Annotated in this window: 59 protein-coding genes and 1 pseudogene (2 of these 60 cut by a window edge); 42 read left to right on the forward strand and 18 right to left on the reverse strand. The window is 35.8% G+C overall.

What is annotated here, in order from left to right; genetic code table 11:
• A protein-coding gene (locus ABFG93_RS22560) for a TrkH family potassium uptake protein (protein ID WP_431522110.1) crosses the window boundary here: on the forward strand, positions 1–470 show its end. It extends 868 nt beyond the left edge of the window; 470 of the gene's 1,338 nt are visible here — the last part of the coding sequence; the start codon falls outside the window, past its left edge; its stop codon occupies positions 468–470.
• 119 nt (positions 471–589) lie between these two features.
• Here ABFG93_RS22560 and ABFG93_RS22565 read toward each other — a convergent pair whose 3' ends face one another.
• Both ABFG93_RS22565 and ABFG93_RS22570 read right to left on the reverse strand, forming a co-directional pair.
• Positions 590–2,386 (reverse strand): cation:proton antiporter, encoded by a 1,797-nt coding sequence (locus ABFG93_RS22565; RefSeq protein WP_347553024.1) that lies wholly within the window; start codon positions 2,384–2,386, stop codon positions 590–592.
• Positions 2,387–2,426: 40 nt separating this feature from the next.
• Positions 2,427–3,782: a DUF2254 domain-containing protein gene (locus tag ABFG93_RS22570; protein ID WP_347553025.1), complete on the reverse strand. Its 1,356-nt coding sequence runs from the start codon at positions 3,780–3,782 to the stop codon at positions 2,427–2,429.
• A gap of 890 nt (positions 3,783–4,672) precedes the next feature.
• On the opposite strand from ABFG93_RS22570, the gene ABFG93_RS22575 reads away from it, so the two are divergent.
• Positions 4,673–5,212 carry a JAB domain-containing protein gene (locus ABFG93_RS22575; protein ID WP_347553026.1) on the forward strand — a complete coding sequence of 180 codons (540 nt, stop codon included), beginning with the start codon at positions 4,673–4,675 and terminating at the stop codon, positions 5,210–5,212.
• A gap of 377 nt (positions 5,213–5,589) precedes the next feature.
• Here the strand turns inward: ABFG93_RS22575 and ABFG93_RS22580 are convergent, their stop codons facing one another.
• The 3 genes from ABFG93_RS22580 to ABFG93_RS22590 all read right to left on the reverse strand — a co-directional run bounded on the left by ABFG93_RS22580 (position 5,590) and on the right by ABFG93_RS22590 (position 8,631).
• Complete coding sequence (locus ABFG93_RS22580; RefSeq protein ID WP_347553027.1) at positions 5,590–6,039, reverse strand: DUF1569 domain-containing protein; 450 nt, start codon at positions 6,037–6,039, stop codon at positions 5,590–5,592.
• A 330-nt stretch (positions 6,040–6,369) separates the two neighbouring features.
• Positions 6,370–7,695, reverse strand: coding sequence for an MFS transporter (locus tag ABFG93_RS22585; RefSeq protein WP_347553028.1), 1,326 nt, complete (start codon positions 7,693–7,695; stop codon positions 6,370–6,372).
• Positions 7,696–7,866: 171 nt separating this feature from the next.
• The gene (locus tag ABFG93_RS22590) at positions 7,867–8,631 is read right to left on the reverse strand and encodes an MBL fold metallo-hydrolase (RefSeq protein WP_347553029.1); all 765 of its coding nucleotides are present in this window, start codon (positions 8,629–8,631) and stop codon (positions 7,867–7,869) included.
• A gap of 132 nt (positions 8,632–8,763) precedes the next feature.
• On the opposite strand from ABFG93_RS22590, the gene ABFG93_RS22595 reads away from it, so the two are divergent.
• The 4 genes from ABFG93_RS22595 to ABFG93_RS22610 all read left to right on the forward strand — a co-directional run bounded on the left by ABFG93_RS22595 (position 8,764) and on the right by ABFG93_RS22610 (position 11,036).
• A complete protein-coding gene (locus ABFG93_RS22595) occupies positions 8,764–9,171 on the forward strand; it encodes an Lrp/AsnC family transcriptional regulator (protein WP_034304420.1) in 408 nt (135 codons plus the stop codon).
• Positions 9,172–9,622: 451 nt separating this feature from the next.
• Positions 9,623–9,940 (forward strand): PadR family transcriptional regulator, encoded by a 318-nt coding sequence (locus tag ABFG93_RS22600; protein ID WP_347553030.1) that lies wholly within the window; start codon positions 9,623–9,625, stop codon positions 9,938–9,940.
• Positions 9,927–10,496, forward strand: a complete 570-nt coding sequence (locus tag ABFG93_RS22605) for a DUF2812 domain-containing protein (RefSeq protein ID WP_347553031.1) — start codon at positions 9,927–9,929, stop codon at positions 10,494–10,496. The genes ABFG93_RS22600 and ABFG93_RS22605 overlap by 14 nt, the downstream gene beginning before the upstream one ends.
• Positions 10,497–10,757: 261 nt before the next feature.
• Positions 10,758–11,036, forward strand: a complete 279-nt coding sequence (locus ABFG93_RS22610) for a hypothetical protein (RefSeq protein WP_347553032.1) — start codon at positions 10,758–10,760, stop codon at positions 11,034–11,036.
• Positions 11,037–11,063: 27 nt separating this feature from the next.
• Here ABFG93_RS22610 and ABFG93_RS22615 read toward each other — a convergent pair whose 3' ends face one another.
• Complete coding sequence (locus ABFG93_RS22615; protein ID WP_347553033.1) at positions 11,064–11,441, reverse strand: nucleotidyltransferase substrate binding protein; 378 nt, start codon at positions 11,439–11,441, stop codon at positions 11,064–11,066.
• A 414-nt stretch (positions 11,442–11,855) separates the two neighbouring features.
• Here ABFG93_RS22615 and ABFG93_RS22620 point away from each other — a divergent pair, with 414 nt between their 5' ends.
• The 8 genes from ABFG93_RS22620 to ABFG93_RS22655 all read left to right on the forward strand — a co-directional run bounded on the left by ABFG93_RS22620 (position 11,856) and on the right by ABFG93_RS22655 (position 18,966).
• Positions 11,856–11,990: an SDR family NAD(P)-dependent oxidoreductase gene (locus tag ABFG93_RS22620; RefSeq protein WP_431522107.1), complete on the forward strand. Its 135-nt coding sequence runs from the start codon at positions 11,856–11,858 to the stop codon at positions 11,988–11,990.
• Between the two features lie 123 nt (positions 11,991–12,113).
• Positions 12,114–13,223: an MDR/zinc-dependent alcohol dehydrogenase-like family protein gene (locus tag ABFG93_RS22625; RefSeq protein ID WP_347553034.1), complete on the forward strand. Its 1,110-nt coding sequence runs from the start codon at positions 12,114–12,116 to the stop codon at positions 13,221–13,223.
• A gap of 78 nt (positions 13,224–13,301) precedes the next feature.
• Positions 13,302–14,585, forward strand: coding sequence for an MFS transporter (locus tag ABFG93_RS22630; protein ID WP_347553035.1), 1,284 nt, complete (start codon positions 13,302–13,304; stop codon positions 14,583–14,585).
• Positions 14,586–14,718: 133 nt separating this feature from the next.
• The gene (rpiB, locus tag ABFG93_RS22635; RefSeq protein ID WP_347553036.1) at positions 14,719–15,180 is read left to right on the forward strand and encodes a ribose 5-phosphate isomerase B; all 462 of its coding nucleotides are present in this window, start codon (positions 14,719–14,721) and stop codon (positions 15,178–15,180) included.
• Positions 15,181–15,192: 12 nt separating this feature from the next.
• Positions 15,193–16,224 carry a dihydroxyacetone kinase subunit DhaK gene (locus tag ABFG93_RS22640; protein WP_347553037.1) on the forward strand — a complete coding sequence of 344 codons (1,032 nt, stop codon included), beginning with the start codon at positions 15,193–15,195 and terminating at the stop codon, positions 16,222–16,224.
• Positions 16,221–16,862 (forward strand): dihydroxyacetone kinase subunit DhaL, encoded by a 642-nt coding sequence (dhaL, locus tag ABFG93_RS22645; RefSeq protein WP_347553038.1) that lies wholly within the window; start codon positions 16,221–16,223, stop codon positions 16,860–16,862. Before ABFG93_RS22640 ends, dhaL begins: the two co-directional genes overlap by 4 nt.
• Positions 16,863–16,872: 10 nt before the next feature.
• A complete protein-coding gene (gene glpX / locus ABFG93_RS22650) occupies positions 16,873–17,832 on the forward strand; it encodes a class II fructose-bisphosphatase (RefSeq protein ID WP_347553039.1) in 960 nt (319 codons plus the stop codon).
• Between the two features lie 345 nt (positions 17,833–18,177).
• Positions 18,178–18,966 carry a DeoR/GlpR family DNA-binding transcription regulator gene (locus ABFG93_RS22655; RefSeq protein ID WP_347553040.1) on the forward strand — a complete coding sequence of 263 codons (789 nt, stop codon included), beginning with the start codon at positions 18,178–18,180 and terminating at the stop codon, positions 18,964–18,966.
• A 202-nt stretch (positions 18,967–19,168) separates the two neighbouring features.
• Here the strand turns inward: ABFG93_RS22655 and ABFG93_RS22660 are convergent.
• Together ABFG93_RS22660 and ABFG93_RS22665 are read right to left on the reverse strand one after the other, a co-directional pair.
• Positions 19,169–19,378, reverse strand: a pseudogene (locus tag ABFG93_RS22660) (IS5/IS1182 family transposase); the annotation flags it as partial.
• Between the two features lie 1,344 nt (positions 19,379–20,722).
• Entirely contained in the window at positions 20,723–21,616 is an 894-nt protein-coding gene (locus ABFG93_RS22665) for a LysR family transcriptional regulator (RefSeq protein WP_347553041.1), read from the reverse strand.
• 132 nt (positions 21,617–21,748) lie between these two features.
• Between ABFG93_RS22665 and ABFG93_RS22670 the strand changes: the two genes are divergently transcribed.
• The 11 genes from ABFG93_RS22670 (at position 21,749) to ABFG93_RS22720 (ending at position 32,627) form a co-directional block, all read left to right on the forward strand.
• Positions 21,749–21,922 carry a lysine biosynthesis protein LysW gene (locus tag ABFG93_RS22670; RefSeq protein WP_347553042.1) on the forward strand — a complete coding sequence of 58 codons (174 nt, stop codon included), beginning with the start codon at positions 21,749–21,751 and terminating at the stop codon, positions 21,920–21,922.
• Positions 21,915–22,805: a RimK family alpha-L-glutamate ligase gene (locus ABFG93_RS22675; protein WP_347553043.1), complete on the forward strand. Its 891-nt coding sequence runs from the start codon at positions 21,915–21,917 to the stop codon at positions 22,803–22,805. Before ABFG93_RS22670 ends, ABFG93_RS22675 begins: the two co-directional genes overlap by 8 nt.
• Entirely contained in the window at positions 22,798–23,421 is a 624-nt protein-coding gene (locus ABFG93_RS22680; RefSeq protein ID WP_347553044.1) for a degT/DnrJ/EryC1/StrS aminotransferase, read from the forward strand. The genes ABFG93_RS22675 and ABFG93_RS22680 overlap by 8 nt, the downstream gene beginning before the upstream one ends.
• Positions 23,411–24,733 carry a DegT/DnrJ/EryC1/StrS family aminotransferase gene (locus ABFG93_RS22685; RefSeq protein ID WP_347553045.1) on the forward strand — a complete coding sequence of 441 codons (1,323 nt, stop codon included), beginning with the start codon at positions 23,411–23,413 and terminating at the stop codon, positions 24,731–24,733. Before ABFG93_RS22680 ends, ABFG93_RS22685 begins: the two co-directional genes overlap by 11 nt.
• Positions 24,730–25,773 (forward strand): N-acetyl-gamma-glutamyl-phosphate reductase, encoded by a 1,044-nt coding sequence (gene argC, locus ABFG93_RS22690; protein WP_347553046.1) that lies wholly within the window; start codon positions 24,730–24,732, stop codon positions 25,771–25,773. Before ABFG93_RS22685 ends, argC begins: the two co-directional genes overlap by 4 nt.
• A gap of 23 nt (positions 25,774–25,796) precedes the next feature.
• The gene (locus ABFG93_RS22695; RefSeq protein ID WP_347553047.1) at positions 25,797–27,617 is read left to right on the forward strand and encodes a M20/M25/M40 family metallo-hydrolase; all 1,821 of its coding nucleotides are present in this window, start codon (positions 25,797–25,799) and stop codon (positions 27,615–27,617) included.
• 1 nt (position 27,618) lies between these two features.
• The gene (locus ABFG93_RS22700; RefSeq protein ID WP_347553048.1) at positions 27,619–28,431 is read left to right on the forward strand and encodes a 1-deoxy-D-xylulose-5-phosphate synthase N-terminal domain-containing protein; all 813 of its coding nucleotides are present in this window, start codon (positions 27,619–27,621) and stop codon (positions 28,429–28,431) included.
• Entirely contained in the window at positions 28,428–29,354 is a 927-nt protein-coding gene (locus ABFG93_RS22705; protein ID WP_347553049.1) for a transketolase, read from the forward strand. Before ABFG93_RS22700 ends, ABFG93_RS22705 begins: the two co-directional genes overlap by 4 nt.
• Before the next feature lie 42 nt (positions 29,355–29,396).
• Positions 29,397–30,632 carry an ATP-grasp domain-containing protein gene (locus ABFG93_RS22710; RefSeq protein ID WP_347553050.1) on the forward strand — a complete coding sequence of 412 codons (1,236 nt, stop codon included), beginning with the start codon at positions 29,397–29,399 and terminating at the stop codon, positions 30,630–30,632.
• 239 nt (positions 30,633–30,871) lie between these two features.
• Positions 30,872–32,083: an MFS transporter gene (locus ABFG93_RS22715; protein WP_347553051.1), complete on the forward strand. Its 1,212-nt coding sequence runs from the start codon at positions 30,872–30,874 to the stop codon at positions 32,081–32,083.
• A 1-nt stretch (position 32,084) separates the two neighbouring features.
• Positions 32,085–32,627: a flavodoxin family protein gene (locus ABFG93_RS22720; RefSeq protein WP_347553052.1), complete on the forward strand. Its 543-nt coding sequence runs from the start codon at positions 32,085–32,087 to the stop codon at positions 32,625–32,627.
• Positions 32,628–32,927: 300 nt separating this feature from the next.
• Here ABFG93_RS22720 and ABFG93_RS22725 read toward each other — a convergent pair whose 3' ends face one another.
• On the reverse strand, positions 32,928–33,884 hold the full coding sequence (locus ABFG93_RS22725; RefSeq protein ID WP_347553053.1) for an NAD-dependent epimerase/dehydratase family protein: 957 nt from the start codon (positions 33,882–33,884) through the stop codon (positions 32,928–32,930).
• Positions 33,885–34,028: 144 nt separating this feature from the next.
• Here ABFG93_RS22725 and ABFG93_RS22730 point away from each other — a divergent pair, with 144 nt between their 5' ends.
• From ABFG93_RS22730 to ABFG93_RS22770, 9 genes are all read left to right on the forward strand, one after another.
• Positions 34,029–34,787: a thioesterase II family protein gene (locus ABFG93_RS22730; RefSeq protein ID WP_347553054.1), complete on the forward strand. Its 759-nt coding sequence runs from the start codon at positions 34,029–34,031 to the stop codon at positions 34,785–34,787.
• 295 nt (positions 34,788–35,082) lie between these two features.
• Positions 35,083–36,621, forward strand: coding sequence for an IS21 family transposase (gene istA, locus ABFG93_RS22735; RefSeq protein WP_347548681.1), 1,539 nt, complete (start codon positions 35,083–35,085; stop codon positions 36,619–36,621).
• A gap of 2 nt (positions 36,622–36,623) precedes the next feature.
• On the forward strand, positions 36,624–37,397 hold the full coding sequence (gene istB / locus ABFG93_RS22740) for an IS21-like element helper ATPase IstB (RefSeq protein WP_347548682.1): 774 nt from the start codon (positions 36,624–36,626) through the stop codon (positions 37,395–37,397).
• 382 nt (positions 37,398–37,779) lie between these two features.
• On the forward strand, positions 37,780–38,814 hold the full coding sequence (locus ABFG93_RS22745) for a DUF1835 domain-containing protein (protein ID WP_347553055.1): 1,035 nt from the start codon (positions 37,780–37,782) through the stop codon (positions 38,812–38,814).
• A 494-nt stretch (positions 38,815–39,308) separates the two neighbouring features.
• Complete coding sequence (locus ABFG93_RS22750) at positions 39,309–39,518, forward strand: hypothetical protein (RefSeq protein ID WP_347553056.1); 210 nt, start codon at positions 39,309–39,311, stop codon at positions 39,516–39,518.
• Between the two features lie 411 nt (positions 39,519–39,929).
• Positions 39,930–40,091, forward strand: coding sequence for a hypothetical protein (locus ABFG93_RS22755; RefSeq protein ID WP_347553057.1), 162 nt, complete (start codon positions 39,930–39,932; stop codon positions 40,089–40,091).
• 226 nt (positions 40,092–40,317) lie between these two features.
• Positions 40,318–40,530 (forward strand): DUF6366 family protein, encoded by a 213-nt coding sequence (locus ABFG93_RS22760; protein WP_347553058.1) that lies wholly within the window; start codon positions 40,318–40,320, stop codon positions 40,528–40,530.
• 763 nt (positions 40,531–41,293) lie between these two features.
• A complete protein-coding gene (locus ABFG93_RS22765) occupies positions 41,294–41,518 on the forward strand; it encodes an ATPase (protein WP_347553059.1) in 225 nt (74 codons plus the stop codon).
• Positions 41,519–41,904: 386 nt separating this feature from the next.
• Positions 41,905–42,411: a CBO0543 family protein gene (locus tag ABFG93_RS22770; protein WP_347553060.1), complete on the forward strand. Its 507-nt coding sequence runs from the start codon at positions 41,905–41,907 to the stop codon at positions 42,409–42,411.
• Between the two features lie 273 nt (positions 42,412–42,684).
• On the opposite strand, the gene ABFG93_RS22775 is transcribed toward ABFG93_RS22770, so the two are convergent.
• The gene (locus tag ABFG93_RS22775) at positions 42,685–43,401 is read right to left on the reverse strand and encodes a vanadium-dependent haloperoxidase (RefSeq protein WP_347553061.1); all 717 of its coding nucleotides are present in this window, start codon (positions 43,399–43,401) and stop codon (positions 42,685–42,687) included.
• Positions 43,402–43,838: 437 nt separating this feature from the next.
• On the opposite strand from ABFG93_RS22775, the gene ABFG93_RS22780 reads away from it, so the two are divergent.
• The 5 genes from ABFG93_RS22780 (at position 43,839) to ABFG93_RS22800 (ending at position 47,897) form a co-directional block, all read left to right on the forward strand.
• Positions 43,839–44,108, forward strand: a complete 270-nt coding sequence (locus tag ABFG93_RS22780; protein ID WP_347553062.1) for a hypothetical protein — start codon at positions 43,839–43,841, stop codon at positions 44,106–44,108.
• A 431-nt stretch (positions 44,109–44,539) separates the two neighbouring features.
• Positions 44,540–45,592 carry a hypothetical protein gene (locus ABFG93_RS22785; RefSeq protein ID WP_347553063.1) on the forward strand — a complete coding sequence of 351 codons (1,053 nt, stop codon included), beginning with the start codon at positions 44,540–44,542 and terminating at the stop codon, positions 45,590–45,592.
• Between the two features lie 281 nt (positions 45,593–45,873).
• On the forward strand, positions 45,874–46,197 hold the full coding sequence (locus ABFG93_RS22790) for a DUF2834 domain-containing protein (protein ID WP_347553064.1): 324 nt from the start codon (positions 45,874–45,876) through the stop codon (positions 46,195–46,197).
• 545 nt (positions 46,198–46,742) lie between these two features.
• Positions 46,743–47,261: a DinB family protein gene (locus ABFG93_RS22795; RefSeq protein WP_347553065.1), complete on the forward strand. Its 519-nt coding sequence runs from the start codon at positions 46,743–46,745 to the stop codon at positions 47,259–47,261.
• A gap of 480 nt (positions 47,262–47,741) precedes the next feature.
• Entirely contained in the window at positions 47,742–47,897 is a 156-nt protein-coding gene (locus tag ABFG93_RS22800; RefSeq protein ID WP_347553066.1) for a type ISP restriction/modification enzyme, read from the forward strand.
• A gap of 130 nt (positions 47,898–48,027) precedes the next feature.
• Here the strand turns inward: ABFG93_RS22800 and ABFG93_RS22805 are convergent, their stop codons facing one another.
• The gene (locus tag ABFG93_RS22805) at positions 48,028–48,777 is read right to left on the reverse strand and encodes a LytR/AlgR family response regulator transcription factor (RefSeq protein WP_347553067.1); all 750 of its coding nucleotides are present in this window, start codon (positions 48,775–48,777) and stop codon (positions 48,028–48,030) included.
• 19 nt (positions 48,778–48,796) lie between these two features.
• Positions 48,797–50,116 (reverse strand): sensor histidine kinase, encoded by a 1,320-nt coding sequence (locus ABFG93_RS22810; RefSeq protein WP_347553068.1) that lies wholly within the window; start codon positions 50,114–50,116, stop codon positions 48,797–48,799.
• 256 nt (positions 50,117–50,372) lie between these two features.
• Between ABFG93_RS22810 and ABFG93_RS22815 the strand changes: the two genes are divergently transcribed.
• From ABFG93_RS22815 to ABFG93_RS22825, 3 genes are read left to right on the forward strand one after another with little or no spacing between them, the layout of a single operon-like run.
• Positions 50,373–52,154 (forward strand): hypothetical protein, encoded by a 1,782-nt coding sequence (locus tag ABFG93_RS22815; protein ID WP_347553069.1) that lies wholly within the window; start codon positions 50,373–50,375, stop codon positions 52,152–52,154.
• A 12-nt stretch (positions 52,155–52,166) separates the two neighbouring features.
• On the forward strand, positions 52,167–52,880 hold the full coding sequence (locus ABFG93_RS22820) for an ABC transporter ATP-binding protein (RefSeq protein ID WP_347553070.1): 714 nt from the start codon (positions 52,167–52,169) through the stop codon (positions 52,878–52,880).
• Positions 52,881–53,057, forward strand: coding sequence for a hypothetical protein (locus ABFG93_RS22825; RefSeq protein WP_347553071.1), 177 nt, complete (start codon positions 52,881–52,883; stop codon positions 53,055–53,057).
• Positions 53,058–53,722: 665 nt separating this feature from the next.
• On the opposite strand, the gene ABFG93_RS22830 is transcribed toward ABFG93_RS22825, so the two are convergent.
• The 6 genes from ABFG93_RS22830 to ABFG93_RS22855 form a co-directional block, all read right to left on the reverse strand.
• Positions 53,723–54,127, reverse strand: a complete 405-nt coding sequence (locus tag ABFG93_RS22830; protein WP_347553072.1) for a nucleotidyltransferase substrate binding protein — start codon at positions 54,125–54,127, stop codon at positions 53,723–53,725.
• Entirely contained in the window at positions 54,096–54,434 is a 339-nt protein-coding gene (locus ABFG93_RS22835; RefSeq protein ID WP_347553073.1) for a nucleotidyltransferase domain-containing protein, read from the reverse strand. Before ABFG93_RS22835 ends, ABFG93_RS22830 begins: the two co-directional genes overlap by 32 nt.
• Positions 54,435–54,553: 119 nt before the next feature.
• Positions 54,554–55,033: a MarR family winged helix-turn-helix transcriptional regulator gene (locus ABFG93_RS22840; protein WP_347553074.1), complete on the reverse strand. Its 480-nt coding sequence runs from the start codon at positions 55,031–55,033 to the stop codon at positions 54,554–54,556.
• A 355-nt stretch (positions 55,034–55,388) separates the two neighbouring features.
• Entirely contained in the window at positions 55,389–55,679 is a 291-nt protein-coding gene (locus ABFG93_RS22845) for an AbrB/MazE/SpoVT family DNA-binding domain-containing protein (RefSeq protein WP_347553075.1), read from the reverse strand.
• 89 nt (positions 55,680–55,768) lie between these two features.
• Positions 55,769–57,103, reverse strand: a complete 1,335-nt coding sequence (locus ABFG93_RS22850) for an FtsX-like permease family protein (protein WP_347553076.1) — start codon at positions 57,101–57,103, stop codon at positions 55,769–55,771.
• Positions 57,104–57,143: 40 nt separating this feature from the next.
• A protein-coding gene (locus tag ABFG93_RS22855; RefSeq protein ID WP_347553077.1) for an ABC transporter permease crosses the window boundary here: on the reverse strand, positions 57,144–57,671 show its 3' portion. Its footprint extends 210 nt past the window's final position; 528 of the gene's 738 nt are visible here — the last part of the coding sequence; its start codon lies off the right edge, out of view; the stop codon is at positions 57,144–57,146.

Here is a 57,671-nt window from a genome sequence, read left to right on the forward strand (position 1 = left end):
GAATTGACACAGCTTTTTTTATGTTTGTCTTAATGTTTATCGGTGCTGGCAGCACGTCGACCGGTGGGGGAATAAAGCTAACCACGGCTTTTGTGATTACTTTGGCCGTGTTTACATTTCTGAGAGGAAAGAGTGACCCTGTCATTTATGGAAGAACAATAAGGAAGCATATCGTTTTAAAGGCTTTAGCTATCACCATTATTAGTATAATGATTGTGTATTTCACCATTTTCGTACTAGTCCTTACAGAAAACGCTTCCTTTATAGAAATTACGTTTGAAGTCCTATCTGCTTTCGGAACTGTTGGTTTATCGATGGGGTTAACAGGTGATTTATCCACTATGGGGAGAATCGCTATTATCTTCGTTATGTTCTTAGGGAAATTAGGACCGCTGACACTCGCTTTTTCATTGGCACAGCCAGATCGGTCGAATATACGGTATCCAAACGAAGATCTTTATACTGGTTAAAAGTAGGATGCTGTATAGGGATGTGTTACCTTACGATAACAAAATCCTATTACTTATATAATTTGAGTGACAATTGCATATTGAGGTGGGAGAAAATTAAACTTTTAAGTCAATCAAAATTAATAAGAGGGTGTAAGAATAAGCACTGAGTCCCCTGGTTCTCCTTGTGGTTGGTCGTGTAGAGTGAAAAAAGAAATTTTTCCGGACTTCTTTAGCAGCAATATTTTAATGGAGTCCTCTGGTTGATCATTTTCAACGACCTCATTACGATCATCTTCTGTTAATTGAACCGACCGAAAAACATAACCTCTTTCTATTAATTTATTCAGATGCTCCCATGTTATCCCTTTGGAAAAAAGGATCAATCCCCGGCTAGTGTGAGCGAGCTCACTGAGGTTGTCTTTGTCACTTTCACGAAGGCTAAGTTGAAATACATTATTTCTTCCCATCTCGGGAATAAAATTATTACAAACCAAGGCGTTGTATGCATCTAGTTCTGTTGCAGCGATTAATATGTCATATGATGTAAGGTCGAGGCGATGTTCAGTTTTTTGGGCTAATAATTCTCCGTAGTAGGTTTTTTTGAAACCATGTTGTTTTGCAAATTGAAGTTTCGACCAGGATGAGTCCGATATTAAAACAGGAATGTCTAGATTTGTGAGGCTTTTGGCAAGTTCAACTGTAAAATAGTTACTTCCTACAATTAGTATTCCTGGTTCACCTTCTGCCGCGAGTCCTAATTTTTGACCCAACCAGCGCATAGAGAATCCATGTAAAACCACCGTTGCAAATACTAATGAAAAGGTTAAGGGAACGAGAATAGTTGCATCAGTAAAACCTTCTGATATAAGAATGCTCGAAAAGTACCCAGAAACAGTTAGCGCTACGATTCCACGGGGAGCGATCCAACTTACCAAAACTTTTTCTTGAGTCGTTAGCTCCGTATGAAAAGTAGACAGCCAAATTGACAAAGGACGAATAAAAAATAACATTATAAACACAAATGCTAAGATTTTTAAATTGAATACGTTAACTAATGTTTCGAAACTTAAAGAAGCTGTTAGCATTATAAAAATTGCTGAAACTAGCATAACTGAGATGTTTTCTTTGAAATGACGAATGTCATTTATAGAGGATATATTAAGATTTGCCAGAGTAATCCCCATAGCTGTAACAGAAAGCAACCCTGTTTCATGCATAATTTCATTTGGAATCGTAAAGCAAAAAATAACGACTGCAAATACAATCGGAGATTTTAAAAATTCAGGAATTTGTCCTTTTTCGAACATTTGGGCAATGAATTTTCCAAGTATCCAGCCAAGTAAAACAGCGAAAAGTGAGGCAAGAAAAAATAACACCAATTGATTTATTGTTACTTGTTCCAGTACAAAAAAACGAATGATTTCATAGGAGAAGACAGCTAGTAAAGCCCCTAATGGATCGACAATGATTGCTTCCCACTTTAAAATAGCTGCCGGTCGTGCTTTTAATTTGGCTTGTCTTAACAATGGAAGGATGACGGTAGGACCTGTGACAATTAAAAGACCTCCAATTACAAATGAGACGGCCCAGGATAGACCTGCTATAAAATGGGCGGCGAATGAACCTGTAATCCAGGCCAATAGAGCCCCAAAAGTAACAATTCGATAAATGGAATGTCCTAAATCTTTAATCTCCCGAAAGACAAGCTTAAGACTTCCCTCAAATAATATGATGGCAACTGCGATTGATATCATTGGTTTATACAGGTTTCCAAATTGTTCGTGAGGATTTAATAGTCCCAATATTGGTCCTGCGAGCAACCCTGTTACAGACATGACTACTATGGCAGGCAAGTTAAATTTCCACGAGATCCATTGAGAACCAATTCCAAGAATTCCGATAATCATGATTAAAAATAAGGAAGATTCGAACATATTAAAACTCCTCTATCTGAATTGAATTGTATAAGGTATTTTAATCCATTATTTCTTGATCATTAAGATGTGTAAGGGAATGTTTTTCAATAGGACGGTAGCTTGCTTGGTAATTTGTTTTGTCAGCTAACAATTTATACTTATTATTAATAAACTTATAATCCAAGTCATTTGCAACAGAAAAATTAAAACCTCTTAGTACATACCGACCAAACTTCCACAATTCATCTTTTATTTTTTGATTGTTACCTTCTGCTGCTATAGAAAGAGAATGTAGTATTTCTGCCAGGATTGAAACGTCCTCTTTAGCATGGGGCCTAATTTGATATAAGCTCCTATATAAGTAGAAGGAGTAAGGCGGCTTCTCTGTAATGATACGTAAGTTATTGTGTTGATCAAAATACAGAGGATCTGCTTCGTAGTCCTTAGCAAGAACGGATAATACTTTTCCTAGTTTGTTAATACAGACGCTAGCTGTATACGGATCATTCACCATGGTAGCAAGGGAACGAAGTGCAATTTCAACTAGCTTTTGAATTCCATACTCAATATCATATTTTGATGAACGGTGGGCTCCAATCATTACAGTATCTATATACTTTTTCTCGGCTATCTTAGAGTTTTTATAATAAGATAAGAGGACAGTCGTTTCATCCACATAATCTCCTGAATTCTTTTCAACTTTTACGATGATATTATCTTGTATAGCCATCTCCAACAGTTTTTGTATATCAACATCATGAATATATCCTGATCTTATTGAGAATACCCTTTTGGCAGCAAAGAGTTTCGTGTTCTCTGTCTGGAGAGATTCCTTTTTCTTAATAATATTGCTGGTAATGGTGTTACGATTGTTTTTGATTGTCAAAAGTGTTTCATTTGTAATTCGTTCAACTATATTTGTAACTTTTAACCAGCTAATGGTGTGACTGATGAAAAGGACAAAATAAATCAAACAAACAATTGAATATACGATTGAAAAGGCTGGAGAAATGTAAAGTTGTCCTTCATTTGTTTCCTTTAGATTAAGCCAAAGCATAATAACGTAAAAAATACCACCTAAAAAGATACCGAGCACTTTACTTGTAAAAGGATCTTGTAAGAAGCTTTGAATGATTCGAGGTGAATAGTTAGATAAATAAGTTGTTAGAACGACAAGTGTTACTGAAAAACTTATTAAAACCAGTGTAAACAAAGAAGTAAATAGAGTTCGGAGAATTGTTTCTCCAGTATTATAAGAAGTAAATAATGGTTCTGGCAAAAATGGAAAGGAGGCATGGGTGAACATATTTTCGAAATATATAGTTGTCATTGCTCCAAAAAAAGTAATAAGAATAAATAAGAGTGGGATGAACCAATGGCTTGATTTTAACGAGTTATATCTCTCTAAGATCACCAGTCTTAATTCCTCTTTTCATCAATGTTTAAAATTAGTTTGTCCAAATATCGCGGAAACAATAAATCCAGTGGTTTCGAGTTATTGAAGATAAAGTTATCGAGAGGAAAATCGAGTATTTATTTCATGGTTAACAGAGCATATTTAGAAATAGAAATCTATTTTTGATTAATTTACGGAGGCTCATCTCGAGTCAAAAACCATTTATGATCGGCTAAGAGATCGTGAAGAGAAAGAAGGGAAGTGGAAAGGTATAGGAGAAACTTGGGTTACTGCAGTTTTTTATGAGTCATGATTTCCTTCTGGAGGTTGAATGTTTCATTGAAAATATAGATAAAGCCAGGTTTGATCATTTAAAAGAGAGCAATTAGTAAATCGACTTTCTTTTAAGAACTTGTTTTATTTAGGACGGCATGTACTACAGACTGCTCCAGAAGCCAACAGCACTTATGGTCATTCTGTACGTGTCGCTTCGATCCTAAAGCGCCTGATATCTACGGTCTGTAAGCTGTCGCTAAGAGGCCGTACGTACCTGGTCTCCTTGCGCGAAGTGCCGGACCGAACGAGCCGAAGAAAAAAATGCCATGGAAGGCAGCCCGTAGGCTGCCTTTTTTTGTGTTTTTTTCTTTTGCCCTGCGGAGCGTACAAAATCGCCATCCGGCTAAGGCTCAACCCGGGCGAGCCTCGACCTCTTCCCGGTTTGAACCTAAGGCGGATCACCAGCCAGTCAAGGGGCCCAAAACTTTTTGACCAGGTGCCGTCAAAAACTGTTGGTCTGATCCCTTGACCGTCTGGTGAGGCGTTCTGTTCGTCCTACGTGCCAAAAGACAAAAAAATACCCTTTCGGGAATCAGCGCCCGCCTGGCAAAACAAAAAAGGAGGACAAGCTTATGAACGCTTTTGTTTCAATGAAGGAAAAGGATTTCAAACGGGAGTTACAGGGAGAAAAGGTCCTGCAGTCAAAAGAAGAGAAGAGCAATTGTCTTGAGGTGATTTTTGAGGTTATTCGAATTAAACAGGTGGTTCAAGAAGTGCCGACCCCTTTTGCGATTGGGGCGATACGCTCCCCCGGGGATGCCGCCAACGTAGCCGGAACGTTGATTGGTGATGAAGACCGGGAAGTGTTTTTGGTTCTTTGTTTGAACACGAAAAATCAGGTAACGGCAGCTCATCGGTGTCACGTTGGCAGCATCAATGCGAGCATTGTGCACGCGCGAGAAGTCTTTAAAACAGCGATTTTGAATAACGCCGCATCCATTGTGCTGAGTCATCAGCATCCCAGTGGAGACCCGACCCCCAGCATGGAAGATTTAAACGTCACGCAGCGTCTCGTGGATGCCGGTCGATTGCTTGGCATTGACGTATTGGATCACGTGATTGTCTCTCAGAGTGGGGACCACTACAGTTTAAAAGAAAAGGGGCATTTGTAGAGATGCCAGGCGGCGAAGCGTCGTCGCCTCGGTTTCGCATGGATAAAAGCTACGCTTTTGTTAATTGAAGCAGGCATCTGTTATCAAGACCTAAATTATAAAAATTCATAAAAAATAAAGGAGAAAACATATTAGACATATATAATATGTTTTCTCCTTTTTATTCCATTAAAGCTCCTCTATAACGGAACAAAGGACGTGATCCAATATTCTTGAATTGCGCCCTATTACAGAAGATCTATATGTAAGATATAGGCTCCACATATGTTAAAGAAAGCATTTTCTTTTTAACAATAAGATGATTATTTATGTCTAGGTCGTTAAGGCAATTCGTTGTTTTTCTCTCTGGTCAACTTTTATTTAGATTCAAAGATTTACTAAACTCCAAACTGTTTTAAATGATGGTCAAGGTGTTTGTAAATTCCTTTTCCCCATTGCTCGGAAGTAAGTTTACCGAAAAAAGGATGTGGATGAGTTGTACACTTCTCTGACCCGTTACTTTGGAACGTTATAATTTTTTGTTTCAGTTTTTCCTTTTCTGTTTCAAATTCTTTTTTATCTACAATCAAAATAGTTGGAATTGTGGACATGTTTTGGGGTAATGGCTTGTCGTCATAAAAAATTGGTTTCACAAACTTTCCTATCAATATCCCTAACCAACCTCTCGCAGGAAAAGAATTTCCCAATGCAATGTCTTGAAAGGATGAGCAATGTGCTAGCATTTGGGCAACATCCATTTTACCCCATTGCGGTTTTGAATTTGGGCTTAATTTGTCAATACGGTTTAAAATTTCCTCTGACTCTAATTGATTAAAAATATTTTTCATTTGTGCACTTCTCCTTTACAAATCAACCTCTACATCACCACAAAAATCCATCATTTTGTTAATCCGCCTCAATATGCAGAAATTTTTCCACAATCTGATAACAATAATAACATAATAATCCAATTTTGTTCGAAAATCTTATTTCATTAAATGGCCCTTTTGTGGGTTAGATATTGGAATCTCTTATTCCGTTAAACTGCCCTGTTTTGTTTTATATAAGTTACCTTCCTATATGAATAAAGGCAGCTTTCAATTTCTTGCTGAAAGCTGCTTTGTTAATTAGATTTTAATTGTAATTTACTATATAGGGATATATCTACATTAGTCTAACTATTCAAGAAATAAAGTATTAATAAAAACTTTTCTTTTCCGAGACCAAACAACTACAGGAATAAGCACTAGTGACAGAATGGCTCCAGAAAGTGATAATGCTGCAAAACTAGAATGAGCGACTACCATTCCTGATACCCCCCCACCAGCTGCTCCTGACAGTGCAAATAGTACATCGACTGATCCTTGTGTTTTTGCACGCACAGATGGGTGTGTTGAATCTATAATGAGAGCAGTCCCACTTATTAAACCAAAGTTCCAGCCTAAACCTAGTAGTACTAACGCCAGGGTAAGCAGTGGCATTGAACCTACCGGTGCAAAAGCTGCCACCAATCCAGAGGTTAGGAGTGTAGCACCAGAAGCAACAGCCATAGTAATACGGCCAAGCTTATCTACCAGTATACCTGTCAATGGTGAAGGAAGGTACATAGCTGCTATATGGAAACCTATAACTAATCCTACTTCTCCCAAACCATGACCATGATGTCCCATATGAATTGGTGTCATTGTCATAATGGCTGCCATGACAAACTGAGTCAAAATCATAATTACAGCCCCTACAACAACACCCTTTTTGTTTATGGTAGCATTCTTTAAATTTGTCCCTGTCTGTACGGTATCGTCTTTTTTCTTAGCATTCGCAATAGCTGTAGACACAACCAAAGGGTCTGGACGAAGTAAAATTAAGATAAATAATCCGGCAATAATAAAAGCAGCTGCTGACAAGATAAAGGGGCCAGCCAAGGTTGGAACACCAATTGAATCCGCAAATTCTCCCATTCTATTGACCAAGTTAGGACCAACAACAGCACCCAAGGTAGTGGAAACCATGGCCATGCTTGCAGCAGTTGCCCTTTGTTTATCTGTTGCAAGGTCTGTCCCTGCATATCGCGCTTGTAGATTAGACGCCGTACCAGCTCCATAAATAAAAAGAGAAATAAATAAAAGTGGGATGCTGTTGGTTAAAGCTGCAATTATAACACCAATAGCACCTAACCCACCTGCAAGGAAACCACCTGCAAGTCCTGCTCTACGGCCAAAACGTTGTGAAGACCGACCTATAAGTAGGGCAGCTCCTGCAGAACCTAAAGTAAATAGGGCAGTTGGAATTCCTGCCGCATTTTCAGTCCCTAGCATGTCTTGTGCAAGAAGCGCTCCTACTGTTATACCGGCTCCAAGTCCTGCTCCTCCAAAGATTTGTGAAAGAATCAAAATTCTTAATGTTTTTTTATAAAGGTGTATTTGTCTTTCTGGTGAATCAATATATTCTTGCAACCATATAGGCTGGTGTGTTGAGGCATTTGTATCTTTTGCTGACATTGTCATGAACTCTACCTCCTAACGAAATATCCTTGTAGCTTTTCATGTTTGGTTTGTCATCCTTGGAACATTTCATATCGTCATTAGAAGAAGCTCATAATTAAATTTCGATAATTATGAGCTTCTTCTATTTCTTATTTTTAAATAGGAACGTGACACTATTTGTCGGTGTTCATATTAAAATGTGTAGGATTCACCATCTTCTGGTGCTAAAATATTACTTGAGAATCCTTTTTCTTTACTAAAGTTTTTTAATTCTTCTCTAGATAGTGTCCAATGGTTAACAGCTTCCATATGAACAGAAATAACCTTAGCATTAGGAGTCGCCTTGTGTACTTCATAGATGTCTTCTTTTCCCATAATGAGAGAACCATATTCTATCAATTGATTATCTCCGCCATTGACGACAATAATATCTGGTTTATGGGTATCCAATTCTTCCTGTACACCTTCATACCAGACTGTATCACCAGCTACGTACAATGTTTTTTCACTTGGATGTTTAAAGACAACGCCACATACTTCCCCCATAAGCTTTAATAGTTCTTCTCCTCTTCCATGCTCGCCTCTTGTTTTAACTAATTGGATGCCTTCAAAGACAGTGTTCTTTGTTAATACCTCTACATTTTGGAACCCGTTATTTTGTACTTCCTTTGCATCTTCTTCATTTTGAACGAACATTTTAATTTCTTTTGGTAATAGTCTTTGCGCTGCCTCGTCAAAATGGTCTAAATGTAAGTGAGTCACAATGACTGCATCAACTTCACTAATAATATCGTCAACAGAGGTTGGTAAACTCACTGAAGGATTGTTTTGATCTTGCCTAATCGTACCAGGGAAAGATGGGTACGTACCTTTCTCTGCTAACATAGGATCAATTAAAAACTTTTTATTTGCATATTCTACAACTATCGTTGCATTTCGAATTTGTGTAATCTTCATTTTTACAACTCCCTTTCTTTTCATGTGTTCCCTAACAGTGTTAAGTGTATAATATGAGCAGCATTCAAATACACAGATAAAATATAGTATTTTAGGCGTTTGACTTTATTTTTGAAAGGAGTTGACGTTCAGATGGATCAAACAGATAAGCGAATTATAGAGGAGTTATGTAGCAATAGCCGGATTACGATGAAAGAATTAGGGGAGAGAGTTCACTTAACAGGACCAGCAGCCGCAGCTAGAGTGGAGAAATTAGAGGACAATGGGGTTATTGAGGGTTATAGCATTAAAGTAAATCAAGCGAAATTAGGGTGCTTTACGTATGCCTTTATCAATATCTATATAGAAGGTACACATCATCAACCATATCTCTCATTTATCCAAACAAAGGAGGGGTATGTCATCAATAATTATAAAATCAGTGGAGATAGCTGTTATCTTTTGGAGTGCAGGTTTCCAAGTAATGAAGCGTTAAATCAATTTTTATTAGAGTTAAACAAGTATGCAAACTATAAATTATCGATCGTTATAAGTAAATAGGGCCTGAATAAAAATGGCTATTTGTGAATAGTCACATTTAAACTATAGGGGCTTGAATAGAACAACGAAGGTAGCTGGGGCACCTCTTTTTCTTATTCACAAGTTAGTTTGTGAAAGACTGTACTTAAACTAACGGGTGCGTTAGTTCAACAAGCTAAAGGCAGCAATCATAATTATTAACTTGATCTTCCGTAAACGGGCGCATTTCTGAAGTAGTGAATTGTGCTCTTTCTTCATGTATAGGGCCATTTAATTGAATAAGATTACACAAAAAGTCGATTTCCCAACGTAAAGGAAATCGACTTTTTTAGATTAAATTTTTGCCTAATTATAAAGGTTCTACTTTAAGTTCCTTTGATGAATTTTAAAAATGCTGTTGACTATTCAGTTGAACTGTATTACATTATTATAAAGTCAAACTATATAGTTGAACTGGATAGAGGGTGAGAGTATGAAACATAAATTATTGCCGTTGTCTGAAACCATGCATTATATTTTATTAGCTCTACGTGAGCCACTCCACGGCTATGCCGTAATGCAGAAGATAGAAAAAATAAGTAATGGTACCGTTATTTTAGCGGCTGGTACATTATACGGTGCGATTGAAAACTTGAATAAACATGGTTGGATTGAACCTGTTGGAAATTCAGGTCGGAGAAAAGTTTATATGATAACTACAGAAGGAAGCGCCATTTTGAAAATGGAACAAGAAAGACTATTGCATATTTTATCCTTGTATGAAAGAAGTGAATCAAATGAGGAGGTTTAAAGTATTTTTTGATATTGAAAAAGAAGAGCAATGGCTGAACGAGCAATTACAAAAAGGCTATCGCTGTACAAATATTAGTGGATTAGGAATATACACTTTCGAAAAAACTGACAAGAGATATGTTATGCGACTTGATTATCAAGATTATTTACCGAAGAAAAAGTTCGTGGAATACAAAGGGATATATGAAGATTTCGGTTGGGTCTATATAAAGGGGTTCTGGCTTGGTGGAATACGGTATTGGCAAAAAGAAGATGATGATCAAAATGAAATCTTCTCGGACCGCCAATCAAAGGGTAATTATTATAAAAGATTAATGGGTTATTCATTTGGGTTGGGTATGCTGTGTTTGGCTTTTTCTTATATGCTTTACAAGGATTCGGGATTATATTTAACTGAAGGTCTTTGGAGTATGAAAGGTGCATTATTTTGGAAAGCATTTTTATTTGAAACTCCATTTGTCCTTTTGAGGTTGTTTCCCGCACTTCTGGTTGTTTTTTTTGGTAGCAGTTTCTATAAAGCTTATCGAAAGTACTCAATGTTAAAAGAAAAATAATGCGAGGAGTTTAAGTATGAACTTTTTTTAATTCAAAGAAGTAATTGAGGATAATGTATCTACAACAATCGGGCGCGATTGTTGAACAACGTAGGTAGAAAATGATCAACTTTTTTATAAAAACCAAACTTAAATCTGCTGGAGAAGAATCCATTTTGATCAATCTTTTTTCAAAATGGATTCTTTTTATTTATCGTAAAATATGGGTTTTCGAGGTATTTTTGATCAAACTTTATTTCAAAGCTACACGAACTTCTCTTTTTGTTAAAATACGCTCGTTCTTATCGCTCTGAAGTCTATCATTTACGCGTCATAAGTTATAAGGCAGAGGAGAGGGGTGAAAGCGATCAAACATTAGAGGGGATCCAGCATCAGAGCTATGAGGAATATGAAAAGGCGACTCAAAAAGTATGGATCATTGAAAACATTTTAAAAGATCGAATCGGGTATTATCCGGTGAAAGTAACGGATAATTTCCTGCAGCTTTATCTTCATCGTATCAAGCAATCACAGAAGAAACGAATGGTCCTAAAAAAGTGAACGAAGAAGCTTATTATTTCATGTCAATTAATTCTTTTTCCATTTTGTGATCAGGTCGTTTAGTAGCTTTGTATACGTGTTTTTCACTTTTTGATAGATGAACTTTGCTTCCTCTTCGTCGTACAAGTGAGACGTTTTGTTTCGATCAATCATCATGTCGATCCAGTCGTCTCCGTTTTCAATGAGTCCGCAAGAAAATGCTTCTCTAATGGTTGCACGCTGACTTCTGATTTCGCTGATTCCCGTGTATCCTAGGAACATTTTCATGGTTTTCCAACTCAGCTCAAAAGTGAATTCAAAGCGCTGGATGACGCCGTCATACACGATATCATCTGTCAAGGGAATTTTAAACGGGATGCAGCCCTTGATGTCTTCAAGCTTTTCGTACAGCCTTTCCTTGTTCATAGATGAACAATCCCTTCAGTGTCTATATTTAATAGTAGCTTTTCTTTATGTAGTCGGTCTGTAAATAAGATATCGATTTTAAGAGGCGTCGTCATGTCCTCGATAACCTGAGTAATAAGGTTTAGAACGATTTTTTCCTTTACCTGTCTCTTTCAAAGCTTGCATACAACCGTTATATTATACGAATATTTAAACTCATTGTATAAGGATGAAACCTTGTATTAGAGGAAAGTGTAGTAGCTTTCGGATAAAACGGGGGTTAAGAACCCGTGTTTCAGCGTTAATATACGACGAATATAACGAAAGTAAATAAAAAAATACGAAATTAAATGAAAACGTTTGTTGACAAAACGAAATTAAATGATAACATTTAAATTATTCAGAATGTAAACGCTTTCTAGAGAGGATGAGGAAATGAGTGTTAGTGATCTATTTCAATTAGGTGGATCGACTGCAGTTGTGACAGGAAGCGCAAGAGGATTAGGAAAAGCTATCGCTAAAGCCTTAAGTGACGCAGGTGCGAATGTAGTGATTGCTGTAAGATGCTGAAAGTGCACTTCAAGAGTTAGAGTGCCAGCCTGAAATCAGAAGCTTCGAGTTTCGTCACTGGATCAACCTTTGTTGCGGATGGTGGTTATACAATTTGGTAAAAAGGAAAAGGAGAGATATAACATGGAAAAAATATTAAATAATGTAAAAGAGCAGGCACAAAAATACCCTAAAAAAATGAAAGCAATAGTAGCGTATGCCCCGGAAGACTATCGATTAGAGGAAGTTTCTACACCGAAAATTGAAAACGATAAAGAAATTATTGTGAAAGTTGAAGCATGTGGTATTTGTGCAGGTGATATAAAGGCCTATGATGGTGCGCCAAGCTTTTGGGGAGATGATAAACAACCAGCGTATATAAAGGCACCAATGATCCCAGGTCACGAATTTATAGGGAGAGTAGTTGAGAAGGGTGACGCTGTTACAGATTATAACATTGGAGATCGAATTATATCTGAACAGATTGTTCCATGCTGGGATTGCCGTTTTTGTGGGCGCGGTCAGTATTGGATGTGCGAAAAGCATGATCTATATGGTTTTCAAAAGAATGTAAATGGTGGTATGGCAGAATATATGAAATTTACAAAAGAGGGGATTAATTATAAAGTTCCTGAGGATTTGCCGATTGAAAAAGCAATTTTAATTGAACCTTATGCATGTAGTTTGCATGCTGTACAACGAGCTCAAATCCAATTAGGAGATTTTGTGGTGTTATCAGGTGCAGGTACTCTTGGGCTTGGAATGATTGGGGCAGCAAAAAAAGCAGGAGCTGATACGTTAGTCGTACTTGATTTGCAAGACTCCCGTTTAGAATTAGCTAAGAAATTTGGAGCAGACTTGGTACTTAATCCATCCAAAGTGGATGTAGAAAAGGAAATAAAAGCCCTAACAGAAGGGTATGGCTGTGATGTTTATATAGAAGCAACGGGTCATCCCAAGTCTGTAGAGCAAGGATTAAATAGTATACGTAAATTAGGAAGATTTGTAGAGTTCAGTGTATTTAAAGATCCAGTCACAGTTGATTGGAGCATTATCAGTGACCGTAAAGAGCTGGACATCTTAGGCTCTCATCTAGGCCCATATTGTTATGAATTAGTTATTAAAGCAATTGCGAATGGGGACATGCCTACAGAGAATGTAGTAACGCATCGTTTTCCTCTTGAAGAATTCCAACAGGGCTTTGAATTAATGAAAAAAGGCGATCAATCATTAAAAATAATTCTAGAACCTTAAAACAGATCTTTTAGGGAGGGGGCAGTAGTTCCCCTATCCCTAAATATATCTGAATATTCAGTTAAAGGAGGGTGGATTTTGAATAATTCACTTGCAGGTGGCATTGATAAAGCTGGTATTCCCTCTCGACTCTTTTGGGGTTATATAGGTATTCTTATTTTTATGATGGGGGACGGATTGGAACTAGGCTGGTTAAGTCCTTATTTAATTGAACAGGGAATGAGCGTTCAACAATCAGCATTTTTGTTTACTGCTTACGGAGTAACGATAGCAATATCTTCTTGGTTTTCTGGTGTATTAGTAGAAGCTATGGGACCCAAGAAAACAATGCTAATGGGTCTGTTGTTATATATTTTAGGAACAATTGGCTTTGTTGGTTATGGTATACCTCATTTAAATTATGAGCTTATGATTCCTACTTATGCATTAAGAGGTTTTGGTTATCCATTATTTGCTTATGGGTTTCTTGTATGGATAGCGTATCGTAGTCCTCAACAGCAACTTGGTAGAGCAGTTGGTTGGTTTTGGTTTGTTTTTACAGGAGGATTAAACGTGTTAGGCGCTTATTATTCCATTTGGGCAATTAAATATCTTGGTCATATCAATACCTTATGGAGCGCCCTTTTATGGGTTACGATCGGAGCTATCTTCGCCTTAGTTATTAACAAAGATAAATTAGAGAGAAAACAAAATAAAGAGAACAAGTCAAAAGTGAAAGAGTTATTAAAGGGCGTTACGATTATTAAAAAGGAACCTAAGGTTGGGATTGCTGGCATTGTACGCATTATTAATCAAACAGCCCAATATGCCTTTCCTATCTTTTTACCGACTTATTTAGTCCAGTATGGAATTGAGACGTCAGTTTGGCTGAATATTTGGGGCTCAATTTTCATTTCAAATATTGTTTTTAATTTAATTTTTGGATTTGTTGGAGATAAATTCGGCTGGAGAAATACGGTCATGTGGTTTGGAGGAGTTGGTTGTGGGACATTCACACTTCTTTTGTATTATATGCCACAACTAGTAGGGGCTAACCTTTGGTTAATACAAGCTGCAGGGATATTATGGGGAGCTTGTCTTGCAGGATATGTACCACTATCAGCTCTTGTTCCATCCCTTGTGAAAGAAGAAAAAGGGGCTGCAATGTCCATCTTGAACTTAGGTGCAGGACTTTGTGTATTTGTGGGTCCAGCGATCGTCGGTTTAACTTATGGTTTTGTTGGTGCAGAAGGTGTAATCTGGATTCTTGCAGGCCTTTATTTCGCAGGAGCTTTCATGACGAAATTTATCACCTTACCAAACAATGCGAAAATCTTAGATGTAGATGTCAACGATGAGAAGGCAGAAGTTTCAAACATGTGATAACCTGATGCTCTCTTTCTTATTTTGGAAGAGAGTATTTATTTATAAATAAACGAAAGTAAACGAAAATAAAAATTGACAAACGAAAGAATAAATGTAAAAATGAACTCAAATTAATCAAGGAGATGAAGGTATGAGAATTGCAATTGGGAGTGATCATAACGCATTTGAAATGAAAGAATCAATAAAGAGTTTTATTGAGGAACTAGGTTTTGAAGTTTTAGATTATGGTTGTCATAGTTGTGAAGCTATCGACTATCCTGATGTTGCTTTTAAAGTAGCTCAGGACATTGCTGATAACAAAGTTTCTCGAGGAATATTAATTTGTGGAACAGGGATTGGTGTAGCGATTGCAGCAGGAAAGGTGCCTGGTATACGTGCTGCACTTTGCCACGATACGTACTCTGCGGAACGAGCTCAATTGAGTAATAATGCTCAAGTCTTAACAATGGGTTCTCAAATTGTTGGTATAGAAGTCGCTAAAAAAGTGGTGTACACTTATTTAAATTGTGAATTTAGTGGTGGTAATTCTAAAAGGAAAGTACAAAAAATTATTGATAAAGAAAAAGAATACACTCAAAAAAGTTTTCGATAGGGAGGGGACAGAATGAAAAAATTAATTAACAATCCGAATAATGTTGTCGATGAAATGATTCAAGGATATTTGAAAGCGCATTCTGACGTGGTAAAAGGGGTTGAAGAAAATCACCGAACGATCATTCGAACAGATGCAGGAACTAAGAAAAAAGTGAGTATTATTATTGGTGGTGGTTCAGGACACGAACCAGCTTTTATGGGATATGTAGGAGAAGGGATGGCAGATGGTGTAGCAGTGGGAAATATTTTCGCTTCGCCTCCACCTGACCCCATATTAGAAGCCATAAAAGCAGTAGATACGAAAAAGGAAGCCCTCCTTATTTATGGAAATTACCAGGGGGATCTTATGAATTTTGATATGGCTGCTGATTTGGCAGAAATGGAAAGTGATATCAAGGTAAAACAAATTATTGTAAAAGATGATGTAGCTTCCGCGTCTCACTCAGAAGCAGATAAACGTCGTGGAATTGCTGGAGAGTTCTTTGTGACGAAAGTAGCTGGTGCTGCCTCTGAGACTGGCGCTCCTTTAGATGAAGTATATCGATTAACTGAAAAAGCGAATCAGAATGTAAGGTCTATGGGAGTAGGGTTATCTCCGTGTTCATTACCCCAAACTGGGGAACCGAGCTTTTTGTTAGAAGAAGATGAAATGGAAATTGGTTTAGGACATCATGGAGAACCAGGAGTCGAAAAAGGGAAACTTCAATCTTCTAATGAGGTTACTGAACGAATTGTGAATGACATACTTCAAGATATGCCTATTTCTAAAGAAGAGGAAGTTGCTGTACTTGTTAATGGGCTTGGTTCGACTACAAGAATGGAGCTCTACATTATGTATCAAAAGGTAGAAAGCCTTCTTAAAGAAAAAGGAATTCATATTCACAAATCATTCGTGGGGGACTACAGCACTTCCTTAGAAATGGGTGGTCTGTCGATCTCGATTCTAAAATTAGATAATGAATTGAAGCGATTAATAGATGCAGAGGCAAATTGTCCAATGTATGTACAGAAAAAGAAAGAGAAAGAGGAGGTTAAAAGATGAATGCTACTGAATGGAAACAATATTTTGAAAGCGTTTCACCTTTAATGGAAGAAAACAAAAATTATTTATCTGAGTTAGATCGTCGACTTGGAGACGGGGATCATGGTGTAACAATGTCGATTGGCTGGCAAGCTGTTCAAGAGGAAATTAAGAGCTCACTCAGTGAAGAAAAAGATTGTGGGAAAATTGCAATGAAAGTTGGACGTTCATTTCTTAGCGCGGTCGGCTCTTCTGTAGGTCCTTTATATGCATCAGGCTTTATAAATGGTGCTAAAGCAATCAAGAATAAAACAGAACTAAACGAGGAAGACCTTATTGATTTTTGGGTTAATTTTATAAAAGGTGTTCACGAGCGAGGACAAGCTAATATTGGCGATAAAACAATGTTAGATACCTTGTTGCCTGTTCTAAGTATCCTAGAAGGAAGCACAGAACCACCACTAGTAAGATTCAAATTAGCTCTAACTACTGCGGAAAAAGCTATGATATCCACAAAAGATATGGTTTCTCAGAAAGGAAGGTCCAGTCGTCTAGGTGAACGATCAAAAGGTGTACAAGACCCTGGAGCTACATCTGCCTATCTAATCTTTTTAAAATTTGTAGAGCACTCTCAAGGGATTGCAAAACTCCATCATTAAAAAGGAGGGAATGGATTTGCGAGAATTAGCGATGTCTTACTTGTCAGTTACTCAGGAATCAGCTGTGGCTGTCTATCCTTATATAGGAAAAGGTGACAAAATACTAGCAGATGGTAAAGCGACTGAAGCCATGAGAGAGACATTAAATAAATTGAAATCAAAGTCTCGAGTAGTTATAGGGGAAGGTGAGATGGACGAAGCCCCTATGCTTTATATTGGTGAAACGTTAGGGAGAGGAACGACGGAGATAGACTTGGCTGTAGATCCAATTGATGGGACAACTTTAATTGCGAATGGTCAAGGGAATGCCATCACTGTTCTAGCTGGTTCAAAAAAAGGGACGCTCCTTCATGCTCCAGATATGTATATGGAAAAAATAGCAGTAGGTCCAAGAGCAAAGGGTAGTATTGACATTAGCTCTCCTATTGAAACCAACATTAAACATGTTGCGAGAGCATTGAATAAACCTATGAAAAATTTGAATATCATGATTCAGAATAGAGGGCGCCATCAGGAACTTATAAAGTCAATTCAAAAACTTGGAGCAAGTGTAATTTTATTTCAAGACGTGGACATTACCGGTGTGGTTGCCACAGCAATAGAAGAATATAATATAGATATGCTAATAGGAATTGGTGGTGCTCCTGAAGGAGTTATATCAGCTGTAGCTATGCGTAGCTTAGGTGGCGACTTTCAGGCCAAACTCCTTCCGGAAAATCAGGCTCAATATGATCGATGTATAGCCATGGGCATATCCAATCCTGATAAACACCTTCATTTAAACGATCTAGTATCGAGTGATGACTGTTTCTTCATAGCTACAGGGATTACTGATGGACAGTTGCTTAAAGGGATTAGAGAGAAACAGGGGAGCATGCTTCAAACACAAACTATTTTGTCACTCCATCATGAATATCATTTCATAAATTCTGTTCATCGTGTTAGTTCTCAAAGAGAGTTAGTAGTATAGTTACTAATTTTATATAAAAAATCGATAAGATTTAAGACTAATAGTAAACTATTAGTCTTATTTTAGTGAAAACATTAGTAGATGTATATGTAAAACCTTTTTGAAACAAAGTATTGACTGGATGTGGAAATTCTTTTTAAATAATTTGTATGATAAGATTACTAATAGATAGGATTAAAAGCTGGAGAAATGAAAGCCTTATCAATAAACACTTTTTGTTTTCTTTCTTTGATCAAATTTGGGATAAGATACATCATTTTTGGTTATTTAAAAATATATGTTAATGGATGTTTTTAAGTATAATTGCTAATGGATTTTCTATGAATAGAATAAAGGGTGACAAATATGAGTAAATTATTTGCAACTGAAAGACGTCAAAAAATCATGGAAATGCTAACTAAGAATTATCGTATTACTGTGCGAGACTTGGCTCACGAAATGAACGTTTCTGAAGTTACCCTTCGAACAGATTTGAAAGAGATGGAAAAGGAAGGACTTTTGCAACGGACTCATGGCGGTGCTGTGCTCTCTGAATTAAACGGTAATGAGATCACCTTTTCAACTAGAGAAAAGAAAAATAAAGACGCAAAGGTTAAGATAGCAAAACTAGCCATTGATCTCATTGAGGATGGAAATTGTATATTATTAGATGCAAGTTCCACAGCCTTAGAACTCGCACGATTACTTAAAGATACGGGACTAAAATTAACTGTTGTTACGAGTGGGATTTATACTGCCCTAGAACTTCGTGAAAATACTGATTTAACGGTCATTTTATTAGGTGGAGTTGTAAGACCAGGATCAAGTTCATTAGAAGGAATTCTTGGTGCAAATGTTTTAGATCAAATTCATGTGGATCTCATGTTTACTTCTGCCAACGGGTTTACTTTAAAGACAGGGCTTACAGATTTTAATGTCTATGAAGTAGAACTAAAACGATTATTAGTCAAAAAGGCTGACCATATTATTGCTTTGGTCGACCATTCTAAAATTAATAAAAGTTCAATTTCATCTTTTGCAGCTGTAAAAGACTTGTCTTACTTTATATCAGATGTACCTTTATCCTTAGAAATGGATAAATATTTTGCTGAAAATGGTGTTAAGACACTTTCTCCAGTTTCTAGAGAGTCATAAAATTGGGTGCGTGATTATCAATAGATTGCATAATATATGGTTTTAGTGATATTTCCCACTATTTAGGCCTCAATAATTGTAAGACCTCATTTATTACGTTAGATCAAGGACAAATTGTGGTTCAGAAATACAATCCTGGTGTAAATCCTCTCATAACTTTTTAGCTTGGAATGGCAACATTGTATTAGTCCGGAAGGAGCACTTCCTTTGGACCTGTGTATTTGGCGGTTTCGCACCTGTTAAAAAACTGGCATAACGAAAGGAGTGCTCCCGAAAACAGGTAGGCGCAAAGTGCTTATCAATACCAAATGGTTTCGGACTCGTTGTGTTTATTGTAAGAAATGACAGATTGATGGCCTATTCGATGAACTTGTATGTAGATAGGTTCATTAGTCATACCGGCATCCATGGTAATTAAATAAGTAAGTTGGAAGAGGGCAGCTATGTTTAAGAATAATCAGTAATCACTGGAAAAATTATCAACAGATCCTTGCCACTACTGTACTCACGGGTAAGATGAGTATTATAAAACCCTTTATTGATCGGTGTTGAACAGTAACAAGAGTTGTATTTTTAAACAAGTTACCAACGCAAGTAGTAGCTTATGAAAACGTAAATTAGAATGAAATGATTTTGACATTCCAATTTTAGCTGAACGATTTGTAGAGGAGGGTACTAGGGTACTGAATGGAGAATTTAAATTAAGTGTTTACGTATTCCCATAATAAAAAAGGACGTAAGGGCAGACGTCCTTTTGACTATATAACATCCTCTTAACTGCTTTCCCTTTGTAATACATTATGTAATTCATTTTCAAAGGGTCTCTTTTTTGGGGAGTGTGCCCTATACATAGCTATGTAAATACCTAAAACCCCAAACTTTACTTCATGGGGTTTATTTTATATGAATTTAAAACCAAGTTGGAAGAAAAAAATATTGAAAACCGACCTTAACTACATAACAAACAGCTACATTTTATATTTTGATCCCTGGATTGTTCTAGTTGTAGGAATAATTATCGAACGATCGCCAACTTCATTTTGCTTAATAATATTAAGTAAATGTTTAATAATCCCTTTTCGTCTCTTTTAAGAGCTCGCTATGTTCTGTCATAAAGAAGCACTGATACTTCATTATTCCTCGATCATTAATCATTACCATCATCATCTCCTTACTCATCATACGAACATTCATTCCCGTTATTCAAGTTGTATATCCAAATATAGAGATCCAATTTATTCTAATGGTGATTTACGAGTGAGGTTCTTTTCTTAAGAAACAAATCTTTTAAAAACCTTTGTAAGGCGGCAGCACTGACAGCCTGATCAGAAAGATCAAAACGCTTTCTGTCATTCTGTAGGTGTCGCTTCGATCCTAAAGCGCCCGATAACTACGGTCTGTAAGCTTTCGCTAACAGGCCGTACGTTCCTGGTCTCTTTGCGCGAAGCGCTGGACCGAACGAGCCGAAGAATTCCATGGATAAAAGCTACGCTTTTGTTGATCGAAGCAGGCATCGAGCCTGCTGGCTGCAGGAGCAGCCTAAGCATACGTTAATTCTGGCAGGTTTTAAAATCATCCCTGCCGATCCTTTGGAAAAAATTCTTTTTTAAGAACTAAATAACTTAAAACCATTCGATTAGATCACTATTAATCTCTTGTTAGGGATTTACGATTTACCCTTGGTACACAACGACAATTATTGTTTCTCCAACGCTAAAAAGACCTTCCCTTTGAACAAGAAAGAGAAGGTCTTTTGTTATTGAAAAATATTTTCACTAACTGAAACAAATGTGTCTAGCAATGAGGTGAATTTTTTATCTTTGTGCCATGAGACAAAATGAAATAGCTCAGGATTGGAAGGTGGATTCCAGTCTATTATTTTTAATTTTTGGTTACTCACTTCATCTTTGACTACCCCGTAAGGTAATAAGGCAATGCCGAGGTTTGATTTAACGCAATTTTTTAATGTTTCAACATTTGTAATTTCGAAAGTTGAACTAAAACTCATATTCGAATCAGCTATCATATTTTCCAATAAGTTTCTATAAGAGCAACCTTTTTCCGTTAATAAAATCGTTTCTTTTTGCAAATCGTTGAGCGATGGTTTTTTCAAATTATTTACTTCATTCAAAGGAGAAGCTACTAACACTAAGTTTTCTTTTGATAATTTAGATATTTGTACACTATTGGTTTCTTCGAAATTTTCCCCAAATAAAAATGCAAAATCTAATTCGCCTGTTTGAAGATCCGACTGTATTTGTTCGAGATTATGCATCGGTTTCACGATTACTTTAACCTTTGGAAACAATATTTTAAATTCAGTTAAAACAGTCGGCAATTTATAAGCACATTGACTTTCAGTCGCCCCAACGATTAGGGTCGCTGTCATGTTTTTATCATAGTTAATTTCATCTAATACCGAATGATACTGAGAAATAATACTATCAGTATAAACTTTAAATTTAACTCCGAATGGTGTTAACACTAGCTTATTTCCTAATCTTTCAAAAAGGCTTACACCAAGTTCATCTTCTAAGCTCTTTATTTGAGAGGTTACGCTAGATTGAGCATAGTTTAATATCTTAGCACTTTTCGTGAAGTTTAATGTCTCACTTGCTGTTTGAAAGGTGGATAACTGCTTCATATCCATTCAAATCTACTCCTATCAAATTTTCCGATTGGTTCAATCGTTTTTTTAAACTGGGATATAGTTTCATATTATCATAGAATGAAGTTGTTCTCGTGAATCGCGAGTACATTACAAATATTAGGAGGAATTACATTGAGAAATTCAAATTGTCTATCATGTAAAGCGGAAATTGGAGTAGAAAGTGATGCTTTTGTAGGAGAAATCGTTGAGTGTCCTGATTGTGGAGAAGAGCATGAAGTGAATGAGACCAACGGATCTCTATCTTTAGGCCTAGCTCCTGAAATAGAAGAGTCATGGGGTGAGTAATAAACCTAAAATGGATATTTTACTGTGTGTAACAAAACTTAGAACGGAAGAAAAGATGATTATACGAGAGTTAAACCTTCGCAACATATCTGTGAAAGTTATTCTAGATTCGATGAGCCTTCCTTTGGATGAAATATTCAAAGGGAGATATCAATTAGCAATTGTCAGGTGTTTATCACAAAAAGAAGGCTTGAAAAGAGCACAGATTTTAGACAAATGTGGTTTGAAAACCATCAATGATTATAATGCAATCACCATCTGCACGAATAAAATTTTGCAATCCATTTTATTTGATAGACACCAAATTCCACAACCCAATTACTGTATTGCGTTTAATCCAGATAATCTTAAAACTGTTTCAAATCAGCTTGGAGGACAATTTATTATAAAGCCACCCAGTTCATCTTGGGGAAGAGGGATTAGTTTAATAGAAAATGTGTGTTCTTTAGAGGCATGGATTGCAGCTCGTGAATCAGTTGACATTAGAAACCAAGAATTCCCTGTGTTGACACAAGAAAAAATCAACAAAGGAAACTTTGACATTAGAGTGGTAATCGTCGGTACTACACCTTTAGTTGCTTTTAAAAGAGTATCAAACGAAACCTGGAGAACAAATACACACCTAGGAGCCTCTGTGATTCCTGTCGAGCTAAATCAGGAGATTCAAGAATTGGCAAATAAAGTAACCACTCTTTTAGGAGAAGGTTTATATGGCCTTGATCTGTTGTACGACTTTGATAAGGAAAAATACTTGGTTTGTGAAGTGAATCAAAACCCGGAATTTTCAAATTCTTGGGAAATCCACAAAGTGGACATCTCTTCCTATATTGCTGAGTTTGTCAGTAAAAGAATAACGAACGATCAGGAGGTTAGTTATGGATAAACGTAAACAGTTTCAGATCTCGTTTGTATTATCTCGAGTATTAAATTCTGGAATCATTATGAGTATAGAAAAGAACGAAAAGGAGATAAAGGGGTTAGAGAAATTCATAGGGAAAGCTACTGGTTTACCATATGTATCAGTATTTAATAGTTACACTGGTGCATTACACGGTGCTCTCTACGGCCAAGATTTAGTACATGGTACTTCAACACACCTCCCTGATATTACTGAGCAAGAAGATAATTTCTTGGCATGGTTAGGGATAACTAGCGTTGGTGGAAATGAAGATAATGTTCCATTTCAGCGTATCAGAGTGAATTGGGATAACATCCATAATTTCGAGTCTCTAATGGAGGAGCACTCAACTCTACTTTTAGACTTAACAGATTTAGGGTTTGGTCCATGCGGTATTATTGCAACTAATCAAGAATTAATATGGAAGAAATCTGAGCGACTAAAGATATTTGGCGCTTTCGATCTAAGAACGATGTGGACACAGGAAGAAAGCAATTATGAGTTACAACCTGGCGTTCAATTTAATTACAGAATTAGCCCATTAGTGGCTGCTTGTGTGAAATTGTCATTATTAAGAAGAGGTGAACATAATGAGGACTGATTTTATAAAAAAACCACTAGACTTCCCCTCAGAAAGCATGGTCAACGAGAGCTTGGCATATTTCGGAGGGAAGGCGATTCTCCCTACGGATAATCGGAAAACAAATTTCCCATACATAACTAAAGAAGACGTTATGCAAATGTTGGTATCTATTCAGCATGAACCAGAAAACGTAGTGGGTGAATTTTCGGAAAAATACAATAAATACGTCGGAGCTAATTTCTCAATACCTACAGCAAGTGGAACATCTAGTCTGCATTTAGCTTTAGTGGGAGTAGGTGTAGAACCAGGGGATGAGGTAATTATCCCTAACTTTACCTTTATAGCAACTGCACAAGCAGTAATAGCAGCGAAAGCTATACCTGTATTTACAGATGTAGATCCTGACACATTTTGTATGGATGCGGCCCAAGTAGAAAGTTTAATAACTAAGAGAACGAAAGTCGTTATGCCTGTTCACGTTCACGGTTTACCTGCTAACTTACCAATGTTACAAGAGATTTGCCTAAAGCATAACCTAAAATTGGTTGAGGATGCTTCACATGCTCACTCTGCATCAATAGATGGGAAGGTTTGTGGGTCTATCGGTGATGCAGCTGGCCAAAGTTTAATGGCTGATAAAAATTTTCCTGTAGGTGGGGAAGGTGGCATCTCCTTTTTTAAAAAAGAAGAGTACTATGAACGGGCCATAAAGTTCTTAGAAGAGTCAGGAATTGATTATCGCATGTCATGGATCGCAGCAGCCTTTGGAATCAGTCAGTTAGAAAGACTACCATATTATGATGAAGTAAGAGCACGCAATGCCCAATACCTGAGTGATGCTTTGAATGAAACAAAGCTATTTGAACCACCCAAAGTTCCAAGTGGATATAAACACAGTTACAACATGTACAGAATCAAACTTCATCGTGAGAATGTAGGATTGGAAGATCTAGAAGATTTTAAAGTTAAAGAAGCGATCCAACAACTCATCATGGAAGAAGGCGTTTTTGCAAGAGAATGGCAGAATAGACCAATCCCTGGTCACCTTCCATTTCAAAATAAAAAAGGATTTGGGAATGGATATCCGTTCACTCTTGCAGATGAAGAAAGAAAATATGAAATGGAAGATTACCCAACCACATTGAGCATGTTCCGAAATACTTTAACTATCTGTCGAGAATTAAGGTCACCCATTGAGTATGAACGAATTCAATCCTATGCTTTAGCCTTTAAAAAGATTGATCAGAACCCTGAAGCAATAAGAGAAGTAGTAAGTAAAATGGATTCTTCAATTAAACTTCCATATGAAAAGGATGCGAGACTAGGATGAGTCAAAATATTAAAATAGCAATCTTAGGTGGAAGTGGGTTTGTTGGGATGGAGATTTACAGAATTCTTAGGAATCATCCTCTTGCCTCTATTGATTTTGTATCATCAGAATCGAGGTCGGGACGACCAGTAGAAAAATACTACAGAATCCTAAATAATGAAAACAAACAATTGAAATTTAAAAAGATAAACCAATTGGAGAACGGATACGATGTTATATTTTCATGTTTACCAACTGGTGTATTGCCAAAACATATCGACGAAGTTCTTGATAAAACAGAGGTGCTATTCAATGTTAGTGGAGACTATCGGTTAACAGACCATCACCTGTTAGAAGATTACTATCCTAATTCATTGACTAATCAGCGTTATATGGACTCTCAATATTATATTCCTGAGTTTCATAAGATCGATAGACAAAAGAAGATTATTAATCTTCCAGGATGTATGGCGGTGGCAAGCATTTACTCCCTTTATCCTCTTATGAAAAATAGTTTAATTGAAGGAAAGGTCATTATAGATGCTAAAACAGGTTCAAGTGGTGGAGGTAAAAAAAGTTCGGAACATCCTGCTGAAAGATCGCAAAATTTCAGACCACATCAGGTACACGGACACAGACATATGCCGGAAATAAGCAATGCTTTTAGAGAAATGTTCGATGAGAACATTGATTTGCAATTTTCAACATACAGTTTAGACCTTCCAAGAGGAATTATGACAACTGTTTATTCAACGCTTAAAGATGGTGTGTCTGAAATTGATGTAAAAAAAGCATTCTTTAAGGAGTATAACAATTTATACTTCATCGATTATATAAAAGATACTAAGGGTGGACGATTTAATCCAATGATTAAATCGATTGTCGGAACAAATCGTTCAGAAGTTGCTGCTTATGTTGACAATAAAAACTGCGTATCCATATGTAGTCTAGACAATATGATCAAAGGGGCTGCTGGGCAAGCTGTTCAAGCATTCAATCAATATTTTGACTTTTCAGAGGAAGAGGCTTTGAGTTTTCAAAACGAAGGGATGTGGCCATAATCAGTAGCTTATATGTAATCAAGTTGGGGAGTAGTACAGTTCTTTCTGAAGGTAAAGAAATTTATAAAGAGATTAAGGAAATATCTTCTAAAGGTCACTCAATTATCATTGTGGCAGGAGGAGCAGAAGGTATCGAAAAGCATTACCAAAATATTAATAGAGAAATTAAGTTTCTGCATCTAGCTAATGGTAATGAGGTGCGCTATTGTTCGGCAGAGGAAATGGAGCATATTTATGATGCTTATAACAATACAATTATTCCTACTTTAAAAAGAGATTTAGAAGAAGTAGGTTTGAAAACATATATTCAATGTGGCAGTGATCATAATGTAGTTCAAGGAAAACAAGGTCCTCCTTTAAAAGTTAAAAAGAATAATAGAAACGCTATTGTTAGAGATTCTTTGTACGGACACTATGATAGCTGTGATACTTCCCTACTGGATTCATTGTTAGAGGAATTTGATGTTGTCTGCTTGACTCCTCCTATACTTGGGCAGGAAAAAAATCAATTACTTAACATTGATGCAGATGTACTAGCAGCTAATATATCGATTCAGATGAAGGCTCATCACTTGCGTTTTGTAACTGGGACAAATGGGATTTTAAAAGATGTGAACTCTCCTTATTCTACAGTGAAAGATATTTATAACGAGGATAACTTGAACTATGTAAAAGGAAGAATGAAACAAAAAGTTCGTGCCGCTAGATTAGCTATTCGCGAAGGAATAAACGATGTGTGCATTACGGGACCAACCATGTCTCGAGAACATAGCACTTGGTTTTGGGACATTGATACATACAACGAGGAGTTTGATTTGATTAATAAGGTGATTCGAATTCCTTCGGTTTCTTACGATGAGAGTGAATTAGCTAACTACTTGAATCAAAACATTAAAATTCCTTGTGTAAAGAATGAGGTTGACCCAGCAGGAAATGTTGTTTTTCAAAAAGGTACCGGCCGCCATACATTAATGCTTTTAGGTCATATTGATACCGTCCCTCATTTATGGAAAGTTAAAAACAATAACGAAATAATTACCGGGAGAGGAGTAGTAGATGCAAAAGGGTGCTTTGTTAATTTTTTGCAGATGTTAAAGGATGTCGAGGTACCTAAAGATTGTCAGCTGAAAGTGATTGGAGCTGTTGAAGAAGAAGTATCCTCTTCTGCAGGTGCTTATTATGTCAGAGATAACTATAAAGCTGATGCCGTTATTATAGGGGAGCCTAGTGGAGAGAAAAATCTAACATTGGGTTACCATGGCTTATTAAAATTAGGCGTTACTATCGAACAGGCACAAAAGCATAGTGCTTCTAAAAACAATTTAAGCGTAGCAGACCATTTTTATAAAATCAGAAAGGAAATGGAAAATCGAGTAGGTGCAGTAGACCCCGAAAATGTATCTACAATAACAAAGGTAACCCAACATAAAGATGCCAACAAGGATGTCATTAAAGGGATTATCAATTTTCGAATATCGCCAAATGTAGAAAATGATTATATCAAAGATATTGACCTAAAGATTGCGGATGACGTCACAATTGAAGTTCTTCGATCTACGCCAGGATATATAAACAAGAGAAATTGCACATTAGTCAAATCCTTTGCTAAGAGTTTTGCCAACAAAGGGGGGAAGTGCAATTACCTAAAGAAAACTGGAACTAGTGATATGAATACTTTAGCTACAAATTGGATCGATGTTCCAATTGTAGCGTATGGACCTGGGGATTCTACTTTAGATCACACAGATGAGGAATTTCTGGATTATAAAGAAATCGAAAGCGCTAGAGGTATTTTGAAAGATGCTATTCATAACTGGTTTTCGAAAAAAACGGAGGTGGTGTAACGTGGTAACAAAAATGAACGCCGTTCTAACACCAGAGCATCCGAAATTAGAAAATATAAAACGGAAATGCAGAGAGGCAAGAATGCAGATTATTGATATGGCTGCTACGGATACAGGTTGTCATATAGGAGGTAGTCTATCCGTAATCGATTTGTTGATTGTGCTATACGAAAAGTATAATTCGGATTCAAAAAATCAAATTGTTCTAAGTAAGGGGCATGCAGCTGCAGCTTTATATTCGACCTTGTTTGTTAATGATTTGTTAGGTGAAAGCCCAGCTCTTACATATGGCAAAAAGAGTTCTCTGCTCACCGGGCACCCTAGTCATAAAATAAAGAACATTCCTTTTTCTACTGGAAGCCTTGGTCACGGCATTCCTTATGCAGCAGGATGGGCCTTGTCACAGAAGCTAAAAAATGAGGATGGAATCGGGATTGCAGTTTGTGGGGACGGGGAGCTACAGGAAGGCTTATGTTGGGAATCGTTTCAAGTCATTCAGTCTAAAGAAATAAACAACTTTGTGTGTGTAGTCGATATAAATGGCGCTCAAAATGATGGATATGTTAAGGATATCTCGGATTTAGTTAATTTAAAGACTAGATTTGAATCATTTGGCTTTAACACTAAGGAAATAGACGGACATAATGTATCTGATATTTTAGGGTCTTTGAATGAAGAGCAAAAAAAGCCTCTGGTGTTACTCGCTAAAACTATAAAAGGAAAAGGCGTACCAGAACTCGAGGGGAACCCTAAAGCACACTATGCGAAAATTCCACAGAGGCTAAAAAATAAGTGGAAGAGGAGTTTATTATGAGTTTATCAGGTAGAGAAAGTTATCGAGATGAACTGACGAAACTGGCTTCTATTGACGAGCGTATTCTGTGTTTAGAAGCAGATTTAGGGGGTTCAAATCACCAATTTGAAGCTAACCATCCGAATCGTTTTTTCAATATGGGTATTGCTGAAATGGCCAGTATCGATATTGCAGCTGGTTTATCCGAAGGAGGGCATATCCCTTTCTTTTCTACTTTTGCTTCATTTGCATCTCTTAGGTCAGCAGAGAGCATGAAGTTAGCCATGGGGTATATGGAAAAAAACATCAAAGTAGTGGCTCCGTATGGTGGAGTATCTGGTGGATGGTTTGGCACAACGCACCATGCACTTGAAGACATTGCAATTGTTCGTTCCTTTCAAAAAATCAAAATTGCATGCCCTCATGGTGAAGAGGACACTAGAAAAGTGGTCAGAGAAGCTGCTAACTCTAATAAACCATACTATATTAGACTTTCACGTAATGATTCCTATGAAAGTCTAGATCGAGCGCTGGATCACGACTGTTCCCATCCTCTATTTCACTATAAAGGGGAAAGCGATCTTTGCTTAATATCGATTGGAGAACAAGGAACAGTGCTGTGTAAAGAAATGGAAAGTCTCTATCCAGATGTTTCGCATATCCATTTATGTTATGTAGACTACGAGAGTTTACAAGATCACATTACGGAAATTGGAAACGCAGCTGAACGGCTTCTTGTAGTGGAAGAACACAGGCTTTCAGGAGGAACTGCATCATTGTTATCAATCCTCATGCCGGAAAAGAAAGTTTACTCTCATGATTGTGGAGAAGATTGGCCAATATACGGGGGTACCCATCAGGAGACGCTAGAATACCTAGGATTTAGTTCAAATGTTTTAAGAGAGAAAATTGACAGTATGAAGGGTAAGAAATTAAGTATATAGCTTCATTTCTAGTCATTCATATGAAGGGAGATCGTGTACACCATGATTGAAGAAAAAATTGTAGCATTCGTAGAACCGAGCTTTTATGGTATTGATTTTGTAGAAAGAACGCACCGAAAAGGATGTAAGGTCATCGCCATAGGCTCTTCTATCGATAATCCTAAGAAGTATGGGTATGAGAACTATTACCATGATTTTTTAGTAGCAGACATAAGAAGTGTAGAATCGATTTACAATGCGATAAAAGAATCTTCCTATTACGGTCAGATCGATGCGTTAATCCCTGCGACTGATTATGCCTCACATTTAACAGCTGAGGTAGCCGAAAGGTTATCGCTAAAAACGATATCTTCTCAAGCAGCAAATAACGCAAGAAATAAAGATTTAGCGCGTGATGTGTATGAGCAACATAAAGTTCCGAGTGCAAAATATCAAAAGGTATCCAGCTTGACCGAAGCGATACAAGCTGCGAAAAGAATCGCATATCCCGTCGTGCTTAAGCCTACCAATTGCGCCAGTAGTCAAGGCGTTTATTTCATTGAGAATGACAAACAATTAGAAGTAGCATTTGAGAAACTAAGAGAATTCAAAAAAACCTATATGGATTTTGACGTAAGAAACGAATACCTTATTGAAGAATACTTAATAGGTCCAGAATTTAGCGTGGAATTTTTCTTGAAGGATAACGAAGTGGTGTTTTCATCAGTGACAGAGAAACTTACTTCTGATCTACCTTATTTTGTAGAAATCTCACACACTGTTCCTACATCTGTAGAGAACGATAAGATTGATGATATGATTCGCGTTTGTGTTCAAGCTTTACGTGCGATTGGAATCGATAATGGACCAAGCCATGTCGAATTAAAATTAACAAAAGATGGTCCTAAGATCATTGAGGTGAATGGTAGACCGGGGGGAGATAAAATATCCTCCGAATTATTACACACCACGTACGGTTTAGATATCTTCGATGAAACGGTAAACTTCTATTTGGATTTACCAATCACAGAGACTCACCTGCAAAAGAAAGCCACCTCTATAGCTTATTTAACAGCAGATAGAGAGGGGATCATCTCTTTTATTGAGGGTGAAGAGGACATTGCGAATGACCTAAGTATCTTGAAGTATGACATTACTGTAAAAACGGGGGATAAGGTGAAAGTTCCTGAAAGTTCTGATGATCGTCTAGGCTATGTAATCACTACAGGACAAAATCCTGAAGAGGCTAAACATAACGCAATAAATTTAATAAATCGGATTAAGCTTCAATACCACTAAAACCATTAATAATATTGATGTAGAGGTTTACTAGCAGTGAAACCCATCATTTACTTTATTGTAATGATGGGTTTCACTTTTGAAATCGTTCTCCCTACTTATTGATAAATTTTAGAAGTCCACTGATAGGATCGGATTTTTCGATGGAACCGATTCATATATTCAGTTTTACTGTTCTATTAGACTGCTATACCATTTTAAGAAAGAAGCATAAAGGAAGAAATAGGAGAGGTGAAGATATGTCTTTTATTCGAAAGAATTTTTTGTTCTTTTTTTTAGCAGATATTATATCTGGTTTTGGAGTGGGAATGAGTACAATTGGAGCAAATTGGTATTTGTTAGATGAAACGGGATCCGTTGGAGCAATCGGTCTCATGTTAACTATTAATGTCCTATCAGGTTTTTTAGTATCTCCTTTTACAGGTATTATCACAGATAAATTCAATCGGAAAAGTGTCATTCAGGCAACCTTTATTTTAAGAGCGATTACGATTGGAGCTTTAACCGGATTGTTTATCGTTGATGGATTTTCTATTGGCTATATCTATGCTTTCGCTATAATCAATGGGATAGGTTGGAGCATATACATGTCGGCATCGAGGAGTTTAATACAAGAATTATTACCGGAGAAAGAACTTTCTAAAGGGAATTCTCTTATTGAAATCAGCCTTCAAGTAGGTATGTTTATGGCTGGTGCTGCATCTGGTTTCATTTATAAATTTTTTGGGTTTGAAGTTATTTTACTCATGAATTCTTTAATGTTTGTGTTTAGTAGCCTATTGGTGATGTTTATTAAATATCAGTCGATATCTCTTGAGGGTAGTGATGAAAGCTATTCCGATTCGTTTAAAAAGGGCCTTCAATATTTAAGATCTCATAAAATGACTTTCTTGTTAGGGATCGTATCAATTGTCCCGTTAGTAGCAACGATGATCTATAACGTAGTACTTCCAGGGTATGTCAGTGATACGCTTAACGCAGATTCTGTTGTGTTTGGTTTCTCAGACATGGCGTATGGAGTTGGAGGATTATTATCTGGTTTCATTGCTGCACCGTTTGCTAAGAAAATCTCAGAAAACAAGGCTGTTAGTACGATATTTATACTCGCGGTTTTAACTCTCTTTGGTCTTGCTGTTAATAAGGTCGTGTTCATGATTTATCTGGGTAGTTTGCTCATCGGACTGTCAAATTCATCTTTACGAATCATTATGAACACTATGTTAATGGAAATTGTACCTAAGCCTTTAATGGGAAGGGCCTTATCGGTTTGGATGGGAATCGCTCTCCTCTTACAAGCTATATTAGCTAGTGGGCTAGGAATTTTAATTGATATTTTCTCTCCAAGCATAGGATTCATTTGCATGGGCGGACTAATGCTATTAGGACTTGGGCTTCAAGTCGTTGTTGTAAAGAGAAAAGAGAAATCAAATCTTAAGTATGAGGCGGTGTAACATGAGTATTGCAGTATTATATGGCAGTTCAAGAATTAATGGAAACACAGAAGTGTTAACTGAACATGTTGTGAAAGACTTACATGTGAAAAAAATATTCTTAAAAGATTACCAGATAAACGATATTATTGATCAACGACACGAAGAAAACGGTTTTGATTCTGTTGATGATGATTACGATCAGCTGATTGATGCGGTATTAGAAAGTGACGTACTTATTTTTGCTACGCCAATCTACTGGTACGGGATGTCTGGTATTATGAAATCCTTTATTGATCGATGGTCACAGACTGTTAGAGATAAAAGGTATCCAGAATTCAAATCTAAAATGGCTAAAAAGGCGGCATATGTGATTGCTGTTGGAGGGGATGAGCCTAAGACGAAGGGTCTTCCATTGATTCAGCAATTTTCTTATATTTGCCATTTCATTGGGTTAGACTTTCAAGGATATATACTTGGAGAAGGCGTAAAGCCAAACGATATTTTAAAGGATGAAGAGGCTTTAATGAAGGCTCTGAACTTAAGGGAAACATTGACAGAATAACTCTATAGTGCGGAAAAGGGATCTTATCCAGAACAAGATAAGGTCCCTTGAATCTACGTTTACTTTAAGTAGAACGTAGCTGTTTTAAGATGGTAATAGATATAAGTATCAGATCGAGACTTTGTTTTTAAAAAAGCTCCTTTTTAGGATTTTGATAAAAGGAGTTTTTTTTAATCGTCATTTTTACGGTGATTCCTTCATCCAGGGGTCGAAAAAATGGCCCGTAAAACGTCACCTCTTTCAAAATCAGTGGAGGCGTTTTTGTCTTCGATGAAAAGTATATACTTATTTATAAATATTTTATGAGACTATGGATTCATCCTTGTTTTCATGCTCCTTCAGATACCAAGCAATAGTTTCATCAATTGCTTCTTCATAGGGCGTTACACGAAACTCATATTTGTTATTGAACTTACTAGAATCTACGGTAAAGTCATTGACTTGTTGATACATTAACTCCTTAAATTCCTTCATATCTGAGTTAAATAATCCTCCCATTGTAACGATAAACTTGTTAGCTAGACGATATTTAGGCTGTTTGTTTAGTTTGTGTGCCACTTGTTCAACTAAGTGTCTAGTAGATGTAGGTTTAGCATGAGGGATATGCCATATTTCACCATTGGCGCTATTTTGATCACCGAGAATGATTAAGCCTCTAGCAAAGTCTTTAATATAAATATGAGAGTGTACAGTATCGGGGTTTCCTATCAGTTCAACCGGTTTTTCATCGAGAAGATGAGTGAAAACTCGTTCCCCTAACATGGCATTCTTAGCTCTTGGTCCAAAAAAATCAGAACCTCTGCCAATTGTAGCCTGGACTTTTCCTTCCTTTGCAGCTTCCATTAGGGTTGTCGCAACTTCAGCCCGAGCTTTTGTTTTCTTACCAATTGGCTTGTAAGGCATTTTTTCGTGTAGTGGCCCTTGTTGTGGACCATAGCCGTAAAGGTTGTCTCCATAAACGATTTTAGCCCCATTTTCCGAAGCCACTTGAATGATATTAGCCATCATTTTAGGAAACTGAGTCTGCCAATCTTGATAGGGGAGTCCTAAACAGTGGTAGATAATCGTTGCATTATGTAGAGAGTTTCGTAATTGATCAAGATCTTTCACATCACATTTCATGCACTCCACACCATTTGGTACTAAAGCCTTGCCACTTTTATTGATCACTCTCACTGATTTTCCTTGCTTAAGCAATTCTTCCATCACAGCTAGACCAAGCGGACCTGTACCTAAAACCACATGTTCTTTTTGCAAAATTTGTTTCCTCCTAACTTTTATTATCACTCTCATAGCTAGCGTGTCTATTATAACCATAGTAACAGAAATATTTGGATAAATTTTTAATAATTAGTAAATTTCATTCAATTTAAATCAATATACAATAAGGGGTTATTAACTGTGTTAGATAACAAGTGGATTACTGTAAATGAATTGAAGCCAGAGGCCAGGTATCGTTTGTTTTGTTTCCCTTATGCCGGAGGCGCATCTTCAATCTATAATAATTGGAATAAGTATCTTCCTGCTGACATTGAACTCTTTCCTATAGAGTTACCTGGTAGAGGTCGCCGTATATCAGAGCCACCAATCCGTAACATGAATCTTTTAATTCGGACCATAGTAAGAGATTTGTTACCCTATTTTAAGGAGAAGCGCTTCATGTTTTTTGGACATAGTATGGGAGCTATATTAAGCTATGAATTAACAAACCTCTTATTAAAAAACGAAGGGATGAGTCCTGAAAAATTATTTGTCTCTGCTCACCGTGCTCCTCATGTTCCAAGAGTATCTAATCAGACATATAACCAATCTGATGAAACATTGATTCAAAAATTAAAAGAATTAAACGGGACTGCAGACATTATTTTAAATACCCCTGAATTATTGGACCTGGTACTCCCTATAATGAGAGCAGATCTAGAGTTGTGTGAGACCTACAAGTTTAAGAATCATAACCCCCTTACTATACCGATCACCGCATTTGCAGGGGATAATGATAAGAATGTTTTAGTTGATTCCGTGCGAAAATGGGATGAACGAACGACTAACCAGTTCAATTTAGAGATTATTAAAGGCGATCACTTCTTTATTAATGACCAAACAGAAAATATGGTTGAAAAAATTGTTAAGTTAACTTCAGTACACAACTACGTTTCATAATGACTATATAAAGAAATTAGTTAACGCTTTTTTATTTAGAAGATTCAATCTTTATTTTATTAATAAGAGACGTTCGTAAAAGTACACCATTACGAACGTCTCTTATTGTAGATTTGAAATAAAGTCACGATGTTTATAAAAAAGTGTAAACGATAAACTAGATTCAACAGTTTTTCACAATTAAAACTAAACAGAATTTCACAAATAAGATTAAACAGTTATTCCAAATTAGCCCCTCCCTTCAATATACTAGAGTTAGTTTATTGAAAGTGAGGATCCAGGAGTGGAACGTTATATGTCTTATGTTGAAATTCACCAATTATACTCGCAAGGTTTTTCAAAAAGTAAAATAGCTAGGAAGTTAGGAATATCTAGAAATAGGGTGATTGATTATTTGAAAATGAGTCCAGATGATTTTGAGGAGTTTATAACTTCGTTAAAGATGAGGGGGAAGAAATTAGATCCATATCAAATACATATCATGGAATGGTTGAAAGAGCATCCTGATTTAACATCAGCTCAGATTTATGACTGGCTGGAGGAAAAACTAAAAGTAAAGGATGTGAGTGAGAATACAGTAAGAAATTATGTAAATGAATTGCGTGACAAGTATTACATTCCAAAAGTAAAGGCTCATCGCACTTACAGTGCGATACCAGAAGTGCCGAGGGGTCTACAAGCTCAGGTTGATTTCGGTCAAACAATTGTGGAAGATGCTGAAAGGAAAAAGCATCGCTTATACTTCATCGCATTCATTTTATCGCATTCGAGATACAAATATGTAGAATGGCTAGATCGGCCGTTCCGAACCACCGATGTCATCCACACACACGAGAAAGCGTTCCAGTATTTCGGTGGGATGCCCCAGGAGATGGTTTATGACCAGGATGCCCTTTTGGCAATTAACGAAAATGCCGGTGACTTAATTATGACTGCAGAATTCACGAAGTACTACCAGGCAAGACAATTCAGAATTTATTTGTGCAGAAAGAGTGATCCAGAATCAAAAGGGAAAGTCGAACAAGTTGTGAAATTCGTGAAGAACAATTTCAGCAACCATCGAACTTATAACAATATTGAGGATTGGAATGCTTCCTGCCTAGCCTGGCTGAAACGCACCGGGAACTATAAAATTCATCACAATATAAAAAAGAGACCAGTCGAGGTGCACGCCCTGGAAAAGCCGCACTTACGCCAAGTCTCAAATACCTATTATCTTTTCGATAATGTTCATAGCCCAAGTATAACAAGAAGCATTCAAAAGGACAATATCATTCGATATGGCGGTAACCGTTATAGTGTACCGAAAGGTACCTATCGGTACGGAGCAGCAAACACGGCTTACGTCATGGAAAAAGAAGGATTCCTATATATTCGATTAAAAGAAGCTGGAAAAGTTATCGCGAAGCATGAAATAACAGACAAAAAAGGAGAAACCATAACCGCCCCTGAACATCGAAATAAGAATACTTCAAAAAGAGATTTACTTATATATGAAATCGAGGATTTCTTTACGGACAAGACTTCTATCAAGTGGTTTATGGGAGTATTAAAAGAACGTTATCCTCGTCACCTAGTTGATCAACTGAAAGTGATCCAATCTTCCATCAAGAACTATCCAAATGAGGTGGAAGAGGCTCTTGTAAAGATAAAACAAATGAATATGACAAGCGCAAATGACTTTCGTGATGTAGTCAAATCGTTAGCGATAGAAAAAGAGAGATTGGTTCTGACCTCCCCACAAGATGTGCAGACAAATGAAAAGTATCAAGCGATCGTTGCACCAGAACGATCAGCGGATATCTATCTCGAAGTGTTGTCAGGAGGTAAGTGAAAATGAACCAGGTATATGACCATCTACAGGAAAAGTGTCGAACCCTCCGTCTCGCAGAGACGGGAAAGAAGCTACCGGAAATTCTGAGAAAAGCAGAAGCTAAAAATTGGACGTACCACGAACTCATTCATGAAGTATTAAGTTATGAAATTCGTTGCAGGGAACAAAAAAACATGGAAAAGATGATGAAGTGGGCGGATTTCCCGGAGAATTTATCCTTCGAAACATATGACCTGAAGGAACAGAATGCCATCGGAGAAAAGCAACTCCATGTGTTACAGGAACTTCATTGGATAGATGAACACTTCACTTTAATTATGATGGGTCCAACTGGAGCTGGTAAGACACACTTATCTGTCGCATTAGGAATACATGCCGTGGAGAATGGATATCAAGTATCCTTCACTTCAATGAGCCAGCTGATGTACATTCTGAAGACAAGAGACTATATCAGCAAATCCAAAACTAGATATAAACGCATTGTATCTTCGGATCTCATTATTATAGATGATGTGATGTATATGACATATGAAGCTCAGGAAGCTCATCTATTTTTTCAGTTTATATACGACTTATATGATAAAGCAGCTTTTATACTGACTTCTAATAAAGGTCCTGGAGAGTGGGGGAAATTCCTTGGTGATCCCACTCTCACCACGGCCATTCTAGATAGGTTATTACACCGGAGTGAGATTCTTACATTTGATAAGGAGGCAGATAGTATAAGGATGAAATATCGGAAAGCAATTTTTGATGCATCACCTGTTGAATCTTAATTGTGGAAAACTGTTTAATATTATTTGTGGAAAATTGTTTGTTTCTACTTGACGGTTACAAAAAGACGCGAAGTTTTGAATAAAGTCGCGATATTATAACCCTTTGGATTAGTTATCTAAAGGGTTTTTTATAGTGAAAGGAAAAGAACATTTGAAGTTGAAAAGTTGACAATAGAGTTGTTCCGTTAAAGGGCCAGATTGTTGAATAACGGAGTGCTAGAAATATGCTAAAATTAGGAAGAGATTGTGAAAATGTGAACTTAAAGTAACGGAGCAGGATAGTTGAAGACTCAGTATTGAGATAATGTGGAATTCTGAAGCGAATTATTTATTCAAACGTATGAATAGTTAGATTAAAGATGCTATAAATGGAGGAAAGAATATGAATAGATCTGCAAAAAGGCAGCTCCAGATGCTAAATAAAGAGGAAGTGGATTCTATAGTATTACAAACATGGATGATGCTTGATGATCTGGATACAAAAGTTATTTCAAAAGATGATTTTGTTAAACAAATGAAATCTACTAAAAAGAGTGTAGAAGACTTATATGAAAATCGTAAAAACCCATTTTTAAATAATGAAAAAGAACTTACTGATATACATATTGTTTTTGGGGAATCTACCAATGGAGCACTAAAGAATGCGCTGGAGGAACTTAACAGGAAAAATGAAAGGGTCATTCGACTTAACCATATGTTTTCTATAGGACCAATCAGAGATCTGGATCAAAAAGAAGGCTTAGAGAAACGCTTAGAATGGCTTTTTTATAGAGTACATATGGAAGATGAAGAAGTTTTTAACTATGTTCAAGATAATTTACAGGATATTGAGGAGATTAGAAACATCCCTGACAATGTTAGGGTTACAATTTGGTATGGAAATAATGCACATGAACAAGTTGGGTTGCGTTTCGTACTATTCTTGTTGAATGAATGGGTCGGAGATATCCGTACACTCAATGTGTATGAGGTATGGGGAAACCTTTTTAATCGCTCTGACAATTATCCCCTGCATACTGCAGAACTATCACCAAAGCATCTTGGTATGATGCTTGACCAAAATTCTGATGAAATGATTTCTAATGAAGAACGAATATGGTTGGAAAAAGAGTGGTTAATGCTTTCTGAACAAAATTACAATCTGCGTATATGGAATAAAGAGATCCATTCGAAATCAGAAGATTATTTTGACAATATGATCCTTAACAATTTGAAAAAGCTCCATGAAGAAAGTGGAGAGAATAATTATATAAAAGCAGCTCGGCTTATTGGAGAAATACTTGGACATATGCCTCAAGTCGTTGGTGATGACTATATAGAATATAGAATTGTGCATCTCGTACTTGAAAAAGTGTTAGATATAAAGGGTATCCCTAGGGGAATGCGGTATTATGAAGTGAAATTAAGGGATTTATAAATGTGCTGGTTTCTTCGCAATGATTTTATCATGAAATTGAGTCATCAAAGATATCGGAGCGTTTGCTTAACAAATAGTAAGCGCTCTATGTAGTTTTAGGGCTGGGGTATTAATTAAAGGAAGTGAAAAATGTTCAAATCAGAGGTAACTAATAGAACAATAAGGTTAATAGTTTTTTTGATAGGAGTATCTTATTTATTGCTAAAAAGTAATAGTATAGCGAGTTCACTGTTATCATTTATATTTATAGCCCTGCTTGGGGTTTCATTTACAGTTTATCAATTAATAATAATAATATCTTTAAGAAAAGCAAATCGAAATTAGTTATTAATTTATAGAGAAGCAATTGTTCGATTATCTCGGAGCTTATCTGTAATAAGATAGGCTCCTTTTCTATGAACAAAAGATTGAGTTATTGGTAACCATTTGAAATAATTGGTATTAAAGAGATGGTCGGGCTTGTGGAATTATGTTTTTTTGAAAGGATGCTTCTTATGAAAAGTAAAGATAACAGCAAACGCAATATCATTCAGTGGACTGCATTTGTGATTGTGATACTCTCTCTTGTTATAAGAATAGCGTTATTTGTATCAGGAATAGCTCAGGATTTAGAATACAGTACAATTAATGCTATAACTTGGACAGGGTTTACGATAGGTATTATTTTAATATTGGTTTCTTACTTATTTCCAAAAAAGACCTAAAACTCCTGCTACGCATTTCAACTAAAGAGGAGCAAGAGTAGAACAGGAAGATGAACAGGAAGAGAGTTGCACGTAATTCGATTTGAGGAGGACAAATGGTCATTAGATGGATAAGAGTTATAAGTATTTTTTTCGTTCTTTACTTCGTATCAGCTTGGATCTTACATTTTATAGTTGAGAATGCTCGTGATGCCTTACCGTTATTTTTTGTTGGACTAATTGTTCTGTTAATTGTAGTAGTAGGATATTTAATTAATCATTATAGAAAACGACAATGATACGTCCAATTTTATTGCAGATTCAGCAATCGTGAGTGTAATAAAAACTAAGCCCTTTATGTAAGTTTAGAGCAGTATGGCTTAATAGCTAAACAATAAGTGAAATTGTAATTATGTAGTTGGAGGTAATATTTTGTTTTTAATATTTTTAATCATTGCAGCAAGCTTTCTGGGATATTTAATACTACCATTAGATGAAATTGGTTTAGTTCTTGCTTTTGGAATAATACTGGGGTGTCTTGTGAGAGGATTATTTCTCTTAAAGGAAATTCATAAAGAGCTTTTAAGAAAGTAAGACACTTAAAGTAGTTTGTTCCGTTAAATCGGAGCGATTCTAGAATATCATAGCAGCGTAAGCGTTGAATGTTGATCTTCATTTATTGGACGTAATTCCCACTGAGGAATTACGTCTTTTTTAAAGAATAAGGTTGAGTGTGTGGGTGGGGTTTGAAATAATTGGAATTAAGTGAGAAGGTAGAATTCCTGTTATGAATTAGAGGTAAAAGAAAAGGAGTGTAGTGATGATGGACCCGAAGGAATCACCTGAAAGGAACAGAGAGAAATTAAGACAAGAAGAGTTGAAAAGGAATCCTACTGGGAATATAAATGATTCTTTCAATAGAGCTAATAATGGGGGAGTAGTTGATTTAGTTGGTAGTTTAGGATGGAAGGGAACCTTAATTGTAATAGTCGCAATCATTATCGGTTTTTTAATTGCTTCAATGCTATTCTAATTATTCAATTACATACAACCTTGAATTATAAAAAAAACTCGATGTTGAGTCTTCTGTAATATCGGAGCGATTGCTCAATAATCAGAACCCATTGAATGGAGGTAAAAGATTGAGAAATAAACAAGTTTTGTTATGGGGAATAATAGCTATCGTCTTAGTAGTGATATGGCTTCTTTTAAAGTAGTACATATAATATACTCTTTTATCTAATCAAAGGAGATTATCTAGAAATCAAGTATGGAAACTCGGAGCTTATCTGTAATAAGATAGGCTCCCTTTATTTGTAATAAAAGATTGAGTTATTTGGATTGGTTTGAAATAATTGGTATTGGAGATTTTGTCAGGTTAAGAATGCGGATACAGTAGGAGTGTTAAATTGAAGAGTAGTGAAGCATCCTACAAGAATTCGAAGAGGGTAAACTTTATCTTCAGAAACATAATTCTTGTTGCCATAATATTAATAGCTAAAAATTTTGTTTGATAAAAGTCCTTCAAATGACTATGTTGGTTGGCATTCATAGTATTTTGGACGTTGAAAAGTTTATATGATTTTTTTGAGGAGAGAAAAAACGGTAGGAAAAAGTCAGCAATTATAAACATCATTCTCATAGCTATTGGTTTTGGTGTATTACTTTGGCAAATAATTAGCTTTTTACCTTTTTAGATTATTCAATTATTTCGGAGCGATAGCTGTACAATGGCTATCGCTTATCGTGCTTAGGAGCAGGTTTGTTCAATAACAAGCGTTAAAAGGAGGTCTTTTGTGAGAATAATATGGTTTCCGTTATTATCATCATTTGGAACAATGGCTCTATTATATTGGATTGGAAATATATTTAATTTATCTCTTCTTAGGTTTTCATTTGTTTTAAATGAACCGTTGAAAAATGGATTGATTTTTGATGCAAATATTGCAATACTTCCTATTGCTTTCGGTTTATTAGTTGGATTTATTGTGGAACGAATAGTTAAAGTCAGAAGCAATTGACCACCGAGGAGTATTGAAAAAGAAGAGTTGAAATGAAGAAAAAAATAGTTAATAAATAAGTTCAAATTTTGTTGAAAGTGTTATTCAACTAAAGGGTGCGTTAGTTCAACAAGCTAAAGGCAGCAATCATAATTATTAACTTGATCTTCCGCAAACGGGCGCAAGAGTTGAGGAACGATGAACTGAATAAGCAGTCCATTTTTCTTATCTTTAATCAGTTAAAAGGGCAGGATAATCGAAGATTGATTATAGAATAAAAATGACCCAAGTTAGTCTTCCTTCCGTACTTTATAATAGGTTCCTTAGTTAATATCTTGTTTTTTAAAACAATAAATAATGAAAAAAGGGGGACACTATTTTATAAAGTTCTTGAAAGGATAATGAGTATGCACGTTGCGATTGCTATTTTAACTATTTTAGCTTCTTTAAAGTGGGGGAATTGGAAAAACTGGAGTGAATATCATGCAAGTATGTTTTTTATTGCTACATGTGGTTTGCTTTATGAATATATTGTAAAAGACTATACCTTATGGAAATTTCATGCTGATTTGCTATATGGACTTGAAATGACAGTCATTGTCTATGCTCTTATTACCATGCCTGTTAGTATTTTTCTATTTCTCTCCCATTTTCCTAAAAAATGGTTTAATCGACTGTTTTACATCTTACTTTGGTCTGGAATTTACATCGCTGTTGAGTGGATTTTATATGTGTTTGGGAGAATTTCATTTCAGCATGGATGGGAAATTTGGTATTCTTTTTTATTTGATATCGTTATGTTCTCCGTCATAGCGTTACATCAGTATTACCCATTCCGAGCATATATCTTATCCGTTTTTATTATCATTTTCTTGATATTATACTTCAACGTTCCTTTTAAGTTTGCTAAATAACTGGAACCTGATACCATCAAATAATGCCTATTGTTCAGCTAAAGGGCGCGATTGTTGAACAACGTAGGTAGAAAATGATCAAACTTTTTATAAAAACCAAACTAAAATCTGCTGGAGAAGAATCCATTTTGATCAATCTTTTTTCAAAATGGATTCTCTTTATTTATCGTAAAATATGGGTTTGCGAGGTATTTTTGATCAAACTTTATTTCAAAGCTACATTAGGTTCATTATCATTTAATAAATAAAAACTAAATTACAGAGTTTTTTACACTATCGAAAATCATTGAGATTTTGTACCTTCAATACACTTACAACCATACCCCCGATTTGCCTGCCTAATCTCAACCCTTCATCATTATCTACTTTAAAATGTACGCCAGCGTACAAACGTGATAAAGCGCATTCTTCCATTGTGTTTTTTATTTCTGATGCTTCTGGTGGAAAGAAATAACTTAATACCGATTCTGCACATCCTGCAACAGTGGCGTGTGCAGAAGGGTAGGATGGAAAACGCGGTGTAGTCAACACAGGAGATAGGTTTCTGCCATATTGATTTGGACGTGCCACATCCCAAAGATATTTAAAATACCACGACATCACAAAGGCATCATTAACAGCAGCGTGAAAATATCCGAGTGCTCTGGCAATATGCGGCGATCCTAGTCTATATTTTTTGGCTAAATTGAAAATCATAGGAGTCATATTCTGAGTTGCTTCGACCGTCCCCCAGTATTGTGCGATGCGTATTTGTTGAGGCTTTATGGATGATAATGTTTGTTCTACAATAGATAACTCTGTTCCCCAATCAACCTCAATAGGATTTTTAATTTGCCAATTAATACGCTGCCGAAAGGGATCTAGGAATTCATTGTTTCTTTGCCTAAAAATAAAAAACATTGGAAAATACGCTGGTGCTGGATAAGCATTAGGTGGGGTTTGCTCTCCTTGGTAAGGATATTCTGACCATCTTCTGTAATTTATTCTCATTAAATCTAACCCCTTATATTTTTTCTACTTATTCTTTATGAGTAAGAGTAATAAAATATAACAATGTATGTTGTGGTTGATTATTAGATTGGTATTAGACAGGGTTTTTTTATAGATATTTCTCTATTATTTAGTCATTTATTAAGGGATAAAATTCACAATTCGTAAAAAATGAAAAAAATTGATAAAGTCAACCAGAAGTATCTGGCTGACTTTATAATACGAACGGGTGCTTTTTATTCAATAAGACAACATAATGATCTTCCACAATCGGGCCAGATTGTTGAGCAGCAAAAGGGGTTGTGGGAAGGCTATGGCGTAGGTTTTAACGAATGAGAATGGTTAGTGGAATGTTCATATTTATTGTATTAATATGAAATTATGTTATATGAATATCTTGAAGGAATAGAAGTAGAAAACTAGAGGAGTGTTTTCTATTGAAGAGGAATTATTGGTTCATAGCTATGGGTATTGTATGGACTGTTATTTTTTCAGGTGTGAGTTTTTATTGGGCAATGGGCGGCTTATTTGGTGTTAGATCTCTAGGCGGGGCCATTTACGAGATGTCTCTAAACCTTCCCCCCTCGTTCGTCATAATTGTATGGCTTACTGGTTTAATTAAATTACTTGGATTAATATTATTGTTGATGCTTCTTGTTCAATGGGAGAAGCTTATAATAACCAGAATAGAATACTTTATTACGTGACGAAAATTGTAGGAGCCTTATTGTTCGTGTATGGATTTCTTAATTTCTTCACAATTACATTAAGTGCGTTTAATATTTTAGATTTTGACTTAGATTCATATGCAACGTTTTGAAGATTAGTTTTCTGGGAACCTTTTTGGATGGTCGGTGGAGTTCTTTACTTTTTTTCCGTTAAAAGAAATAAAACTTTGTTCAACTTCCGGGGGATTTTCTTTAATAAGCTCTTCTGAAACGCTCTTCCAGAAAAGGGCCAGATTATGGAGCAAGGAATAAAGCTATTTTCTTGTAATGGGAGGTTAATTTAGGAAGAAAATAATGGTAAAATTAGTAAGATCTTTTTTGGAAGGTTAACCTAATTAATTGAAAGGGTTACTATATCTTGGAGTATGACATTTTAATTTTTATTATGAAAATGCTTTAGGGAGGGTGAAATGGAACCGAAAATAAATATCAATAAGTCAACACATTTTTCCTGGCTGTCGCGTTGGCCGCAGTGGATTGGGTATGCAGCTGCTCTATGGTCCCTACTATATGGGTTACTCGGGCTGTACTGGTTATTAGGTGGCAACGGATTTCCTTTCGGTAAAAACGATTCACGGGCAGAAATGATGGGATCATTTTTATCAAATCTTAATGTTGATGTCGGGGGACCACTCATTGCCATAGCTGGATTGGTAGGTACAGTGGTAGCTATAGCGATGATAATGACATGGGGAAGTCGTTTTCCTCGTGCAATAATTCTCTCCTTTGCTTGGATAATGAGTGTGACGCTTATATTTATAGTTCCAGATTCGCGAATTGTGCAGAACTTTGCTTATTTGTTTTTGCTTCACTTTGATCTGCTGGATTGGAGAGTTATTAATCAAGTTTTTTGTATAGTTGGTGGGTTCATATGGGGCGCTTCTGCAATAGCATATTTTCGTCTTACACAGAATGCTTGCGGCAATTGTGGCAGGAATGACGCTACAGAAGGATCATCAGCAAAAGCCACAGCAAAGTGGGGAAAGTGGTTTACCTATTTAGCCGTTATTATGGCATTGCCATACGGTATTGTCCGATGGGCGTGGGCGTTAGGAATTCCTTTGGGAACAAACGACTCATCAATGGTTGGGAATGAAGACAATGTACTAGTTGAAGCCATACTGGGAGGATTATGTATTGGCGGTGGAATTCTAACTCTTGGACTTATTCAGAGATGGGGAGTGATTTTTCCACGGTGGTGTTTTTTTCTAGCAGGTAAACAAATTCCAATTTGGTTTGTTATGGTTCCTGCAATGTTGATGTCGGCTATTATCACGATAACGGGGCTAAAGCTCAGTCCACAAATCATATTTATGATGGTTAATGGCTCAATTACCAATGAAAATTGGGGACAATTTGTTCCTTTTTTGTTCTGGTTGCCATGGGGAATATCTCTAGGGATAGCAATTTTATCCTATTATTTAAAAAGGCGGGGACGATGCAAGCATTGTGGTAAACTTTAACTCATCATTTTAATGGTCATTTAACATAAATAAAACCAAATGTGGCGAATTTAGATTACTTATAGATTGTATACAGGAGAGTTTTTATTTTCCTTCACTTTACTATTCGTTGATCTTCAACTATAGGGCGCATTTCTGAAGTAGTGAATTGTGCTCTTTCTTCATGTATAGGGCCAGATTGTTTAGTAAAGGAATCTTCAATAACATATATTTTTTGAACGAATCTTAGAATTAGTTATGGTAATCTTATAGAACTTTGTTAAAAAAGGGGGAATTATCCAGTGAAGAAATTGTACTTTATTTTAGGGGTAATTGGTACTGTTTTTCCTTATTATTTTTTTATTCAGTTCCTAGGGGATAATGGACTAGATTTAGGTTTATTAATGGAACTATTATTTGCTAACACGATATCGGCCTTTTTTGCAGTTGATTTTTTAATCTCATGTGTTGTGTTTTTGGTATTTATGTTCAATGAGTCACGAAAGTATAACATTAAAGAGAAATGGATTTGTCTTTTAACTCTGTTTGCGGTTGGATTATCTTTGGCTCTACCTTTATTTTTGTTTTTTAGACAGTCTTATATTGATAGTAAAGATGAAGTATAGATTAGAAAAAAAGCATGTCCAATGCAGGTTCAAGTGATGTTTTTGATAAAATTCTATCTTTTTTATTAACTATTTTGGAAAAATTAATTAGTTAATTTTATTCTATTTGAGCTCCTTGTTTATTCAAGAAACGGGCGTGTTTATTTAGGAACGCGTCTTTTTCGTTAGAGGGCCATTTAAATGAACAAGCAGCATAAAAGGATTTTCAATCGAAGATCCTTTTATATTACTACTGAATCTGATTATGTAAACTAGATTATTATACAATATTCATCGATACGGCTTTAATTAACTAGTACTTTAGCACAATAAGTAAATGTTGTTTCTGTAATGAATTTTTATGTAAAGGATCTTCCACAATCGGGCGCATTTCTGAAGTAGTGAATTGTGCTCTTTCTTCATGTATAGGGCCATTTAATGGAATAAGACTTCCAAAAAAATACTGGATATTTATGTTAATATTAGTGTGGGGATGGAATAAAGAATTTTGTCAATGAAAACAGAAGTAATATAGGTAGAAAAACTTATACAGGGAGAGATCTTTTATGAAAAAACATCATGCGTTACAGTTGTATGACTATCATGTTTGGGCGAACAACAAGTTTTTTGTGCGATTGAAAGAATTGCCGAAAGATATTTATGATCGGGAAATTCAAAGTGTTTTTTCCTCAATTGCGGAGACGCTTGTTCATATTTATACGGTGGATACAATATGGCTTGGTGTAATACGAGAGAATAGTATGGATGAGATTCAAGCTTCCATTATACAGGCGCAAGAAAAGACAAAGGATAAGGGACTCGAAGAAATGGAAACGCTGTTTTATGATTTGTCAAAGAAGTATCAAGATTTTTTTAACAATGAGAGTGATTTGGATAAAGAAATTTTCCCCGAACATCCTCAATATGGTCGTTTAGAAACTTATCTTTCCGAATTGGTTCAGCATGTTGTTAACCATGGCACTTATCATCGTGGAAATCTTATGGCAATGATACGTCAACAGGGTTACTCAAGTGTACCAACAGATTATGTTTTCTATCTTTATGAAATCAGTTCAACAAAATAGTTTTTCTCTTAACTTCCATTCAGAAATAAGACATTTTCAGCAATCGGGTGCGATTGTTGAACAACGTAGGTAGAAAATGATCAACTTTTTTATAAAAACCAAACTTAAATCTGCTGGAGAAGAATCCATTTTGATCAATGTTTTTTCAAAATGGATTCTTTTTATTTATTGTAAAATATGGGTTTGCGAGGTATTTTTGATCAAACTTCATTTCAAAGCTACACTTATTTATTTGTTTCTCTTTAAAAATCAGTTCGAAAAACACCGAAATGTGAATTCGAACGTTCACTAGATTACATATCTATTTACGAACAGAAAATAAACAGTATGGCGATAAACGGGTAAGGAGCAAAAATCAAAATGAGATCCAGAAATGAAAAATTTAATATCAAAAAAATTCTCTTACTTATTTTTTGATGAAATGCAAGATACGACGGCAAGGGATTTCCGACATATGTTGGAGAAGATTCGTTTGGTCCAGTGCATAATATAACTAATAATTTCAGGAGCAAACTTCTGAAAGATGAGCTTGATGGGGATGCAGCGTTTTATTATGTTTACGCAATGCTTCATTCAAACGAGTATAAAAGAAAATACTCAAGTGACCTAAGTAAAGATTTTCCTAGAATTCCATAAAGGACAAAGAAACTGATGTGGAAATAGGACGGCAACTTGTGAACTTACATGTGAATTATGAAAAATATGGATCAATTATACCTAGTTTCGACCTATTTAAGAAATTGAGGTTTATTATTTAAAGGCATAATTATAGCGTTTCTAAAATGATTTCCTTCAATTCTTTATAACGGTTTTTACTTACTCTAATTTCGTCTTTAACGTTTTCGATTTCAATTACATAGGATTTCATAAATTCATCAGGTTTTATCTCACTAATTTTATCTAAGGGTATCAAAAACGATTGATGAGGACGGATAAACCCATGTCTTCCAAGCATTTTTTCAAGTTCCCTCAAGGTGTGATTGCATTCAATTTCTTTATTATCCGCCGTATTGATAACACATTTTCTTATTCTTTTTTCAATAAAATTGATATCTTTAACATTTATAAAGCAAATAGAACCTGAACTTCGAACGCTGATTTTTTTTCCAGATGTATTTCTTTCTACAGAACCGCCTACTTTTGCATTAGAATTAATTTTTCTAAAATGTGTTATGCATTGTTCTAAGCGAAAGGGGTTTATAGGCTTTATTAAAAAATCTAAAGGGTATAGCTCATATCCATATAAAGCATAGTCTGTATGCCCAGTAACAAAAACCACTGAAATCTCAGGATACTTGATTTTCAACTCTTTTGTTAATGAGAGCCCGTTCATGTGAGGCATATCAATGTCTAAAAAGACTAAATCAACTGGGTTTTCTTCTAAGTAGCTTAAAGCAGATCGACTATCTGTAAATTCATAAATGTTTTCTATATCTGTGTAGTTGTTTAAGTGACTTTTAAGTATGTAATTACAATTAGGTTCATCATCTACGATTAATACATTAAACTTGGTCAAGTTACTTTCCCCTCCATTATTAAGCTGATATTGGGAGAGATACAAAAAAACTAGTATATCCCTCATCTATTTCAAGATAGATTAAACCGTTATAGCTTTCTACAATTCTTTTTGTTTCAGGTAAGCCTAGTCCTTGGTGATCTCCGTCTTTAGTTGTGAAATTATAATCAAAAATACTTTGAGAGATACTTTCTTCAATTTTTCCACAATTTGATACTAAGATGGTGTAATCCGTTCCATCTGCATCTAGTATTACCTCAATCCATTTTTCCTCTTGAGGAAGGGGTGTTAGCTCCTCAATAGCATTATCAATTAGATTTCCAATGACCCTGCTTATTTCAGAAATGCGACAAGGTAATGATTCGAAGGGGGAATTGATGATAATGGACATATCAATTCCATTCATAGAAGCTTTTTGTTTTAAAGTTAACAACAAAGCTGACATTGCAGGATGAGATAAGGGGAGCGATTCATTTGTTGTTCTGACATCCTCAATTAATTCTGAAATATATTCTCGAGTCGCTTGTGTATTATCTTGGAGTATAAGGCCATAGAGAGTGTTTAAGTGGTGTACAAAATCGTGTCGTTGAGATTTTATAAGACGGAAATATTTGTTTACATCTTCTTGATATTGCTCGTCGAGATGTTGTTCTAAGCGTTTTGTTTCTTCTTTTAAAAGTTGCTGAGAAAAAAATAGTAAATACGTAGTGCATAAAATGATTACGAAAAATGCTCCTTTGCTTTCAATTCCTAAATAAAATTCACTGTATGAAACTGTGAAAACCATAATAATGATGAAAGCTAAATTAATGAACAAGAAAGTAATATACTTATGAAAGTGTTTTTTATTATGCTTATCTAGTTTTTCAGAGTGAATGATCTTCCATGGAATAAAAGATATTCTGAACACATAAAAAAACGTAGAGATTAATACCAGTGCACATATATGGGGCAAAGAAATTAAAACGCGGGCAAGTGAAGTCTGCTCTAGAATTAAATATACGTCAAAAAAATTATCGAGAATAGAAAGTGAAACAAACTCAAAGAAGATAAATAGACACGAACTAAGAACAACTATAGCAAGAGATATTAACACTCTGACCTTCATTAGAGTTGAAATAAGCAAAAGTAAAATACTTAAAGATACGCTGAAATTTATGTATGGTGGTACTGTAATAAAAGATTGAAACAAAAAAATCACTGTACTTCCCAGAAGCCATATAGCCAGGAATTCATTTCTATAGTTTTTTTTAATGTTTATACTTAAGAAAGCAGTGCAGAAAAATAAAATAGCAAAAAACTCTAGAAAAATGCCTAATATCTTTAAAAGATAGTCCATACTCCTACTCCTATTTTCTTATCTATTTTATGATGCAAAGATAACATGTTTTCAAAAATTATCCAACAATAGTTTGTAATCGTGTTTAAAGTATTCTTCAGTTATGACGTGAAAACTCCTTGATTCACATGAAAATGGACTTAATACTGCTAAGCTCTAGATATAAAGGTATCTTTGGTTTAAGTTTAGATAGAGTAAGGTTTAATCCATTTTTAAAACTACATATATTGCATAACAAGATAGAGGATGGTGTGAAATGGTCATTTCATGGATTAAATGGAAACTGATGATCAGATGGAAAGTGCAATGGAATTATATAACCTTTTTCAAAAAAATTCCCGGGGGAAAATGGTTTTGGATAGCAGCACTTTTACTAAGTATAGTTCGTTTTTTTATGATATTGTTTGGAACCTACTTCTTATTAAAGGCAACTGTATTCAATCAATACCTTCTTGATAACACTTCATCAAATAGTATTATTGTAACCACTTTAAGCCAGGCAATCTCTTACTTAAACACACATGTTGAAGTCTTATGGTCATTGTTATTTTTTATAATTTTCCTATTTTCGGTACTTTATGGAATTAGTTCTTCTAAATGGCAATTACATTCGATGGATCACGAATGGTTGGAGATTCATGCGAAAGTAAAGTCTCAGACTGCTAGATTATTTTTATACCTAGAGGCTATTGTGTGGGATGTTAAAGATTACGTATTTAGTTATGTGCCGATTATTATAGCTCTTTCATTGTTAACAGAGTTGAACATGTTGGGAGTAGTGGGGATTGTCATTTTGACTCTGTTTTTATTTATTAGTATTAGTTTACTGGCTTCAGTTCTGTATTATCATTACTTGAGTTCTCAAAAAACCAGATTTCATTTTTATTTTCGTTTGTCATTTAATCTATTGATAAGAATCGTGATAGTGACGATAGCTTTTTGGGGAGGGAAAATATTAACCCCATGGATCAAATCTTTTCCTCTTACCTCCAATAATGTTGATGTAGCTAAGTATAACAACTGGCTTAGCCAAGGAGCCGAAGTGGTCAAAGACTTGCTAACTCCGTTAACGGTAATTTTTAAATACCCAATGCTCCCTCATAATTTTTTGGCATCATTATTATTTGATGAAGTTCCCATTTTCGATGGGGTCATTTTGGTTTTAGCTTGTATTGTTTTATTTGCCTTAACGTTTACAATTACGAGATTAAAACCTAAAAACAGGTCAGAAAATTTTTATCCTTTTACTATCATTGAAAGACTTATTCCATCTAAAGTTTTTGGGGAGTCGAATTATGCTCGCATGCAAGTAAAGCATCTGTTAAGAGGAAACTATTTCTTATATCGGTTCCCTGTATTAACTGGGTCGTTTCTTTTTTGGTTTCAACTCGGTTTAATGGTTAGTTTTATGACAGGTTTGAATCCTGGAGAGAAAATCTATTATTTTATTTTATCTTTCTATTTATTCTTCTTTGTCTATTTTCATATTGCTTCAATCTTTAGTGAACTAACAGGATTTTTTTCAGTCGATAGTGAAGGGAAAAACATCATTATTTATTTATTAGCTGGAAAAACTGTATGGGAAGTATTCAAATATAAATATTTATTATTTATTATCTATACCTATCCTTTATTACTAGTGGCAGATATAACACTGATCATATTCGCCAAAATAAAGTTAGTAGAGGCTGCAGTCATTTTCGTTATTCACTGTTTGGCCTTCTTGTTTTTATCAGCTTTGTTATTTTTGCCATCAATTATTAGTCCACATTTCAACTACATTAATATTGAACAATTGGAAGACTATCCGGATCAAAATTCAATACAGGGAATTGTAAGATATTTAATCGTTGGGGTATTTATTCCAGCTTGTATGATTCCTACCGCATTTTACTTAACAGACTATATAAGTCTTTCTACTTTATTGGCAATCCAATGGGCAGAAGCTATCGTTTTATTCTTTTCACTAATATTCTTTATGTTATTTGCACGTAATAAGTTGAGAAAACTATCAAAAATCGAGCAATTATCTTTGTAAGGAGGTAGGTTTATGGAACCGTTATTATCCTTTAATCAAGTTTCAAAAACAATTGGGAATAAAAAAATATTGAAAGATATGACCTTCAACATCCCATTTGGCAAAATTATAGCGTTCTTGGGACAAAACGGTGCTGGAAAAACGACTTCTTTAAAAATTGCATCAGGTCTAATGGATATTGAATCAGGGGAAGTTCAATTCCTGGGGAAACCTATCGATAAGTCTAAAAAAGACGTCATGTTTATTCCTGATTATCCTTTTCTATATGATGAGTTAACTGGAGAAGAATACATTCGTTTTACGGCAGAACTATTCAAAATGCAAGTTAATAAAGCCATTATCGGAGAGAAAGTGAAGTATTTTGATTTGCAAGACGAAGTAGGAAAAAAAATAAAGAATTTATCATTAGGCAATAAGAAAAAATTAACACTATTGACTACATTATTAAATAACCCTAAGTTACTATTATTAGATGAATTCATTTCAGGTATTGATCCTATTAATATGAAGATAATAAAAACAATATTAAGGAATTACGTCAATGAAGGCAATTCCATTTTATTGTCTACTCACCAACTTGAGGTTGCACAAAATTTCTGCGAAAGTTTGATATTTATTAATAATGGTGAAGTTTTACAATCAAATGTTGACGTTGAAACTGTTACAAATAAAGATAATAGTCTAGAAGATTATTTTATTAGAACTTTGAGTGAAGGAGTTAACTAAATGAGTAAAAAACTTTTTATTACATCTTCTGTTGTATTTTTTTTCTTTGCAATCCCGCCACTAGTTTTTTCAATGTACAAAGGTAATTTGACGGATTCGCTAATTATTGGAATTATTTTGATCGGAATCTTATCCATTACTACTTTCGGATATATTAAAAATACTAATAAGAAATAAATTCTCAATTGAAATCGTCATAAAGAGAGCAGCACTTTTTCCTAAAGTGTTGCTCTCTTTTATTGGTTCTATTTACAAAATTTCAATTATTACCCCCGAAAAGAGCAAAAATAGTCACATTAGGTAATTAATGTTTAAATATCCCTTTTTTATAGTGTTATGAACTCATATTCGAAGCACGATTACAAAAGGAGGATTAAAAATGAGCATTGCACAAAAGGTAGCAGAAGCTCCTGAAAGAAGATAGCCTTCCTACAAGCCTTCTAGTCTATTAGAAGTACTAATTCAACCTACTGATTATTTTTCTAGTCTGAGGATAGATCGTAAAATAGGGATGAATGCATACATCATCTTGGTGTTGTATGGAATCATATCCTTTTTCCAAACGACTTTATTGAAGTCTAACGAATTTTTATTATTGTTATCCCCAGAATTGCAAAATGAAAGTACATATTTGATTTAGTATATTGGAACGAGTATTTTTTCTGTCATTCAATTGTTGTTTAGTTTATTAATAACCTTCGCAAGCTGATTAAGGTTCGAAAAGGAGGACACCCGAGCCTTCCCTATCCTCACCAAGACAGCGCTCAGACGTTTAATGGTCGCAAAAACTTCTTCATTTATAAACGAATGGTCCTAAAAAAGTGAGACGAAGAAGCTTACTATTACTTGTTGGTTAATTCTTTTTCCACTTTGGTGATCAGGTCGTTTAGTAGCTTTGTATACGTGTTTTTCACTTTTTGATAGATGAATTTTGCTTCCTCTTCGTCGTACAAATGAGACGTTTTGTTTCGATCAATCATCATGTCGATCCAGTCGTCTCCGTTTTCAATGAGTCCGTAAGAAAATGCTTCTCTAATGGTAGCACGCGGACTTCTAATTTCGCTGATCCCTGTGTATTCTAGGAACATTTTCATGGTTTTCCAACTCAGTTCAAAAGTGAATTCAAAGCGCTGGATGACGCCGTCATACACGATATCATCTGTCACGGGAATTTTCGTTGCTTCTTCTAAACGGGTTGCCGCCCGTTTGAAGTCTTCAAGCTTTTCGTACAGCCTGTCCTTGCTCATATATGATCATCCCTTCTTTGTTTATATTTGCTAACAGCTTTTCTTTTTGGAGTCGGTTCGTAAATAAGATATCGATCTTCGAGGGGGTCGTCATCTCTTCGACCGCCAGGGCGATAAGGTTTTGTTCGGTATGAGAACAGTTCACTGTTGTGATAGCAAGATCGATGTCTGAACGATCGGAGTGGTCACCACGTGCCCTAGAGCCAAACAGGACAACTCTCGTGATGGCCGTATGATTCGAACAATATGCTACGACTTCCTTAATAAACCGGTCCGATATGCCCGTTGCACGCCAGTTGGTTGTCATGTGGACTCTCCTCCTACTTTCTTGTTCTTTTATTGTATCAGGAATACGAAGGTCTTCGCACCTGTATCCGTCTAGATCTATTAGTCTTGCCTTTTCATCGAAGATAAAAACGCCACCCCTTATTTTGAAAGAGGTGACGTTTTGGGGTCTGTCTTTTCAATCCACTGGACGAAGGCATCCCCGTAAAAATGGCGATTAAACTCTTGAACACACTCGAGCAACTGAGCTCGTTTTGATTCGTCCATTTCCTGAAAATAGTTTAAGAATTGGTACTCATAAGTGGTAGAGGTATGAATTGCTTCATAACCTAACGCGGTCATACTGACATACGTTACCCTTAGATCTTCCTGGTGCTTGATTTGGCTTACCAGTCCTTTTTCTACCATTCTTTTCAGCACTTGCATGACGGTTGAGACTGATAGTAAGCATAAGTCTGATAAGCGACTCACCGTGATCTCTTCTTCTAAATAAATAATCCTTAGAAGGTGCTGTTCAGCCTTGGTGATTCCCATGTTCTGTGCCGATCTTTCCCAATCGTTTTCTAAGACTTTGTACATGGCGCGAAAGTTGTTTAATAAAAAATGCAGACGGTCTTCCAATCTATGTTCATCCTTTCAATATATGGGAATGTTCCAAGCTTATCGTATCACACATCCCCATACGTGGACTGGGTAGCAATTCCATTTTTTAAGAACGTTTTATATCATTTTTTTCTCTCGAAATAAGAGGGATAAACAAAAAGAAACCCATGTGGGTATGAGCTTCTTTGTTCTTTCTTTTACGGGGGTGAAAAGGTACTGCAGTCGAAAGAAGGGGAGAGGTTTGGTCTTGAGGTGATTCGGATTAAACAGGTGGAGAAGTGTCGATGCTTTTTGCGATCGAGACAATACGTTCAACATAATGCGACGAAGGTGGCATGAATGTAAGGCCAAGAGATTTCTTACTACTTTGTTTCTAATCAAAATTTTTGTTTATGTATTTTTGTATGTCCTCTATTACTGTTTTGGCAGCTTTGGGACTTAATATTACTTTGCCATTTGCGAGGACCAAATTGTTTGATGATATTTCACCTGTTACCTGGCAAACCTCTTCATTCGGTGCATATTTTTTTATGATTATTTGGTCATCATCCACGTATATTTCCATTGGGTCTTTTATATTAATTCCAAAGGATCTTCTGAGTTCTACTGGTAGAACAATTCTCCCCAATTCATCAACTTTGCGCACAATGCCCGTTGCCTTCATGATATTATCTCCTTTTGTTAGATTGAATTTTATCAGTATTCTTGTAGAGTCTTTGCCTTGCTAGATTAATGTTTTTCACTGTTCCTATTCTATATTTTTACGTTTAATACGCTTTTGATTTTTGTGAGATATTGAAATCTTATTAAAATGAAATAGATTATTTGTAATGCGATAAAGATGCCTATGACCAACATGGATTCTTTCATAAGTGAATAACTAAACATGTTTTGCATGGCAATAAGGGATATGAAGCCATGAATGGTGGCAACGAATAACGGAATAAAAAATAGGACACCTAATTTAGTCGTAATGATGGTTGATAACTCTTTTTCCGTTATCCCAAATTTTGCAATCATTTCATACTCGCGTTTGTCCTCCTTCATATCGGTATAAAGTCGAAAATACAATAGGCTTGCGGAAGATATGAAAAATACTGCCCCTATAAAAAAGCCAATAAACAAGACAATATCAATACCTTGCTGAGTAATTTTCGTTGATTCAAGAAGCATGGTTCGAATACCAACAATGGTTCCGATCGCTGAAAAGGTTATGGTAAGGACAACGGTTACCATAAATAAAATTTGAGCGTTATCGCGTAAACGATAAATTAGGTTCGATACAATGATCATATTCACTTTGTGTCGATAGATTTTCTTTTGTTTTCTTATGCGGTGAAGAATATAGACACTAAGCTGGGTGAAAAAGAAGTAGGTTCCAATTATGACGATTATGGTCACTGGTATCATGGCAAAGAAAACCATAGCTTCCTGTACGAGCAACGCGATAGCATAGCCTCCTCCTAGCAGAAAAACAGATAAAATGGATAAAGCAGGAGATGCTTTGGGTACACGTTTCGGTTTTGAGTTTCCTGTGAAGAGATCAATTAATTGACTACCCCGGACAAAGGAAGTCGTAAAGAATGAAATGATTAAAAACAGCACACCAAAAGAAATGGAAGTTAGGAGAATGGCTTCCCAGGGCCAATAAAAAGGGAGCTCATTTGACATTCCTAAGGCATATTCGCTAATTAAAAGCAGTAGTTTTGCAAACAGTAGTCCAATACATATCCCTGAAATTATGGCGGCAGATCCCATGAGCATATTTTCCAAAAAGATCAGGTTACGCAATTGTTTATCCGACATTCCATTGATTGCAAAAATTCCAAATTCTTTTTTTCGGGATTTCAAAAATGAACTCATCGAATAAAGCACGAAGAGAAAAGAAAACACATAAATAATCGCTTCTGCGAAATGCATCCCCACAGAGACATATCCGCCAATTATCTCTGTGGTGAAAGCTGGGTGGAATGCAAAAAGAGCATAAATAAAGAAAACTGAAACCGAGAATACACTGCTAAGAAAGTAGGCTAAATAAACTTGTTTGTTTCTCACAACGTTAATGAATGCTAGTCTTGGAAAAGTCATGATAGCCTCCTTACTGGTGAGTTAATGTTAGGTATAATAGTTATGCTTCATGTTTTCGAAAGAACCTATATCCTATTACCATAATGCAGCTAAAGGCTAATAAGGATATGGTGAGTGAATAGGGTATAGTAAGATTCCTCATCCCCTCTGAATTTGGGATTAAAGTCAGTGAGGGGAGAGACCAGAAATAATACTTTCCATAGGCGCTGTTTGTAATAACAACACTTGTAATCGATGCAGCTAAACTTATACCAATGGGTATTCCAATATTAGGGAATCTTATGCTTAGAATCATCTGTAAAGCAAGGATGGGTAGACAAGTTATCCAACAAATGAGGACATTAACGGCCGTCGTACCGTAGGGGATATTCCCAACACCCACAATAATCGCAGCTCCTATAGTTCCAATATAAAGAATGAGCATGGATAGACCGACGAGTCCTATATGAATAATTGTTTTAGTGATATAAATGGATTTCAAATTCACAGGCATAGTAAACAAGTATTTCCAATTATTTTCTGAATGTTCAATTCTGGCAAGCCAAACGGCCATCACCGCGATCGATAA

Source organism: Pseudalkalibacillus hwajinpoensis, from assembly GCF_039851965.1.
Taxonomy (GTDB): Bacteria; Bacillota; Bacilli; order Bacillales; family Guptibacillaceae; genus Guptibacillus; species Guptibacillus hwajinpoensis_E.

Excerpts from the sequence above, each read along its gene's own strand:
- glpX (WP_347553039.1), top strand. The coding sequence starts at position 16,873 with ATGGATTTGCGAGAATTAGCGATGTCTTACTTGTCAGTTACTCAGGAA.
- rpiB (WP_347553036.1), top strand. The coding sequence starts at position 14,719 with ATGAGAATTGCAATTGGGAGTGATCATAACGCATTTGAAATGAAAGAA.
- ABFG93_RS22785 (WP_347553063.1), top strand. The coding sequence starts at position 44,540 with ATGGAACCGAAAATAAATATCAATAAGTCAACACATTTTTCCTGGCTG.
- ABFG93_RS22750 (WP_347553056.1), top strand. The coding sequence starts at position 39,309 with ATGAAAAGTAAAGATAACAGCAAACGCAATATCATTCAGTGGACTGCA.
- ABFG93_RS22810 (WP_347553068.1), bottom strand. The coding sequence starts at position 50,116 with ATGGACTATCTTTTAAAGATATTAGGCATTTTTCTAGAGTTTTTTGCT.
- ABFG93_RS22600 (WP_347553030.1), top strand. The coding sequence starts at position 9,623 with ATGAAACATAAATTATTGCCGTTGTCTGAAACCATGCATTATATTTTA.
- ABFG93_RS22715 (WP_347553051.1), top strand. The coding sequence starts at position 30,872 with ATGTCTTTTATTCGAAAGAATTTTTTGTTCTTTTTTTTAGCAGATATT.
- ABFG93_RS22760 (WP_347553058.1), top strand. The coding sequence starts at position 40,318 with ATGATGGACCCGAAGGAATCACCTGAAAGGAACAGAGAGAAATTAAGA.
- ABFG93_RS22775 (WP_347553061.1), bottom strand. The coding sequence starts at position 43,401 with ATGAGAATAAATTACAGAAGATGGTCAGAATATCCTTACCAAGGAGAG.
- ABFG93_RS22565 (WP_347553024.1), bottom strand. The coding sequence starts at position 2,386 with ATGTTCGAATCTTCCTTATTTTTAATCATGATTATCGGAATTCTTGGA.
- ABFG93_RS22580 (WP_347553027.1), bottom strand. The coding sequence starts at position 6,039 with ATGAAAAATATTTTTAATCAATTAGAGTCAGAGGAAATTTTAAACCGT.
- ABFG93_RS22830 (WP_347553072.1), bottom strand. The coding sequence starts at position 54,127 with ATGAGCAAGGACAGGCTGTACGAAAAGCTTGAAGACTTCAAACGGGCG.
- ABFG93_RS22835 (WP_347553073.1), bottom strand. The coding sequence starts at position 54,434 with ATGACAACCAACTGGCGTGCAACGGGCATATCGGACCGGTTTATTAAG.
- ABFG93_RS22720 (WP_347553052.1), top strand. The coding sequence starts at position 32,085 with ATGAGTATTGCAGTATTATATGGCAGTTCAAGAATTAATGGAAACACA.
- istB (WP_347548682.1), top strand. The coding sequence starts at position 36,624 with ATGAACCAGGTATATGACCATCTACAGGAAAAGTGTCGAACCCTCCGT.
- istA (WP_347548681.1), top strand. The coding sequence starts at position 35,083 with ATGTCTTATGTTGAAATTCACCAATTATACTCGCAAGGTTTTTCAAAA.
- ABFG93_RS22850 (WP_347553076.1), bottom strand. The coding sequence starts at position 57,103 with ATGACTTTTCCAAGACTAGCATTCATTAACGTTGTGAGAAACAAACAA.
- dhaL (WP_347553038.1), top strand. The coding sequence starts at position 16,221 with ATGAATGCTACTGAATGGAAACAATATTTTGAAAGCGTTTCACCTTTA.
- ABFG93_RS22625 (WP_347553034.1), top strand. The coding sequence starts at position 12,114 with ATGGAAAAAATATTAAATAATGTAAAAGAGCAGGCACAAAAATACCCT.
- ABFG93_RS22680 (WP_347553044.1), top strand. The coding sequence starts at position 22,798 with ATGGATAAACGTAAACAGTTTCAGATCTCGTTTGTATTATCTCGAGTA.
- ABFG93_RS22795 (WP_347553065.1), top strand. The coding sequence starts at position 46,743 with ATGAAAAAACATCATGCGTTACAGTTGTATGACTATCATGTTTGGGCG.
- ABFG93_RS22640 (WP_347553037.1), top strand. The coding sequence starts at position 15,193 with ATGAAAAAATTAATTAACAATCCGAATAATGTTGTCGATGAAATGATT.
- argC (WP_347553046.1), top strand. The coding sequence starts at position 24,730 with ATGAGTCAAAATATTAAAATAGCAATCTTAGGTGGAAGTGGGTTTGTT.
- ABFG93_RS22595 (WP_034304420.1), top strand. The coding sequence starts at position 8,764 with ATGGATCAAACAGATAAGCGAATTATAGAGGAGTTATGTAGCAATAGC.
- ABFG93_RS22845 (WP_347553075.1), bottom strand. The coding sequence starts at position 55,679 with ATGAAGGCAACGGGCATTGTGCGCAAAGTTGATGAATTGGGGAGAATT.
- ABFG93_RS22820 (WP_347553070.1), top strand. The coding sequence starts at position 52,167 with ATGGAACCGTTATTATCCTTTAATCAAGTTTCAAAAACAATTGGGAAT.
- ABFG93_RS22825 (WP_347553071.1), top strand. The coding sequence starts at position 52,881 with ATGAGTAAAAAACTTTTTATTACATCTTCTGTTGTATTTTTTTTCTTT.
- ABFG93_RS22665 (WP_347553041.1), bottom strand. The coding sequence starts at position 21,616 with ATGGATATGAAGCAGTTATCCACCTTTCAAACAGCAAGTGAGACATTA.
- ABFG93_RS22710 (WP_347553050.1), top strand. The coding sequence starts at position 29,397 with ATGATTGAAGAAAAAATTGTAGCATTCGTAGAACCGAGCTTTTATGGT.
- ABFG93_RS22575 (WP_347553026.1), top strand. The coding sequence starts at position 4,673 with ATGAACGCTTTTGTTTCAATGAAGGAAAAGGATTTCAAACGGGAGTTA.
- ABFG93_RS22770 (WP_347553060.1), top strand. The coding sequence starts at position 41,905 with ATGCACGTTGCGATTGCTATTTTAACTATTTTAGCTTCTTTAAAGTGG.
- ABFG93_RS22620 (WP_431522107.1), top strand. The coding sequence starts at position 11,856 with ATGAGTGTTAGTGATCTATTTCAATTAGGTGGATCGACTGCAGTTGTG.
- ABFG93_RS22705 (WP_347553049.1), top strand. The coding sequence starts at position 28,428 with ATGAGTTTATCAGGTAGAGAAAGTTATCGAGATGAACTGACGAAACTG.
- ABFG93_RS22615 (WP_347553033.1), bottom strand. The coding sequence starts at position 11,441 with ATGAACAAGGAAAGGCTGTACGAAAAGCTTGAAGACATCAAGGGCTGC.
- ABFG93_RS22745 (WP_347553055.1), top strand. The coding sequence starts at position 37,780 with ATGAATAGATCTGCAAAAAGGCAGCTCCAGATGCTAAATAAAGAGGAA.
- ABFG93_RS22815 (WP_347553069.1), top strand. The coding sequence starts at position 50,373 with ATGGTCATTTCATGGATTAAATGGAAACTGATGATCAGATGGAAAGTG.
- ABFG93_RS22585 (WP_347553028.1), bottom strand. The coding sequence starts at position 7,695 with ATGACAATGTCAGCAAAAGATACAAATGCCTCAACACACCAGCCTATA.
- ABFG93_RS22655 (WP_347553040.1), top strand. The coding sequence starts at position 18,178 with ATGAGTAAATTATTTGCAACTGAAAGACGTCAAAAAATCATGGAAATG.
- ABFG93_RS22605 (WP_347553031.1), top strand. The coding sequence starts at position 9,927 with ATGAGGAGGTTTAAAGTATTTTTTGATATTGAAAAAGAAGAGCAATGG.
- ABFG93_RS22685 (WP_347553045.1), top strand. The coding sequence starts at position 23,411 with ATGAGGACTGATTTTATAAAAAAACCACTAGACTTCCCCTCAGAAAGC.
- ABFG93_RS22590 (WP_347553029.1), bottom strand. The coding sequence starts at position 8,631 with ATGAAGATTACACAAATTCGAAATGCAACGATAGTTGTAGAATATGCA.